The organism is Streptomyces sp. NPDC104106 (assembly GCF_055584345.1).
The window spans coordinates 1-56233 of sequence record NZ_JBVJMF010000001.1; the positions used below are offsets into that span (position 1 = coordinate 1).

The window sequence follows — 56233 nt, forward strand, 5'->3', positions numbered from 1 at the left end:
AAAGGAACCTCGACCATCGGAATGTTTCCGACGGACGGGGTATCAACATATCTGGCGTTGACTTTTGGCACGCTGTTGAGTTCTCAAGGAACGGTCGCTTCCTTTGTACTCACCCTCTCGGGCTTTCCTCCGGGCTTCCCTTCGGTGTTTCCGACTCTATCAGATCCTTTCGGCGTCTGATTCCCGGTCGGCGGGTTGTCTTCGGGCTTTTGGGCTTTCGCCTGTCGGCCTTTCGACATTCACTACGTTAGCTCATTTCCCCGGCGACTCATAATCGAGTCTCGCGAGTTCGAATTCGGGCGCGCGGGCGCGCCGAAAACGACCCCGAGGAAGGGGTTGTAGCTAGGTAGTGGAGTGGCCGCTCCGGCTGCTGGCGATCGCCGTACCCGGTTCAGCGGCTTGGGATACATTACGCACTCCCCCGGGGCACGTCAACTTCGGCGGCGCCTCGGGACATGGGCTCGATAGGGGCTCACCGTCGGATCGTCGGCGATCCAGTAACGCCAGGGATGGATCTCGCCGTTGCCGCCCTCGCCGGCCACTCCGGTGCGCGGGCCGCTCCGTACCTGGTGAGCGGGGATCTTCGTACCGGTCAGCATGCGCAGCGGTGTCTCACCCGGGGCGCACGCGTCCGTGCCGTTCAGGGCGCGGTCGACCTCCAGGGCGGTGGCCAGGCGGGCCGGGCCTTTGGCCAGTTCCCTGTCGTTGCGGGCCGAAAGTCGACGTTTGCGGGCCAGCTCGACGCCCTCGACGACCTCACCGGCGCGAAGCAGCACGGCGCTGGCCCGGCCCTCGGGACCGCAGACGAGGTTCATGCAGTGCCACATGCCATAGGTGAAGTAGACGTACACGTGCCCGGGCTCTTGGAACATCACCTCGTTGCGGGCGGTGCGGCCTCGGTAGGCGTGGGAGCCGGGGTCGTTGGGGCCGTCGTAGGCCTCGACCTCGGTCAGACGGACGGCGATCGGGCCGTCGGGGGTCGTGCGGACGAGAACGCGGCCGAGGAGGTCCGGTGCCACCTCCAGGACCGGGCGGTCGAAGAAGTCTCTGGGCAGGGGCGTGCGGTCCGGGGGCGCGATCATGCCGTCCGAGGGTAGTGCAGGCCGCGCACCGCGTCGGCGGAACCGGTGGCGGGCGGAGTGCGTTGGTAGGGGTCGAGGTTCCTTCGCAAAGGGAGAGTCAATGGCGTTCAAGAAGCTGCTCGCGAGCCTCGGGGCCGGCGGGGCCTCGGTCGAGACGGTGCTGACCGAGGTGAATGTCGTGCCGGGCGGCGTCGTCCAGGGGGAGGTGCGGATCCAGGGCGGCTCCGTGAACCAGGCCGTCTAGGGGCTGTCGGTCGGGCTCCAGGCCAAGGTCGAGGTGGAGAGCGGCGATCAGGAGTACAAGCAGGACATCGAGTTCACCAGGGTGCGGCTCGGCGGGGCCTTCGAGCTGCGGGCGGGCGCGGTGCACGCGGTGCCGTTCGGGCTGGAGATCCCGTGGGAGACGCCGGTCACGATGATCGACGGGCAGGCGCTGCGCGGAATGCACATCGGCGTGACCACCGAGCTGGCCATCGCGCGGGCCGTGGACTCGTCCGACCTGGACCCGATCAACGTCCACCCGCTGCCGGCGCAGAAGGCGGTCCTCGACGCGTTCAGCCAGCTGGGCTTCCGCTTCAAGGACGCGGACATGGAGCGCGGGCACATCAGGGGCACCCGGCAGACGCTGCCCTTCTATCAGGAGATCGAGTTCCACCCGCCCGCGCGGTACCGGGGGCTGCACCAGGCGGAGCTGAGCTTCGTGGCCGACGCGCACGCGATGGACGTCGTGCTGGAGATGGACAAGAAGCCGGGGCTCTTCAGCGAGGGCTCGGACACCTACCGGTGCTTCCAGGTGGGGCTGAACGACTGGATGGGGACCGACTGGGCGGCATATCTGAACCAGTGGCTGTCCGAGGTCGGCGGCAAGCGCAACTGGTTCTAGGCTCGGGGACTGCTGATTCCAGATCATCGATCAGGAGGTACCGAGGTGACCGAGGCCAAGCGGCGGCCGCTCCCCCACGATTTCCATCCGCCCGTTCCGTCGTTCACGGTGACGAGCGCGGACGTCGAGGAAGGCGCGACGCTCAGGGACGCTCAGGTCTACGCGGAGGGCAACACCTCGCCGCAGCTGCGCTGGGAAGGCTTCCCGCCGGAGACGAAGAGTTTCGCCGTGACCTGCTACGACCCCGACGCGCCGACGGGCAGCGGATTCTGGCACTGGGTCCTGTTCGACATCCCGGCCTCGGTGACCGAGTTGCCGGCGGGTGCGGGCGGTGGCACGTTCGAGGGCCTGCCCGAGGGCGCCGTACACGCGCGCAACGACTACGGTTCGAAGGACTTCGGCGGTGCCGCGCCGCCGCCCGGGGACGGGCCGCACCGGTACGTCTTCACGGTGTACGCGGTGGACCAGGAGAAGCTGGGGCCGGACGCGGACGCGTCTCCCGCCGTCGTCGGCTTCCATCTGCGGTTCCACGCGATCGCGCGGGCGCAGCTCATCGGTGAGTACGAGAACCCCGCGAAGGGCTGAGCCCAGCGCATCGATTCAGCCGAGCGTTCATTGAACGTTTGCCCGCCTCCGGTCTTGGAAGTGATCGGGGGCGGGCATTTTTTATTGCGTTGTCCATCTCGGCGTGCCCGTCCAGAGTTGATCCGAGCCCGCCGGGGGTGGGCAGGTGCACACGGGAGGTGGGCTGGATGCGTGACACGCTGGTGCTGAACGCGAGCTTCGAGCCGCTGTCGACGGTGACCTTGAACCGAGCCGTCGTTCTGGTGCTGCAGGACAAGGCCGTCGTCGAGCAGGCCCACCCCGAACTGCGTATGCGCGGTGCCGAGGTGGACATACCCGCGCCACGGGTGATCAGGCTGTGCAGGTACGTACGGGTGCCGTTCCGAAGACAAGCCCCGTGGTCGAGGCGGGGTGTGCTGGTCCGGGACCGGCACCGGTGCGCGTACTGCGGGCGCAGGGCCACGACCGTGGACCATGTGGTGCCGCGGGCGCAGGGTGGGCAGGACACGTGGCTGAACACGGTGGCCGCGTGTGCGGAGGACAATCACCGGAAGGCGAACCGGACTCCGGAGGAGGCCGGGATGGCCTTGCTGCGGCGGCCCTTCGAGCCGACTCCGGCCGATGCGATGCTGCTCGCGCTGGGGGCCGAGGAGTTCCAGGCGCTGCCCGGCTGGCCGGCTCGGGACGCTGCCTGAGGGGCGCCGTAGGACGCCCCGCCCCGCTCCCCTTTCAGGGGCGGGGCGGGGGAACGCGGCGCCAGGTGTCCGTCAGTCGATGCTCGGCTTCTCCCGGCGTTCCGTGCCCTGGTTCTGGGGTGGGATCGGGCTGTTGCCGCCGTTGCCCGAACCGCCGCCCAGGTGGCCGAAGTTGCCCATCGCGCCGGAGAGACCCTTGAGGGCGTCGCCGATCTCGCTCGGGACGATCCAGAGCTTGTTGGCGTCGCCCTCGGCGATCTTCGGCAGCATCTGGAGGTACTGGTAGGACAGGAGCTTCTGGTCCGGGTCGCCGGCGTGGATGGCCTCGAAGACCGTGCGGACGGCCTGGGCCTCGCCTTCCGCGCGGAGCGCCGCCGCCTTGGCCTCACCTTCGGCGCGCAGGATCTGGGACTGCTTCTCGCCCTCGGCGGTGAGGATGGCGGCCTGGCGCGTGCCTTCGGCGGTGAGGATCGCGGCGCGCTTGTCACGGTCGGCGCGCATCTGCTTCTCCATCGAGTCCTGGATGGAGGTGGGCGGCTCGATGGCCTTCAGTTCCACGCGGTTGACGCGGATGCCCCACTTGCCGGTCGCCTCGTCGAGGACGCCGCGCAGGGCCGCGTTGATCTCCTCGCGGGAGGTGAGGGTGCGTTCGAGGTCCATGCCGCCGATGATGTTGCGGAGCGTGGTGACGGTCAGCTGCTCGATCGCCTGGATGTAGCTGGCGACTTCGTAGGTGGCGGCGCGGGCGTCGGTCACCTGGTAATAGATGACCGTGTCGATGTTGACGACCAGGTTGTCCTGGGTGATCACCGGCTGGGGCGGGAACGGGACGACCTGTTCGCGCAGGTCGATGCGGTTGCGGATGGTGTCGATGAACGGGACCACGATGTTGAGGCCCGCGTTCAGGGTCCGCGTGTAGCGGCCGAAGCGCTCGACGATGGCGGCGCTGGCCTGTGGGATGACCTGGATGGTCTTGATCAGGGCGATGAAGACCAACACCACCAGAATGACCAGGACGATGATGACCGGTTCCATCGTGTTCCCCGTACCCCTCTCCGCCTCGCCTCTTCGGCAGATCTCATGACTGTGGAAGATCTTGCTGGTCGAGTCTGACAGACCGCGGCCCAACTCGCCGGTCGGATGGCTCAGATGACGATCGCGGTGGCCCCCTCGATCTCCACGACGTCCACCTCCTGGCCGACGTCGTAGGCGCGGCCGGTGTCCAGTGCGCGTGCGGACCAGACCTCGCCGGCGAGCTTGATGCGGCCGCCGGAGCCGTCGACCCGCTCCAGTACGACGGCCTGCTTGCCCTTCAACGCGTCGATGCCGGTGGCGAGTTGGGGGCGCTGTCTGGTGTGCCGGGCGGCGATGGGCCGGACCACGGCGATGAGGGCGACGGAGACGACGACGAACGCGAGGACCTGGATGACGCCGTTGAAGCCGAGTCCGGCGGCCGCCGCGGCCGCGCCGGCTCCCACCGCGAGCATGCCGAACTCCGGCATCGCGGTGACGACGAGCGGGATTCCGAGCGCCGCCGCGCCGACGAGCCACCACACCCATGCGTCGATGTCGTTCACATGGTCATGGTAGGGCGGCGGCCGGGCGGCGGACAGGGCGCACGGGGAAGCGCGGTGGGTCAGGACAGGGGCAGGCCCTGGGCGGTCCAGCGGTCGCCGACCTGCTCGACGACGAGCGGCAGGCCGAAGCAGAGGGAGAGGTTGCGGGAGGTCAGCTCCAGCTCGATCGGGCCGGCGGCGAGGACCTTGCCCTGGCGGATCATGAGGACGTGGGTGAAGCCCGGGGCGATCTCCTCGACGTGGTGCGTGACCATGATCATCGAGGGGGCGATGGGGTCGCGGGCGAGCCGGCCGAGGCGGCGGACCAGGTCCTCGCGGCCGCCGAGGTCGAGGCCGGCGGCGGGTTCGTCGAGGAGGAGCAGCTCGGGGTCGGTCATCAGGGCGCGGGCGATGAGGGTGCGCTTGCGCTCGCCCTCGGAGAGCGTGCCGAACTTCCGGTCGAGGTAGTCGCTCATGCCGAGGCGGTCGAGGAAGGCGCGGGCGCGCTGCTCGTCGACGTCCTCGTACTCCTCCTGCCAGCCGGCGGTCATGCCGTAGGCAGCGGTGAGGACGGTCTGCAGGACGGTCTGGCGCTTGGGGAGCTTCTCGGCGAGGGCGATACCGGCCATGCCGATGCGGGGGCGCAGCTCGAAGACGTCGGTGCCGGGCTTGCCGAGGGTCTCGCCGAGGATGCTCGCGGTGCCCTTGCTGGGGTAGAGGTAGCTGGAGGCGACGTTGAGGAGGGTGGTCTTGCCGGCGCCGTTGGGGCCGAGGATGACCCAGCGCTCGCCCTCCTTCACCGACCAGGAGACCTGGTCCACCAGAGCCCGGCCCTCACGGACCACGGATACGTCCTGAAGCTCCAGAACATCGCTCATGAGCGCGTTGTCTCCCCTTGCAGTGTGGCCGGTCTCGGCTGTCGCGTACGCCTGTGGCTCGGGCCGCCGCGCTTGTGGGCGAGGCCCTTATGAAATCTACGCCACGAGTGCCCCGCTCCATTCCATCGGTCTGGTCCTTAGGGTGGGGGCATGCTCTCGGAACCGCGTTCAGGACGCCTTGCCTCTTGGGGAAATGCCCTTTTGGCCGGACTTGTCTCTCCGGATGACGCCGCGCTCGCCATTGTGGGCGACGACACGGTGCACCGGGTGGAAGGGCTGCCCGGCGAGTCCGCGCCGGTCGGGCTCACACTCGCGCTGGGGCGGCTGCGCGCGCTGGGGGCGACGGGGCTGCGCGTGGCGCTGCCGACGCCCGGCCATCCGCTCGGGCTGAGCGGCCCGCCGGAGTTCAACGCGCGGGCGCTGGAGGCCGAGGAGGCGGTGGTCTGCTACGGCACCGCGTTCGGGCTGGTGCCGGAGGTGTACGAGGCCGGCCCCGAGGGCGATGTGCATGCCGAGGTGGTGTGGCATGTGCTGCCGGTGCGGGAGGCCCCGCCCGCTGATGTGCCGTCGCTGGGCGAGGCCGAGCGGGAGCTGGCGGAGGCGCTGCGCGAGGCGACCGAGGTGCTGTCGAAGCTGGACGTCGCCGGGTCGGGGCCGGTGGCGGAGGCGGCGATCGACGCGTACCGGGCGCGGGCGCAGCGGGGGCAGGAGGTGCTGGCGCCGGGGTATCCGCCGCGTGCGGTGCGGGTGTTGGAGCTGGCCCAGCGGGTCGCGCTGCTGGTGTCGCTGGCGTACGGCAACGGGCACGGGGGCGCGGTCAGCGCCGGAGAGATGGCCGCGCGGGCGGCGGCCCTGCGGCCCGTCGAGCGGACGGCGCGGCGGGCGCAGGTGGCCGCGTACAACTCCATCGTCGAGGAGCGGGAGCGGGGCGCGCGCTGAGCGAGGAGGGCTGCCGCGGTCCCGAGCGCTGCAGGAGCCCCGAGTCACCCGGCCGCTCGCGGCCTGGTCGCCGGCGCCGGGTCCGGCAGGCTGACGAGGTCGACACTCTCGCCGACGGCGTTCACCGGCGCGTGCGCCGGTAATGAGGGGAGGCGGAGGCTACGCCCGGGGGACCGGGCATACGTCCTGGGCGGTGAGGCTCGCGGGGACATCGGGGGATCTACGGCCACATCGCCTGGGCAGTGAGGCCAGGGACGGGACCGGGCGGTCCCCGGCCACGACGGCCCGGAGAGTGGGGCCCGACGCGACACCCGGCACTCCCCGACCACACGGCCCAGGCGATGAGCCCAGGGACGACACCGGGGGATCCGAGCCCACGTCCTGGGCGGTGAGGCCAGGGACGACACCGGCGAGTCCACAGCCACACGGCCGGGCAGCAAAGCCAGAGGCGACACCGAGGTCCAGCCCACGTCCCGGGCGGTGAGGCTCGCGGCGACGCCGACAGCTCCCGGCCACACCGCCTGAGCGGTGAGGCTCACTGCGACGCCGGGAAGTCCCCGCCCCGCGGCCCGGGCAGTGAGCCCAGAGGCGACACCCGGCGAGTCCACCATCACATCCCGGACAGCAAGGTCCGACGCGACACCCGGCATTGCGCAGCCACGCGGTCTGGGCGTCGGAGTCGGTCACGGCGACGGCGGACGCGCTCGGGGTGATTCGGGTGGCGGTCAGGGCGCGAACGGCCTTCGTGGCGCTGGTCAGGGGGCTTCTTGCAGCGTGGGTCGGGCGCCGCTCGGGGCGGTGGGAGGGCAAGAGGAAAGGCCCCCCGGTGCACTCGGGAGGCCTGCGGTCGCTGTCGGTGGATCCTCAGTGGTTGACGCCGAGGTTGCCGAAGGCCGGGTTCAGGACGCCGACGACGCTGACGCTGTTGCCGACCGCGTTGACCGGCACGTGCACCGGCACCTGAACGACATTGCCCGCGACGACACCCGGGGAGCCCTGGGCCTCGCCGGCGGCCTGGGAGCCACCGTGGGCGGAGGCCAGGCCCGCACCGGCGGCCACGAGACCGCCGGCCACCATCGTCACGGCCGCTGCCTTCTTCAGGTTCTTCACTTTCCAACCCCTCCTAGACGATCACCACGGCGCGTTCACCGTGGCACGCATGGGAGAACGGCTCGGCTCGCCGGAGGATGCGCCGTCCGGGTGACATTCCCACGACGGTATGAATCTCAGCCCGGAGTGTGACCCTCAGGGTTGCCATGCGTGACGGCCGTCCCGGCACGTGCGGGGCCGCGGGGAGGGGCGGTGGGCAGGGACGCCTCAGCCGGCCACGCCGTGGCGTACGGCCCACAGCGCGGCCTGGGTGCGGTCGGCGAGGTCGAGTTTCATCAGGATGTTGGAGACGTGCGTCTTGACGGTCTTCTCGGACAGGACGAGGGCGCGGGCTATCTCGCGGTTGGAGCGGCCGTCCGCGATCAGGCCGAGCACCTCGCTCTCCCGCTCGGTGAGCGAACCGCCTCTGCCCTGGCCGGAGTTGGACTCCTCCTGGGACAGCAGGGCGTCGGCGACCTCCGGTTGGAGCAGGACGTGCCCGGCGTGCACGGAGCGGATGGCGCCGGCGAGGGCGTCGGGGTCCACGTCCTTGTAGACGTACCCGGCAGCGCCCGCGCGCAGGGCCGGGACGACCGTGCGCTGTTCGGTGAAGCTGGTGACGATGAGCACGCGCGCGGGGTTGGCGAGTTCGCGGAGCCTGCGCAGCGCGTCGATGCCGTCCATGCCCGGCATCTTGACGTCCATCAGCACGACGTCCGGGCGCAGTTCCTCGGCGCGGGCGACTCCCTCGGTGCCGTCGGCGGCCTCGCCGACGACCTCGATGTCGTCCTGGACCTCCAGGAAGGTGCGCAGCCCCCGGCGGACGACCTGGTGGTCGTCGACGAGCAGCACCTTGATCGGGTCAGCCACCGGGGACCTCCATCTCGATCGTGGTGCCCTTGCCGGGCACCGATTCCACGGTCAGCATGCCGCCGACCCCGCTCGCCCGGTCCCGCATCGAGACCAGGCCCAGATGCCGTCCGGCACGGCGCACCGCCCGGGGGTCGAAGCCGCCGCCGTCGTCGCTGACGCGCAGTACGGCTCCGCCGCCGCGCCGGTCTACGCTCACCGCGACGTGCGCGGCGCCGGAGTGGCGCAGCGCGTTGTGCAGGGCCTCCTGGGCGACCCGGAGCAGCGCCTCCTCCTGGGCGGCGGGCAGCGCGCGGAAGCCGGTGCTGGTGAAGGTCACGCGCGCGCTGTGGGCGCGGTCGAGGACCTGGGTCTGGGTCCGCAGGGTGGCGACCAGGCCGTCCTCGTCCAGCGCGGCGGGGCGCAACTCCACGACGGCGGCGCGCAGTTCGTCGGTGGCCTCGGCGGCGAGCGCGGCGACCTGCTGCAGTTCTCCCTTGGCGCGGGCGGGGTCGCGGTCGACCAGCCGGGCGGCGGCCTGGGCGGTCAGGCGCAGCGAGAAGAGCTTCTGGCTGACCGCGTCGTGCAGCTCGTGCGCGAGGCGGGAGCGCTCCTCGGCGATGGTCAGTTCGCGGCTGCGCTCGTACAGGCGGGCGTTGGTGAGGGCGATGGCGGCGTGCTGGGCGAGGATGGAGAGCAGCTCCTGGTCCTCTTCGGTGAAGCCGCAACTCCCCTCGGGCTTGGGGCGCGGGGAGTGTCCCCCCGCAGAATGCAGCTTGTTGGCCAGGAAGAGGGCGCCGATGACCTCGTCGCCGTCACGGATGGGCAGGCCCAGGAAGTCGACCAGGTCGGGGTGGGCGGTCGGCCAGCCCTCGAAGCGGGGGTCCTTGCGCACGTCGGCGAGGCGCTCGGGGCGGGCCTCGTGCAGCATCGCGGCGAGGATGCCGTGCTGGCGGGGCAGCGGTCCGATGGCCTTCCACTGGGCGTCGCTGACGCCGTCGACGACGAACTGGGCGAAGCCGCCGTGGTCGTCGGGGACGCCGAGGGCGGCGTACTGCGCGTCGAGCAGCTCGCGGGCGGAGGCAACGATCGTCTTGAGGACGTCGCGCACCTCCAGATGCCTGCTCATGGCCAGCAGCGCGGCACTGACCGCGGCGAGGCCGGACCGGGGGCCTTGACTCATGTCCTCACGGTACCGGCGGGGTGTGACAGCGGGATCGGACCGGTGGCGGCCGGGGCCGGTCCGCTGGGCCTAGGGCCGGTGGTCTAGGTCGCCCGGCCGGGGCGCCGGGTGTACGCCGAAGGGCCCGTGCCGGTTGCGGCCCGCGTCCGAGGCGGCCCGGGCGGGGGCGTTCCTACGGTGTGCTCACCGCCCGACCGGCGGTCGGGACGAGGGGACGGTTGTCATGCCGGTTGCGATCATCACGGGGGCCTCGAAGGGGCTGGGGCGGGCGCTGGCCGGAGCGCTGGCCGCGCGGGGCTGGGATCTGGTGCTCGACGCGCGGGGCGCGACGGCGCTGAGGGAGGCCGCCGAGGAGGCCGCCGGGCACGGCACGCGCGTGCGTGCCGTGCCCGGTGATGTCACGGACGGGGACACCGGACCGCCCTGGTGGCCGCGGCGCGGGAGTTGGGCGGGCTGGCCCGGCTGCCGCTGGAGGGGCTGCGGCGGGCGCTGGAGGTGCACGTGGTGGCCGCGCTCGGCCTGGTGCACGCGGCGCTGCCGCTGCTGCGCGGGGCACCGGCCGGGGCGCTGATCGCGATCAGCTCGGACGCGGCGGTGGAGGCGTACCGGACGTGGGGCGGGTACGGCGCCTCGAAGGCGGCCCTGGACCGCCTGGCGGCGGTACTGGGGGTTGAGGAGCCGGCCGTGCGGGTGTGGGCGGTGGACCCCTAGGACATGGCGACCGAGCTGACGCGGCGGCCGTACCGGACGACCACGATCCGCGCCCGGCGCCGGAGGCGGTCGTACCGGCGTTCCTGCGGCTGCTGGACTCGCGGCCGGCCAGTGGGCGGTACGCGGCGCAGGCCCTCCTGGAGGAGCGATGAGGACCCGCAGGCAGGCCCCCGGGCCCGCGCGAAGCGGAGAGTGGGGGCCGGTGCCGGAGGCACTGGCCGCACGGGTGCCTGCCGAGCAGCGGGGGCCGGGCCTGGACCGGGACGCCGTACGGCTGCTGGTGTCGCGCGGTACGGCGGTGACGCATCACGCCTTCCGGGACCTGCCGGAGCTGCTGCGGTCCGGGGACCTGCTGGTGGTGAACACCTCTCCCACGTGGGCCGCCGCGGTGGACGGGCGCCTCGGGCACGCGCGCGTGGTGGTGCATGTCTCCACGCTGGGCGAGGACGGCCGGTGGGCGGTGGAGCTGCGGGAACCGGACGGGCGGGGCACCACGCGCGCGCGTGCGGGCGGGTATGCGGGGACAGAGGTGGTGCTGCCGGGCGGGGCGCGGCTGCTGCCGGAGGAGCCGGTGGGCGCGCGGGGACAGCGGTTGTGGTGGGCGCGGGCCACCGAGGCGGACGTGGCGGAGGTGCTGCGGGAGCACGGGCGGGCGATCCGCTACTCCTGTACGGAGCGGAACCAGCCGTTGGCGGCGTACCAGACGGTGTTCGCGCTGCCGTCGCCGGACGGTCAGGCCAGTGCGGAGATGCCAGTGCGGCACGGCCGTTCACCGCGTCGCTGGTGGCGGAGCTGGTGAGCCGGGGCGTGCGGTTCGCGCCCGTCACGCTGCACACCGGGGTGGCGTCGGCGGAGGCGCACGAGCCACCGTATCCGGAGCGGTTCGCGGTGCCGGAGGCCTCGGCGCGGCTGATCAACGGCGTGCGGGCCGGGGACGGCCGGGTGATCGCCGTCGGCACCACGGCGGTGCGGGCCGTGGAGTCGGCGGCCGGGCCTGACGGGGTGGTGCGGGCGGCCGGGGGGGTGGACGGACCTGGTCGTCACGCCGGAGCGCGGGGTGCGGGTGGTGGACGGGCTGCTGACCGGGCTGCACGAGCCGCAGGCCTCGCACCTGCTGATGCTGGAGGCGGTCGCGGGACGGGCCGCGGTGGACCGCGCCTACGGTGAGGCGCTGGGCGGGCTCTACCTGGTGGCACGAGTTCGGCGACGTCCCTCTCCTCCTGCCGGAGGAGACAGCTCACGCAGAGCATTGCGGCGGCAACTCATGGTGAAAACGTCGCGAGAGCGATGTGAGCCCGCGCATAGGGCCCACATCACGTACGACCGGACATAGGAGTCGAAGCTCCCCATCCGAACGGGACAGACGGTCTAGTCTGTCCCGTTTTGCCCTTCCCTGATCCACTACCCGGGATCGTACGTCACACCTTTGCCCGGGCATTTTGCGCCCGCTAAGAATTGCTCCGTCGCTCAGCGCCAGGGTCTTTCGGACCCCGGCGTTCGTGCGGGAGGAGCCGATTCCCCCGGCGGACGCAGGAGCGACCTCCGCGCTCACGAGAGGTCCATCAGCCATGCCCAAGAACGTTCTCAGCCGAGTCCATACCCGCGCCCTGACGCAGCAGGGCAAGATCGCCGTCGCCGGTGTCGCCGCTCTCGGCGCGGCCGCCCTGGCCTTCTCGGCCGCTCCCGGCGGCTCCGGCACCGTCACCACCGGTGCCCCGGCCACGACGGCCCAGGTCGCGAGCAGCGCGGCGCTGAAGAACGTCAAGGGCACGGTCACGGACCAGCTCGCCACCGACACGGTCAAGCTCGACGGCATCGCCGCGCAGAAGAAGGCCGCCGACGACGCCGCGGCCAAGAAGGCCGCCGCCGAGGCCGCCGCGAAGAAGGCGGCCCAGGACCGCGCCGCCCAGGCCGCGAACCGCTCGGCCGAGCGCCCGCAGATGGAGACGGTCGCCGCCACGAAGATCTACGCCCACAACCTCGACGGCTGGATCCGCGAGGCCCTGGACATCATGCGGGCCAAGGGCATCCCCGGCTCCTACAGCGGCCTGCACCGCAACATCATGCGGGAGTCCTCGGGCAACCCCATGGCCATCAACAACTGGGACGTCAACGCCCGCAACGGCATCCCCTCCAAGGGCCTGCTGCAGGTGATCCAGCCCACCTTCAACGCGTACCACGTGGCGGGCACGTCCGCGAACATCTACGACCCGGTCGCCAACATCACCGCCGCCGCCAACTACGCGGCCCACCGGTACGGCTCGATCGACAACGTCAACAGCGCGTACTGAGGGCTGGCGCGCGGACCTCAGCAGCGTGACGCCGAAGGGCGGCACCCCGGTTCCGGGGTGCCGCCCTTCGGCGTATCCGCACACACACACGCGCGCGTGCTTACTTGCGCATGACCTCCGGCTCGTGGCGGCGCAGGAAGCGGGCCACGAAGAAGCCGCAGATCGCGCCGAGCGCGATCAGCGCGACCATGTCCAGGGTCCAGGCACCGGCCGTGTGGTTCCACAGCGGGTCGGTGCTGCCGGGGTTGTCCGTGTTCGGCGCGATGTTGTTGAAGTCCAGGGTCGTGCCGGCCGCGGCCACCGCCCAGCGCGACGGCATCAGGTACGAGAACTCGTTGACGCCGAGCGTGCCGTGCAGGGTGAACAGGCAGCCGGTGAAGACGACCTGGATGATCGCGAACATCACCAGCAGCGGCATGGTCTTCTCCGCCGTCTTCACCAGCGAGGAGATCACGAGGCCGACCATCATCGAGGTGAAGCCGAGCGCCATGATCGGCAGGCACAGCTCGACGAGGGTGCTGCCGCCCAGGACGAGGCCCTGGTCCGGGATGTCGCGGGCCGAGAAGCCGATCACGCCGACCAGCAGGCCCTGGAGCACGGTGACGACGCCGAGCACGACCACCTTGGACATCAGGTACGCCGACCGGGACAGGCCGGTCGCGCGTTCGCGCTCGTAGATGACCCGTTCCTTGATCAGCTCACGGACCGAGTTCGCGGCGCCCGCGAAGCACGCGCCGACCGCGAGGATCAGCAGCACCGTGGTGGCCGTGCCGTTCGGGATGTGCGTGCCGGTGATCTTGTTGATCGCCGGGTTCACCAGCAGGCCCCGCTTGTGGTCGATCAGCAGGCTGACCGAGCCGAGCACCGCCGGCAGGATCACCGTCAGCGCCAGGAATCCCTTGTCGGAGACGATGACCGACACATAGCGCCGGATCAGCGTCATCAGCTGCGAGCCCCACGGCTGCGGCTTGGGCGGCCTGACGGCCTGCATCGGCGGCATGTGCGCGGGTACGGCCTGGGGGGCGGCCGCGTCGATGTCCGCCGCGTACATCTGGTAGTGCTGCGAGCCCTTCCAGCGGCCCGCCCAGTCGTAGTCGCGGTAGTTCTCGAAGGCGGAGAAGACGTCGGCCCAGCTGTCGTACCCGAAGAAGTTCAGCGCCTCCTCCGGCGGGCCGAAGTACGCCACCGCACCGCCCGGCGCCATCACCAGCAGCTTGTCGCACAGTGCCAGCTCGGCCACCGAGTGGGTGACCACCAGGACCGTACGGCCGTCGTCGGCGAGGCCGCGCAGCAGCTGCATGACGTCGCGGTCCATGCCCGGGTCGAGACCCGAGGTCGGCTCGTCCAGGAAGATCAGCGACGGCTTGGTGAGCAGTTCGAGAGCCACGGACACGCGCTTGCGCTGACCGCCGGACAGGGAGGTGACCTTCTTGTCCTTGTGGATGTCGAGCTTCAGCTCGCGCAGCACCTCGTCGATGCGGGAGTCGCGCTCGGCGGCGGTGGTGTCGGCCGGGAAGCGCAGCTTGGCCGCGTACTTCAGGGCCTTCTTGACGCTCAGCTCCTTGTGCAGGATGTCGTCCTGGGGCACCAGACCGATGCGCTGGCGCAGCTCGGCGAACTGCTTGTACAGGTTCCGGTTGTCGTAGAGCACCTCGCCCTGGTTGGCCGGCCGGTAGCCGGTGAGCGCCTTGAGCAGGGTCGACTTGCCGGAACCGGACGGGCCGATGACCGCGACCAGGGACTTCTCCGGGACGCCGAAGGAGACGTCCTTCAGGATCTGCTTGCCGCCGTCGACCGTGACGGTCAGGTGGCGCGCGGAGAAGGAGACCTCACCGGTGTCGACGAACTCCTCCAGCCGGTCGCCGACGATCCGGAAGGTGGAGTGGCCGACGCCGACGATGTCGGCCGGCCCGAGCAGCACCGAACCGCCCTTGGCGATCGGCTGGCCGTTGACGTACGTGCCGTTGTGCGAGCCCAGGTCGCGGATCTCGAAGCGGCCGTCGGGCGTCGAGTGGAACTCGGCGTGGTGCCGGGAGACCTGCAGGTCGGAGACGACCAGCTCGTTCTCCAGGGCACGGCCGATGCGCATCACGCGGCCGACGGCGAACTGGTGGAACGTGGTCGGGCTGCGGTCGCCGTAGACCGGCGGCGCCCCCGCGCCACCACCGGGTTCCGCTTGCGCGTACGGGTCGGCGGGCGCCGCCTGCTGCTGCGGGAACGCCGGTGTCTGCGGCCGCTGTTGCCAGTCGGCCGGCCCGGCCTGCTGCGGTACGGCCTGCTGCGGCGCCGCGGCCTGCGGTGCGACGGCGGCCTGCTGCGGCGCGGCGGCCTGGTGGGCCCACCCCGGAGCCCCGGCGCCCTGCGCGGCGTACGGCGCCGGCTGCTGCAGGCCGGCCGCGGCACCGGACAGATTCAGCCGCGGTCCGTCGGTGGCGTTGCCGAGGTGCAGCGCTGTGCCCGGGCCGATCTCCACCTGCTGGATCCGCCGGCCCTGCACGAACGTACCGTTGGTGCTGCCATGGTCCTCGATGACCCAACTGCGGCCGTTGAAGCTGACCGTGGCGTGTCGCCAGGACACCCTGGCGTCGTCGAAGACGATGTCACCCTGCGGATCGCGGCCGAGGGTGTACGGCCTGGACGGATCCAGCGTCCAGGTCCGTCCGTTTGATTCCAGAACGAGTTCAGGCACTCCATGCCCCACTGAGTTGTCCCCCGAATTACCCCCATCGCAGGGAGTCTAGGGATGTCGAACATCGGGGGGAACTATTTCAGGCTCCCGCCCCTGACTGAAACCCGGGCCTTGTCACGAATGCGTCCGTGCGCTGCAACATGCGCCGTTGACGGGGCGGAAATCCGCCCGGAGAGTGGTAATCCCGGCGAGGGGGACAAGCGTGGCCGTGCCACGGCACAGTGGTTCAGCGGGCGCTGCCAGGAGGGGATCGGGGGCCGCCCATGGGTTCTGCCACGCGTACCGGGACCGCGCGGCGCGCCAGGAAGGTGCCCTGGGCCGACGTCCTGCTGTCGGCGATCGCCGCGGTGAGCTGGGCGTTGGCCGGGATGGCGGCCGCCGCCGCGCTGGGGCTGCATCTGCTCCGGGCGGACGCGGCCGGCTCACTGGGCCCCATGACGGCGGCCGTTGTGGCGCTCGGGGCGGGCGGTTCGGTCGTGCCGTCGGGCAGTGTGTCCGCTTTCGGACTGAAAGGCGACGCGGCGCACACCGCCATCGAGATCACGCCACTCGGCGTGAGCCTTGCCGGTGCGCTGCTGTTGTCGTGGTTCTTCCTGCGCTCCTTGCGCACGGCGGGAGTTGTGATCGCGCCCGCCGAACTCCTCGCCCGTGCGGGCACGGTGGTCGCCCTCTTCGTCGCGGTGCTGGGCGGCCTCGCCTGGGCGGGCCACGACGTCGTCACCCTCGACGGCGGCTCGCTCGGCGCGGGGAGTGGGGGTGGGGCCGGCGGTGCCGGCGACAAGGGAGGCGGCGGACTCACGCTCCCCGGTGTCGGCGACGTGGGCGGACTGCTGCCGCACCGGATCGGCGGCCTGGTCCACGCCAAGGCGGGCGTCGGCTTCACCGTGGACACCCCGGCCACCCTGCTGGGCGGCCTCGGCTGGTGCGCGGGTGTCCTGCTGATCGCCCTGCTGGCCGCGCGCCGCGCCCCGCTGCCGCCGACCTGGTCCGCCGTGCACCGGGTGGTGCGGCCGGCGGTCTCGTCGCTCGTCGGCGTACTCCTGCTGACCGTCACGGCCGGGCTCGCGGCGGCGGCGTACGCGGCGGTAGGCGACGCCCATCCGCGACGGATCGCGGGCGCGGCCCTGCTCGGCGCCCCGAACGGCGTCTGGCTCGGACTGCCCCTCGGCCTGTTCGTCCCCTGGGACGGCCGGGCCACGGGACTGCTCCGCACCGTCCTCCCCCACCCGCTGGACCAACTCCTCGCCGCGCCCTCCGACCGGCCCGTGACCCTGCCCCGGCTGGCCGGCCTGGACGGCCGGGTGTGGCTGCTGGCGGTGGCGGCCGCACTGGCGATGCTGCTGGCGGGAGCGCTGACGGCGGTACGCACACCGGTGGCGCGGCGGCCCGGCGGCGCCACCGGTGGGCGGGGGCACGGGGCGGGGCCCGCTGACAGCGCCCTCGGCCTGGCCGTCCACTGCGCACTGCGCCTGGGGGTGGTGACGGCTCTTGCCCTCCCCCTGCTCGCCCGGCTGACGGACGTCTCCGTGACCGCGTCCCTGTCCGTCCTCGGCTTCGACGCCTTCGGCGCGGGCCTCACCCTGCACGGCCACCCGGGCGCCGCGCTCCTGCTCGGTGGGCTGTGGGGTGCGGCGGCCGGAGCGGCGGGCGCGCTGCTGGCGTGGGCCACGGGAGCGGCGGGGACCGGGGCGGTGTGGGCCGCCCGGGGCGTCGTGGGAGCCGAGCACGGCGTACACGGAAGCGAGGGAGCCGGGCACGGCGCGCACGAAAGCCAGGGAACCGGGCACGGCGCGCACGAAAGCCAGGGAACCGGGCACGGCGCGCCGCGGGACGCCCGGCCACCGGTGTGTGGCGAGGGCGCCGGGCCGTATGTGCCGAGCGTGCCGTACCGGCCGCCGAACCCGGACACCAATCCGTACCTCCGGGTGCCGGGACACCCCCGGCCAGCGGATGCCCCGGGGGCGGTGCCGGGCGTCGACGGGGCCGCGCGGCGAGGTGGGGGTGGTGGGGCGAGGGGCGGGGGCGACGTGGCACGGGGCGGGGAGGGTACGGCGCGGGCGCGGGACGACGTGCCGCGAGCCGAAGGGGATCTGGCAGGGAGCGGAGACGATGTGGAGCGGGCCGATGACGACGTGGCGCGAGCCGGGTACGACGCGGTGCGCCCCGAAGGCGACGCGGCACGGCGCGGCGGCCGTCTGCCGGGCGCCGGGGCCGACGTGTACGACGTGTACGACGTGTACGACGTGTACGACGCGCCGACCATCGACGGGCCGGTCGGGCCCGCCCCTGCGCGTCCTCGGCGTGGCCCCGGAGTTCGTCCGGACCATCCTCGGGCCCGGCCTGACGGCCAGGCACAAGGGACGGGCGGCCGCGCACCGGAGCCGCAGCGGCCGGAGTGGCCGCCACCGCCGCCGCCACCCCCGCCCCCGCCACCGCCGCCGCCACCGCCGCCGCCACCCCCGCCACCGCCACCGCCACCGCCACCGCCGCCGCCACCGGGGAAACCGAAGCGGCGGGGATGAGCAGCGGCTCCCCCACCTGGGTCCTCCACCGCCGTGCGGGTGAGGAGCCGTCCTCCTGACCTGCCTCCAGGAAGCCTTCACCCAGGCCTCCCCCAGGCCTACCCAGGGCTTCCTCCGGGCCTTCCCCCAGGCCTTCCTCCGGTGGCAAGATCCCTGATACCGGCTGGACATCCATTGTTCCGTGTCCGTCAGGCGGACCTCGGCGGCGCGAGGCACTGGGTGCCGGATACGGTGGTGACACCATGAGCGCTTCGCAGACCGCCGCTTCGCAGACCCCCGAGGCTCCCACCCTCCTCGTCAAGATCTTCGGCAAGGACAGGCCGGGCATCACGGCCGGGCTCTTCGACACCCTGGCCGCCTACCTCGTCGACGTCGTCGACATCGAGCAGGTCGTCACTCGGGGCCGCCTGGTTCTGTGCGCGCTGGTGACGCAGCCGCCGGCCGGTCTGGAGGGCGATCTGCGGGCCACCGTGCACAGCTGGGCCGAGTCGATGAAAATGCAGGCGGAGATCATCTCGGGGCACGGCGACAACCGGCCGCGTGGTCTCGGGCGCTCCCTGGTGACCGTGCTCGGCCACCCGCTCACCGCGGAGTCGACGGCTGCGGTGGCCTCGCGGATCGCGAAGGCCGGGGGCAACATCGACCGTATCTTCCGGCTCGCCAAGTACCCGGTCACGGCCGTGGAGTTCGCGATCTCCGGAGTGGAGACCGAGCCACTGCGCACGGCTCTGGCGTCGGACGCGGCGGCACTGGGTGTCGACATCGCGGTGGTCTCGGCCGGTCTGCACCGGCGCGCTCAGCGGCTCGTGGTCATGGACGTGGACTCCACGCTGATCCAGGACGAGGTCATCGAGCTGTTCGCCGCACACGCCGGCTGCGAGGACAAGGTCGCCGAGGTGACGGCGGCGGCGATGCGCGGTGAGCTGGACTTCGAGCAGTCGCTGCACGCGCGCGTGGCACTGCTGGAGGGGCTGGACGCCTCCGTGGTGGAGAAGGTGCGCACCGAGGTCCGGCTGACGCCGGGCGCGCGCACCCTGATCCGCACGCTGAAACGACTCGGCTACCAGGTCGGGGTCGTCTCCGGCGGCTTCACGCAGGTCACGGACGATCTGAAGGAGCGGTTGGGCCTGGACTTCGCGCAGGCCAACACGCTGGAGATCGTCGACGGCAAGCTCACCGGCCGGGTCACCGGCGAGATCGTGGACCGGGCCGGCAAGGCGCGGCTGCTGCGCCGGTTCGCCGCGGAGGCCGGGGTGCCGCTGGCGCAGACCGTGGCGATCGGCGACGGCGCCAACGATCTGGACATGCTCAACGCGGCCGGTCTGGGCGTGGCCTTCAACGCCAAGCCGGTGGTCCGCGAGGCGGCGCACACGGCGGTGAACTTCCCCTTCCTCGACACCGTGCTGTATCTGCTGGGCATCACCCGTGAAGAGGTCGAGGCGGCCGACACGCACGACGAGGGCTGAGCCGCCGCGCGGCCGCGGCGGACCGTGTACCGGAGAGGGCCCCGGTGCCGCCCCCGCGATGCCGGGCCCTTTCGCGTCTCCTCGTCAGCTGTGCGGGGTCCAGAAATCGACCAGCCTGGCCACGCCGTGCTCCAGGGACTTCCAGGGCCCCTCGAAGGTGAGCACCGCGAAGGCGGCGGTCGGGAAGCCGCTGCGGTTCATCTTCGCGAGCAGTTCGCCCTCGGCCTCTGCCGCGAGGGCGTCGGCGAGGGCGTGGACGCCGGGGTTGTGGCCGATCAGGATCACGTTGCGCAGGTCGTCCGGGGTCTCGTTGAGCAGGGCGATCAGCTCGCCCAGGGAAGCCTCGTAGACCCGCTCCTCGTAGACGGTCCTCGGTCGCTCCGCCAGCTCGTGGACGGCGAGCTTCCAGGTCTCACGGGTCCGGACCGCGGTGGAGCAGAGGGCCAGGTCGAGGGTGATGCCTGCGTCGGCCAGCTTGCGACCCGCGACGAGGGCTTCCTGACGGCCGCGCTCGGCGAGGGGGCGCTCGTGGTCGGCCTCCTGGCCCCAGTCGGCCTTCGCGTGCCGGAGAAGGACGATCTTGCGAGGTTCTTCAACGCTCATGAGGCCCAGCTTCGCATGAAACAGGCCATGTGGTGCAGGGAGTTGATGTGCGGGTTCACCGCGCACAGGGTCTCCCGATCAGCGCGCGAGCAGCTGCCGGGCGCGCTCGAGGAGCTGCGTGATCGCGGGGTCGCCGCCCGCCGCGTGCGCGTCCGACGGGTTCAGTATCAGCAGCAGGAGCGCGATGAACGCGAGCGCGGGCAGGGCGAGGGCCCACCACGGCAGCCGGATGTCGACACGGCCCGTGGTCGCCGGGTGGGGCCGGGAGTGGGGACGGGCCGGCATGATCGCCTCCGAGGGTCTTCGAGCGGGTCCGTGACCGCCCTGCGCGGTCACATCTCGAAGCTACGGAATCCGCGGGCACCGTCCCATCCGGAAACCCACCCACTCGACCCTGACCCTCACCCCCTAGGGGATGGTGGGGCCAGTCCCACCATCCGCCGCAACGTGGGGTCCCCGGGGCCCGCGCTCAGGAGGAGGCCGCCCCCACGGTGAGGGCCGCCCTCACGGAGAGGCGATGGTCGCGATGATGGCGATGACGGCGAAGATGGCGAAGAACGAGCCGAAGACGATCAGCATCTTCTTCTGACCGTGTTGCGGGTTCGGGTCGAGCACAGGCTGCATGCCGTCAGTCTCGCACCAGTCCCACGCGCGCGTGCCGCCGGGGTGGCTCGCTCGGCGTGCCGCCGGACCGGCCGCTCAGCGTGCCGCCGCCTCGTCCTCGACCGTGCGGTTCCGGCCCGCCAGGAAGCCGACCAGGATCTGCGGCACCATCAGGGCCGCCATCAGGGCGATCGGCACGCCCCAGCCGCCGCTCTGCTGGTAGAGCACACCGACCAGCAGCGGGCCGGGGATGGAGATCAGGTAGCCGGTGCTCTGCGCGAACGCGGACAGCTGGGCCACGCCCGCACCACTGCGGGCGCGCATACCGACCATCGTCAGGGCCAGCGGGAAGGCGCAGTTGGAGACGCCCAGCAGCACGGCCCAGGCCCAGGCGCCGTCGGCCGGGGCGAAGTACAGGCCGGCGTATCCGGCGAGCCCGCACACGCCGAGGACCAGCACGATCGGCCCCTGATGGGGCAGCCGCGTGGCGACGCGCGGGATGACGAAGGCCAGCGGCACGCCCATCACCATGGTGACGGCGAGCAGCACGCCCGCAGTGCCGGCCGCGACACCGGCGTCCCGGAAGATCTGCGCCATCCAGCCCATCGTGATGTAGGCCGCGGTGGCCTGCAGGCCGAAGAAGACGGCGAGCGCCCACGCCGTACGGCTGCGGGTGATGCGCAGGGGGGCGGGTCGCTCCTCGGCCGCCTCGGCGGTCTCAGCCGTCCCGGCCCCGGGCGCCGGTTGCGGCCGCCGCTGTCCGGGCGCGGTGCCGCGGTCCCTGACGAGCGGCAGCCACGGCAGCACGGCGGCGGCCGCGAGGGCGGCCCACACGGCGAGGCCGGGCCGCCAGCCGCCGCCCATGGCGTCGGTCAGCGGCACGGTGACGGCGGCGGCGAGGGAGGTCCCCATGGCGAGGGCCATCGAGTACAGGCCGGTCATGGAACCGACACGGTCGGGGAACCAGCGCTTGACGATGACCGGCATGAGCACGTTGCTGACCGCGATGCCCATCAGGGCGAGCGCGCTGGCGGCCAGGAAGCCGGCCGTGCCGCCGACGTACGGCCGTATCAGCAGGCCCGCGGTGATGGCCGCCATGCCCGCGCAGACGACGGCGGCCGGGCCGAAGCGGCGGGCCAGGCGGGGTGCGGCGACGCCGAAGACGGCGAAGCACAGCGGGGGCACGGAGGTGAGCAGGCCGGCCACGCCGCCGCTCATGCCGAGTCCGCCGCGGACCTCCTCCAGGAGGGCGCCGAGGCTCGTGATGGCCGGGCGGAGGTTGAGCGCGGACAGCACGATGCCGACGACGATCAGGCGGGTCGCCCACGCGCGCGTGCGGTCCGCGCCGGAGGTCGCCTCCGGAGTGCTCACTGGGCGGGCGTCGCGGCGTCCGGTGGGTGACATCGCCGTACGGGTATCCGCTGTCCGGGTTTCCTCACTAGCCATGAGGTCCATCATAGAATCATGGGATGATTGGTTGTCCATCCCCGGGACGTCCGGACCCGGGCCTGTCGTGCGAAGGTGGGCCATGCCCCTGAGCCACCCGCGCCGTTCGGCGCTGTCCGAGCAGGTCATCGCCGAACTGCGCAACCAGATCACCTCCGGCGAGTGGCCGGTCGGCTCGCGCATTCCGACGGAACCCGAACTGGTCGAGCAGCTCGGTGTCGCCCGCAACACGGTCCGCGAGGCCGTGCGCGCGCTCGCGCACAACGGTCTGCTGGACATCCGGCAGGGCTCCGGCACCTATGTGGTGGCGACGAGCGAGCTGGCCGGTGTGATGCACCGCCGGTTCGCCGACGCCGACCCGCGGCACATCGCCGAACTGCGCTCCACGCTGGAGTCCGCCGCGGCGAAGCTGGCCGCCGAGCGGCGCACCGAGAAGGACCTCAAGCAGCTGGACGCGCTCATGCAGCGGCGTGAGGAGGCCTGGGAGACAGGCGAGACGGAGGCGTTCGTGGCGGCCGACGCCACCTTCCACCTGGCCGTCGTGGCCGCCTCCCACAACGACGTCATGACCGCGATGTACGCCGACCTGGGCGAGGTGCTGCGGGACTGGCTGCGCGCGGACGTCGGGGCGGAGCTGACCCCTGAGACGCACATGGACCACACCCGGCTGGTGGACGCGATCCGGACCGGGGACACGGAGGCGGCCGCGGCCGAGGCGGCGAGCTATCCGTTCCTGTGCCGCCCGGGCCGGTTCAGCGCACCTTCTGGTGGCTGATCCAGGCCGCGCGGACGTCCTTCCAGCACCGTCCCGTGAGCCGTACGGTCAGGGCGGGCGGGGTGTCCACGGGTGCGCTGTCGGTGCCGATGTCCCACCACTGGGCGCACTTGATGTGCAGGCGCACGCGATCGGTGTCGGCATAGGGGTTGTGGCAGTAGACCACCACGTGGGAGCCGCGGACGGTCGTGCGGCAGGCGGCACCGAAGAGTTCCGGCGCGGGCGGCTTTCCGTGGTGCACGCGCGCGTAGGGCATCGCGTCGTACGGCAGGGAGAGGACGAGGGCCGCGGCCACGGTCACCGGGGCCAGGCTTCTGGACAGGCGCACAAGGGGGACCTCCTCTGCCGGACCGGGGGAGGACCGCCTGGGGTGAACGCGTAATCCAGCGTGCGCCGTGGGCTCGGCCATCCGCCCGGCGAGTGGGCCGAACGGGTGATCCGGCGCGCTGTACGAACGCGCGGGGACCGCTCGCGCCGTCACCGCGCGGACGCCCGTCGGCTCCGCACCCCCTGTCCGTCCCCGTCCGTCCCGGTCCGCCTTCGCCGCTTCGCGCGCCGCCGGGCGGGCTGTCGGCCGCTGCGCGCGGGACGTGCCGGACAGGCCCCGGACGGGCCGCGGCCCGCGCCGCGCGATCCACCTCGCCCCGAACCGGCCACAGGCGCGCGGCCCTCGGCATCCCGTTCACCTGCGGGCACCGCCACGCCCGCCCCTGGCACGCGCGAGGCCCGCACGCCCGTAAGGGGTGCGGGCCTCGGACGTCGGCCAGGGCTCAGCGGCGGTGTCACGCGCCGATGGCGTGCAGCCCGCCGTCGACGTGGATGATCTCGCCGGTGGTCTTCGGGAACCAGTCGCTCAGCAGGGCGACGATGCCGCGGCCGGCCGGCTCCGGGTCCTTCAGGTCCCACTCCAGCGGGGAGCGGGTGTCCCAGACGGCGGCCAGCTCGGTGAAGCCCGGGATGGACTTCGCGGCCATGGAGCCGATCGGGCCCGCCGAGACGAGGTTGCAGCGGATGTTCTGCTTGCCCAGGTCACGGGCCATGTAGCGGTTGGTCGCCTCCAGGGCGGCCTTGGCCGGGCCCATCCAGTCGTACTGCGGCCACGCGTACTGCGCGTCGAAGGTGAGGCCGACGACCGAGCCGCCGTTCTGCATCAGCGGCAGGCAGGCCATGGTCAGCGACTTCAGGGAGTACGCCGAGACGTGCATGGCGGTGGCGACGGACTCGAACGGGGTGTTGAGGAAGTTGCCGCCGAGCGCGTCCTGCGGCGCGAAGCCGATGGAGTGCACGACGCCGTCGAGGCCGCCGAGCTCCTCGCCGACGATGTCGGCCAGCCGGCCGAGGTGCTCGTCGTTGGTGACGTCCAGCTCGATGACCTTGGTGGGCTTCGGCAGCTTCTTGGCGATGCGCTCGGTCAGCGTGGGCCGCGGGAAGGCGGTCAGGATGATCTCCGCGCCCTGCTCCTGCGCCAGCTTGGCGGCGTGGAAGGCGATGGAGGACTCCATCAGCACACCGGTGATCAGGATGCGCTTGCCCTCAAGGATTCCGCTCATGGTGATCAGTGACCCATTCCCAGTCCGCCGTCAACGGGGATGACGGCTCCAGTGATGTACGAGGCGTCGTCCGAGGCGAGGAACCGCACCGTCGCGGCGATCTCCTCGGGCTGCGCGTAACGGCCGAGCGGCACCTGAGACACGATGTTCTCGCGCTGCTCGTCGGTGAGCGCCTTGGTCATGTCGGTGTCGACGAAGCCGGGCGCGACGACGTTGAAGGTGATGTTGCGCGAGCCCAGCTCACGGGCGAGGGAGCGCGCGAATCCGACCAGGGCGGCCTTGGAGGCGGAGTAGTTCGCCTGCCCCGCCGAGCCCAGCAGGCCGACCACGGACGAGATCAGGACGACGCGGCCCTTCTTGGCGCGCAGCATGCCGCGGTTGGCGCGCTTGACGACGCGGAAGGTGCCGGTGAGGTTGGTGTCGATGACCGAGGTGAAGTCCTCCTCGGACATCCGCATCAGCAGCTGGTCCTTGGTGACGCCGGCGTTGGCGATGAGCACCTCGACCGGACCGTGCTGGTCCTCGATCTCCTTGTAGGCCTGCTCCACCTGCTCGGCGTCGGTGATGTCGCACTTGACGGCGAGGCAGCCCAGTTCCGTCAGGGCGGCCGGCGGCTCGCCCGAGCGGTACGTGATCGCGACCTTGTCGCCGGCGTCGGCGAATGCGCGGGCGATGGCGAGGCCGATGCCCCGGTTTCCTCCGGTGACGAGAACCGAGCGGCTCAACGGATCACCCTTTCGATAGCGGTGTGAAGCGGCGGACCCACCCGCCTGAACACGTCGATGACAGGCGGCTTCATCGAAAACCTATCGGTACCGCCGCGCGCTCGGGCAAGCGGGCACCGACAGTGGCTCGGGTGAGTCCCTGTCGGATCCCTACAGAAAGGAGCGGGACGGGGCCGAAACCGTGTAGTCCGCCAGGGCGCCCGCGCGACATGATCGGACCCGACAGCCGCCGGATCGACCACGACAGCAGGGAGAGCTCCGTGCCCCATTCCATCGACGAAGCCTTCACAGCGCTTCCCCTACGGCCCCTCGCCGACGCCGCGCTGGCACGCGCGCGTGCGCTCGGGGCCGAGCACGCGGACTTCCGGTTCGAGCGGGTGCGCAGCGCCTCCTGGCGGCTGCGGGACGCCAAGCCCGCCGGGTCGTCGGACACCACCGATCTCGGGTACGCGGTCCGGGTCGTGCACGGCGGCACGTGGGGCTTCGCCTCCGGGGTCGATCTGACCCTGGACGCGGCGGCCAGGGTCGCCTCGCAGGCGGTGGCGATGGCCAAGCTGTCCGCCCAGGTGATCAGGGCCGCCGGGTCGGACGAGCGGGTGGAGCTGGCCGGCGAGCCCGTGCACGCCGACCGGACGTGGATCTCGTCGTACGAGATCGATCCGTTCTCGGTACCCGACGAGGAGAAGTCGGCGCTGCTCGCGGACTGGAGCGCGCGGCTGCTGGCCGCGCCGGGTGTGAGCCACGTGGACGCCTCGCTGCTCACCGTGCACGAGAACAAGTTCTACGCCGATACGGCGGGTACGGTGACCACCCAGCAGCGGGTGCGGCTGCATCCGGAGCTGACGGCCGTCTCGGTCGACGAGTCCAGCGGTGAGTTCGACTCCATGCGGACCATCGCCCCGCCGGCCGGGCGCGGCTGGGAGTATCTGACGGGCACCGGCTGGGACTGGGACGGCGAGCTGGAGCGGATCCCGGAGCTGCTCGCGGAGAAGATGCGGGCGCCGAGCGTGGAGCCGGGCCTGTACGACCTGGTGGTCGACCCGTCCAACCTGTGGCTGACGATCCACGAGTCCATCGGGCACGCCACGGAACTGGACCGGGCCCTCGGCTACGAGGCCGCCTACGCCGGTACCTCCTTCGCCACCTTCGACCAACTGGGCAAGCTCAGGTACGGCTCCGAGCTGATGAACGTCACCGGCGACCGCACCGCCGAGCACGGCCTCGCGACCATCGGGTACGACGACGAGGGCGTCGAGGCGCAGTCCTGGGACCTGGTGAAGGACGGCACGCTGGTCGGCTACCAGCTGGACCGCAGGATCGCCAGGCTGACCGGGTTCGAGCGGTCCAACGGGTGCGCGTACGCCGACTCGCCGGCGCATGTGCCGGTGCAGCGCATGGCCAACGTCTCGCTGCGGCCGGATCCGGCGGGGCTGTCGACCGAGGACCTGATCGGAGGCGTCGACCGGGGCATCTACGTCGTCGGCGACCGGTCCTGGTCGATCGACATGCAGCGCTACAACTTCCAGTTCACCGGGCAGCGCTTCTTCAGGATCGAGAACGGGCGGATCACCGGGCAGCTGAAGGACGTGGCGTACCAGGCGACGACCACCGAGTTCTGGGGGTCGATGGCCGCCGTGGGCGGTCCGCAGACGTACGTCCTCGGCGGCGCCTTCAACTGCGGCAAGGCCCAGCCCGGACAGGTGGCGGCCGTGTCGCACGGGTGCCCGTCCGCCCTCTTCAAGAGCGTCAACATTCTGAACACCACGCAGGAGGCCGGCCGATGAGCGCCCGCAGCAACAAGCCGCACGAGATCGTCGAGCAGGCGCTCGCGCTGTCCCGGGCCGACGGCTGTGTCGTCATCGCCGACGAGCACTCGACCGCCAACCTGCGCTGGGCGGGCAACGCGCTCACCACGAACGGGGTGACGCGCGGTCGTACCCTCACCGTGATCGCGACGGTGGACGGCGCGCAGGGCACGGCCTCCGGTGTCGTGTCCCGGTCGGCCGTCACCGCCGACGAACTGGAGCCCCTCGTCCGCGCCGCCGAGGCCGCCGCGCGCGGCGCCGGACCCGCCGAGGACGCGCAGCCTCTGGTCAGCGGGGTGCCGCAGGCCCCCGACTTCACCGACGCGCCCGCCGAGACCTCCTCCGCGGTGTTCGCCGACTTCGCCCCGGCGCTCGGCGAGGCGTTCGCACGCGCGCGTGCGGGCGGCCGCGAATTGTATGGCTTCGCCAACCATGAGCTGGTGTCGACGTATGTGGGCACATCCACGGGACTGCGGCTGCGGCACGACCAGCCCACGGGCACGCTGGAGCTGAACGCCAAGTCGCCGGACCGGCTGCGCTCGGCATGGGCCGGCCGTTCCACGCGGGACTTCAAGGACGTCGACCCCGGCGCCCTGGACGCCGAGCTGGCCGTACGGCTGGGCTGGGCGCAGCGGCGCGTGGAACTGCCCGCCGGCCGCTACGAGACACTGCTGCCGCCCACGGCCGTGGCGGACCTGCTGATCTACCAGCTGTGGTCGGCGTCGGGCCGGGACGCGGCGGAGGGCCGCACGGTGTTCTCCAGGCCGGGCGGCGGCACGCGCGTGGGCGACAGGCTGTCCGAGCTGCCGCTGACGCTGCGCAGCGATCCGAACGAGCCGGGCCTGGAGTGCCCGCCGTTCGTGGTCGCCCACTCGTCCGGCGGCGATCAGTCGGTGTTCGACAACGGACTGCCCACGCACGCCACCGAATGGATCGGCGAGGGCGTGCTGAAGCACCTGACGACCACCCGGCACAGCGCGGCGCTGACCGGTCTGCCGGTCGCCCCGGCGCTCGGGAACCTGATCATGGACGGCGGAAGCGACCGGTCGCTGGACGAGATGGTCGCGAGCACCGAGCGCGGACTGCTGCTGACCTGCCTGTGGTACATCCGCGAGGTCGACCCGGCGACGCTGCTGCTGACCGGCCTGACCCGGGACGGTGTCTACCTCGTGGAGAACGGCGAGGTGACCGGGCAGGTGAACAACTTCCGGTTCAACGAGTCGCCGGTGGGCCTGCTGGGGCGGGCGAGCGAGGCCGGGCGCACCGAGAAGACGCTCCCCCGCGAATGGAGCGACTGGTTCACGCGGGCCGCGATGCCGGCGCTGCGCGTCCCGGATTTCAACATGAGCTCTGTCAGTCAGGGCGTATAACCTCGTAGGCGTTCGTGGTCGGGTGTCACCCGGCCGCCCGAAGACCATCGAGGAGACACGAGAACCGTGACGGACATCGTCGACGAGTTGAAGTGGCGTGGGCTGTTCGCCCTGTCCACCGACGAGGACGCATTGCGCAAGGCGCTCGCGGACGGTCCCGTCACGTTCTATTGCGGTTTCGACCCGACCGCGCCGTCCCTGCACGTCGGGCACCTGGTCCAGGTGCTCACCGTGCGCCGGCTCCAGCAGGCCGGGCACCGGCCGCTGGCGCTGGTCGGCGGCGCCACGGGTCTGATCGGCGACCCCCGCCCGACGGCGGAGCGCACGCTGAACGACCCGGAGACGGTGGCCGGCTGGGTCGGCAGGCTGCGCGCGCAGATCGAGCCGTTTTTGTCCTTCGAGGGCGAGAACGCCGCGATCATGGTCAACAACCTCGACTGGACCGCGGGCCTCACCGCGATCGAGTTCCTGCGGGACATCGGCAAGCACTTCCGCGTCAACAAGATGCTGACCAAGGACTCGGTGGCCCGCCGCCTGGAGTCCGACCAGGGCATCAGCTACACGGAGTTCAGCTACCAGATCCTGCAGGGCATGGACTTCCTGCAGCTCTACCGACGCTACGGCTGCACGCTCCAGCAGGGCGGCAGCGACCAGTGGGGCAACCTCACGGCGGGCCTGGACCTGATCCACAAGCTGGAGCCCGGCGCCGAGGTGCACGCGCTGGCCACCCCGCTGATGACGAAGGCGGACGGCACCAAGTTCGGCAAGACCGAGGGCGGCGCCGTCTGGCTCGACCCGGAGATGACGACGCCGTACGCGTTCTACCAGTTCTGGCTGAACGTGGACGACCGGGACATCTCGACGTACATGCGGATCCTGTCCTTCAAGTCCCGTGAGGAGCTGGAGGAGCTGGAGCGGCAGACCGAGGAGCGTCCGCAGGCCCGGGCGGCGCAGCGGGCGCTGGCCGAGGAACTGACGACGCTGGTGCACGGCGCCGAGCAGACGGCCGCGGTGATCGCCGCGAGCCGCGCCCTGTTCGGGCAGGGCGAGCTGGCGGAGCTGGACGGTCCGACGCTGGCCGCCGCGCTGTCCGAGGTGCCGCACATCCGGGTCACCGAGCTGGGTCCGGTGGTCGACCTGTTCGCCGAGGTCGGTCTCGTCGCCAGCAAGTCCGCCGCGCGGCGGACGGTGAAGGAGGGCGGGGCCTACGTGAACAACGTGAAGGTCGCGTCCGAGGACGCCGTCCCGGCGAAGGAGGATCTGCTGGACGGGCGGTGGCTGGTGCTGCGGCGGGGGAAGCGGAACCTGGCCGCGGTCGAGGTTGTCGCCGGCTAGGCACGTCGCGGGCGCGAGGAGCGTCGCCGGGCACGACCGCGTGTCGGTACGGCCCGGCGCCGCTTCGGAGCGCTCCTGACCGGGGCGCCCTCAGACTCTCTGCGTCTTCCTCCTGCCCAGCGTCGCCATGTAGAGGGCGTCCACGGCGGCCACGATGATGATCGCGGCCACGAGCTGGAAGATGTGGCGGGTCCAGTCGATGCCCCGGGTCGAGGCGACGCCCACGGCACGGGCGACGGCGTTGCCGACGATGGCGCCGAGCATGCCGCAGATGGTGGTGAGCCACAGGGGGCTGTGCTGCTTGCCCGGGATGACGGCCTTCGCGATGACGCCGAGCACGAATCCCACGATGATCGCCCACAACCAGCCCATGGCTGCCTCCTCGTACGGGTCGACGTGAGCACTACGGTCAGTGTCGGCGGCCGGACCGTGCGGCGCATGTCGGGCTCGCCCGTGCGGGGGCGGGGCCGCGGGCGTTGTCGCAGGCCGTGGGTGCCCCGGTCTCGTCGGTGGACCGGGTGCGGCGTAACGTGGGACGTGTTCCCGCCCGGGTTCCCGGCCGGGTTCGGTCGACGGTGCGGGCCAGAGAGTCCGATGCGGGCGGATGGTGGACTGTGATGCGGAAACAGCACGGCGGCGTCCAGGTGTTCCGGATCACCGGAGCCCGGACCGGCCTCGCCGAGGACGTGCGGGGCCGGCAGCGGCGGTACGTCATCTCGATGACGATCCGTACGGTGTCGGTGATCCTCGCGGTCTCCCTGTGGAACGTCGAGCGGTACGTCGCGATCGTGGCGCTGGTGCTCGGTGCGCTGCTCCCCTACGTCGCCGTGGTGATCGCCAACGCCGGTCGTGAACGGCCGCCCTCCCTGCCGTCGACGTTCGTCACCATGCCGACGCCGCCGATGATCGCACCGCCGCGCACGGAGGAGAGCGGGGCGCGGCGCTGCGCCCCGGAGGACCCCGCGGCGCAGCCGACGGCGGCAGGCGGGGACCGGTCCGACCCGGCGTGATCCCGGTGCGGTCGCGGCGGGGTCCCGGCGGCGCGGTGGCAGCCGGGGAAGCGGAATGCGGCCCACCCCTGAAGCTCAAGAAAAGCTCAGATCAATCGTGCAGTTCCAGTGCCGGGCGGCGGGGTAGCCGTGACATACTGCGTACGCGCTCCGCATCCCCCGTCGGAGCGACGAACCGACGCCGGGCAGCTCCCCCCGTGGCTGCTCGGCGTCGTCTTGTTCCGGCCCCTGTGTGTGAGACGAACCCGTGACTGACGAGAACCCCATCTGCTCCGCCAAGGGCTGCCACGCCGCCGCCGTGTGGGTGCTGGCGTGGAACAACCCCAAGATCCACACGCCGGAGCGGCGCAAGACATGGCTCGCGTGCGAGGAGCACCGCGAGCATCTCTCGCAGTTCCTCGGGGTGCGGGGCTTCCTGAAGGACGTGGTGCGGTTCGAGGAGTGGCAGGAGCCCGAAGGAGCCTAGCCGCCGATCGCCGACATCGGCCGGTCCGGCTGCACGAACGACGGGTCGTCCAGGCCCGCTCCCGCCTTCTTCCCCCACATCGCCAGCTTCCAGATCCGGGCGATCTCCTCGTCGGGAGCGTCCGAACGCAGGGCCGCGCGCAGGTCGGTCTCCTCGGTGGCGAACAGGCACGTGCGTATCTGGCCGTCGGCCGTGAGGCGGGTGCGGTCGCAGGCCGCGCAGAACGGGCGGGTGACGGAGGCGATCACCCCGACGCGGTGCGGGCCGCCGTCGACCAGCCAGCGCTCCGCCGGGGCCGAGCCGCGCTCGTTTGCGCCCTCGGGGGTGAGGTCGAAGCGGGTGCGCAGGGAGGCGAGGATGTCCCCGGCGGTGACCATGCCCTCGCGCTTCCAGCCGTGCTGGGCGTCGAGGGGCATCTGCTCGATGAAGCGCTGTTCGTAGCCGTGCTCGATCGCCCAGGCGAGCAGGTCGGGGGCCTCGTCGTCGTTCAGGCCGGGCATCAGGACCGAGTTGATCTTCACTGGGGTGAGGCCGGCGGCGTGGGCGGCTTCCAGCCCCTCGATGACGTCCTTGTGCCGGTCGCGGCGGGTCAGGGTCTTGAAGACGTCCGGGCGCAGGGTGTCCAGCGAGACGTTGACCCGGTCCAGGCCGGCCGCCTTCAGGGCCGCCGCGGTGCGCCTGAGGCCGATGCCGTTGGTCGTCAGCGACATCTGGGGGCGGGGGGCGAGGGCCGCGACCCGCTCCACGATGCCGACCAGGCCCGGGCGCAGCAGGGGTTCGCCGCCGGTGAAGCGGACCTCCTCGATGCCGAGCAGCCGGACCGCGATGTCGATGAGGCGGACGATCTCGTCGTCCGTCAGCAGGTCGGGCTTGGCCAGCCACTGCAGGCCTTCCTCGGGCATGCAGTAGGTGCAGCGCAGATTGCACCGGTCGGTCAGCGAGACCCTCAGGTCGGTGGCCACTCGGCCGTAGGTGTCGATGAGCACGTGGGCCCCCTCCCTCTCGGTCACCCAATTGTCCGCCGCGGACGAGTCGTCCGTCACTGGCGAGCCTACGTGACACCGCTGACAACGACAGCGGCCCGATCCCACGAGCTGCGACGGGGCCGCGTCGTAGGACCGTACAGTCCCGGGCGACGCGGCCGTCGTACGAAGGTGTCAGTGCTCGTGTCAGTGCGCTCCGGTGCCCGTCAGGGACCGCACCTCCAGTTCGGCGTACTTGCCGGCGTCCGGGGTCTCCTTCGACAGAAGGGTTCCCACGGCGCCGAGGAGGAAGCCGGCGGGGATGGAGATGATGCCGGGGTTCTCCAGCGGGAACCAGTGGAAGTCGGCCTCGGGGAACATCGAGGCCGGGCTGCCGGAGACCACCGGTGAGAACAGCACCAGGCCGACCGCGGTGACCAGTCCGCCGTAGATCGACCACAGGGCGCCCGAGGTGGTGAACCGCTTCCAGAAGAGGCTGTAGAGGATGGTCGGAAGGTTTGCGGAGGCGGCGACCGCGAAGGCCAGGGCCACGAGGCCGGCCACGTTGAGGTCACGGGCGAGGGCGCCGAGGACGATCGACACCGCGCCGATGCCGACGGTCGCCCAGCGGGCCGCGCCGAGTTCCTGTTTCTCGGTGGCCTGCCCCTTCTTGATGACGTTGGCATAGATGTCGTGCGCGAACGAGGAGGACGAGGCGAGGGTCAGGCCCGCGACGACGGCGAGGATCGTGGCGAAGGCGACCGCGCAGATGGTGGCGAGCAGGACGGCGCCCCCGCCCGAGTCCACGCCGCCGAGGTGGAGCGCGAGGAGCGGGGCCGCCGTGTTGCCCGCCTTGTTCGAGGCGATGATCTCGCCCGGCTTGATGAGCGCGGCCGCGCCGAAGCCGAGGGCGAGGGTCATCAGGTAGAAGGCGCCGATCAGGCCGATGGCCCAGATGACCGACTTCCGGGCCGCCTTGGCGGTGGGGACGGTGTAGAGGCGGATCAGGATGTGCGGCAGGCCTGCGGTGCCGAGGACCAGGGCGAGGCCGAGGGAGAGGAAGTCCAGTTTGGTGGTGCCGGTCGCGCCGTACTTCAGGCCGGGCTCCAGGAAGGCGGCGCCCTTGCCGCTGTTGTCGGCGGCCCTGCCGAGCAGTTCGGAGATGTCGAAGTGGAACTTCAGCAGGACCAGGAAGGTCAGCAGCAGGGCGCCGAGGATCAGCAGGACGGCCTTGACCATCTGGACCCAGGTGGTGCCCTTCATGCCGCCGATGGTGACGTAGACGATCATGAGGACGCCGACCAGGGCGACGATGCCGATCTTGCCGCCGTCGCTGGTGATGCCCAGGAGGAGGGAGACCAGGACGCCCGCGCCGGCCATCTGGGCGAGCAGGTAGAAGATCGACACGACGATGGTGGAGACGCCCGCCGCCGTGCGGACGGGGCGCTGGCGCATGCGGTACGCGAGGACGTCGCCCATGGTGTAGCGGCCGGAGTTGCGCAGCGGCTCGGCGACCAGGAGCAGGGCGACCAGCCAGGCGACGAGGAAGCCGATGGAGTACAGGAAGCCGTCGTAGCCGAAGAGGGCGATGGCGCCGGCGATGCCGAGGAAGGACGCGGCGGACATGTAGTCGCCGGAGACGGCGAGGCCGTTCTGGAAGCCGGTGAACTGCCGTCCGCCGGCGTAGAAGTCGGCGGCGTCCCTGGTCTGGCGGCCGGCCCAGACGGTGATGACGAGGGTCGCGGCGACGAACACCGCGAACAGGGTGACGATCAGCGTCCGGTGCTCGCTCGCCGCGCCGGCGGCGAGCAGGGTGTGCCGCGCGGGGCTCATGCGCCGCCCTCCATCCGGGACTTGATGGCCTCCGCCTTGGGGTCGAGCTTCGCGGCGGCGTGCCGCGCGTACCACCAGGCGATGAGGAACGTGGTGAGGAACTGGGCGAGGCCGAGGACGAGGGCGACGTTGACGTTGCCGGCCACCTTGGTGCCCATGAAGCCGCCCGCGTAGTTGGAGAGCAGCACGTACAGCAGGTACCAGGCGGTGAAGGCGATGGTCAGCGGGAAGGCGAACGAGCGGTGGGCGCGGCGCAGTTCGCCGAACTCCGCGCTCTGCTGCACCTCTGCGAACTCCTCGGTGGAGGGAAGGGGGGTCCCCGACGGTGCGGGGGGCGGTGTCTCGGTGGCCACGGAGGTCTCCTCGCGTTCGCGGTTGCCATGACGACGGGGGGCTCGATGGTGCTCGTGCTCCCTGCCCCAGGTCCACGGCGCCACGCGAGGACCGGTTCAAGTCTTCTGAGTTGATCCGCAAGTGGTCTTGTCGAGTCATTGCCAAGTCATTGATGATCAGAGACTGTCGGGATAGCTTCACCATGCACAACCGTCATGTACCTGCCCGAGCACCACACCCGTGTCTCGGGCGGTTCCGTATCGGGATGATGTGGAGACCCCATGGCTCATCTGCGCTCCAGACGCGGGCTCGCGCTCGCCGTGCCCGTCGCGCTGTCCTTGACCGCCTCACTCGGCCTCCTGCCGGCGGCGGCCTCGGCGGCGCCCGCCACGGCCACGGCGGTGCGGGCTGCCGAGGGCGGCCCGAACCTCGCCTACGTGGTCAACACCCGTACCGATCGCCGCACGATCGAGTCGGTACGGCGGGAGATCGCACGGGGCGGCGGTTCCCTCGTTGCCGGTTACGACAGGATCGGCGTGTTCGTCGTCCGTTCCGCGGACCCCGGCTTCGGCGCGCGGATGCGTGCGGTGCGCGGAGTGGACTCGGCGGGCGCCACGCGGACCGCGCCGGTGAGCGCCGCGGGGACGACCGACGAGGGCGCGGTGCAGGTCCTCACGAAGGCGCAGGCCGCGCGGCTCGCGAAGAGCGCCGCGCCGGGCGAGGAGCCGCTGGAGGCGGACCAGTGGGACCTCCGGGCGATCGGCGCCGACAAGGCCGCGCGGATCAACCCGGGCAGCCGCGGTGTGACCGTCGGCGTGATCGACACGGGCGTGGACGACACCCACCCGGACATCGCGCCGAACTTCTCGGCCTCCCAGTCGGCGAACTGCGTGAGCGGCAGGGCGGACACGACGTACGGAGCGTGGCGGCCGGTGGACGCCGACCACTACCACGGCACCCATGTGGCCGGCGAGATAGCCGCGGCCCGCAACGGCATCGGTGTCGCCGGTGTGGCACCCGGGGTGAGGGTCGCGAGCATCACGGTGGCGCAGCCGGACGAGAAGTCGCTGTTCTACCCGGAGAGCGTGGTCTGCGCCTTCGTGTTCGCCGCCGATCACGGCATACAGATCACGAACAACAGCTACTACGTTGATCCATGGATGTACAACTGCGTGGACGATCCTGATCAACGCGCCATCGTTGACGCGGTCAACAGGGCCCAGCTGTACGCACAGCGCAAGGGCACGCTCAATGTGGCCTCGGCGGGCAACTCCAACCACGATCTCGACGCGGCCGCGATCACGGACACCTCCAGCCCCGACGACTCCACCGCCCGGACCCGCACGGTCGACCCGCACCGGTGCTTCGACGTGCCGACCCAGCTGCCCGGGGTGGTCACCGTGAGCGCGGTGGGCGTGACGGGCGCCAAGGCGTACTACTCCAGCTACGGCCGGGGCGTGGTCGATGTCGCCGGGCCGGGCGGCGACAAGTACCAGATCCCGGACACCCCGTCGAAGAACGGCCGCATCCTGTCCACCCTGCCGAACGGCCAGTACGGCTTCCTCCAGGGCACCTCGATGGCGGCGCCGCACGTGTCGGCCGTGGCCGCGCTGCTGAAGTCGGTCCACCCGCACGCCACGCCCGCGCGGCTGACGGCCCTGCTCGAGGCCCAGGCGAAGAATCCGGGCTGCCCGAGCGGCCCCTACGACGGCGACGGGGACGGGGTCGTGGACGCCACCTGCGTCGGCGGCGAGCGCGTCAACGGCTTCTACGGGTACGGGATCGTCGACGCGCTGCGCGCAGTCAAGTAGACGGCCTTCCCCGGGACTTCGTGCCCTTCCATGGGCCCCCGGATCCCCGCACGGCACGCTGGCACCACGGATGAACTGGAGAGAACCGACAGATGACAGTCCCGAAGCCGCGTCTGCGCCGCGCCCTTGCGGTCCCCGCCGGGACGGCCCTCGCCACGGCCCTCGCGTTCCTGCCGAACGTCACCGCGTCCGCGGCGGAGCGGATCCCGGCGGAACACACCCCGGCGGCCGCCTCCGGCGGGACCGCGCTCAGTTACGTCGTCAACACCCGCCCCGGGCACGGCGTCTCGACGTACGTGCAGAAGGCGATCGCCGAGGCCGACGGCTCGGTGGTGATCGCCTACGACCAGATCGGCGTGATCGTCGCCCGTTCGGCCGACCCGGACTTCGCCCGCGAGATCCGCGCGGTGCGCGGGGTGGACTCGGCCGGTGCCACGCGCACCGCGCCGCTGCCCGCCCAGTCCACCACGGATCTGGGCACGCCGAAGGCGTTGAGCGCGCAGGAGGTCGCCGCGGCCGGCGCGGAGGCGACGGCGGGTCAGGACCCGCTGGAGCCGTTGCAGTGGGACCTGCCGGCCATCAAGGCGGACAAGGCGCACGAGAAGACCCTGGGCAGCCCCGACGTCACGGTGGCGGTCATCGACACCGGCGTGGACGACACCCACCCGGACATCGCGCCCAACTTCGACCGCGCGGACTCGGTCAGCTGTGTGTCCGGCAAGCCCGACACCACGGACGGCGCCTGGCGGCCGAGCGCGTCGGAGAGCCCGCACGGCACACACGTGGCCGGCGAGATCGCGGCCGCGAAGAACGGCGTCGGGGTCACAGGGGTCGCGCCGGGCGTGAAGGTGGCCGGCATCAAGGTCGCCAACCCGAAGGGCTCCTTCTACACCGAGGCCGTGGTCTGCGGCTTCATGTGGGCCGCCGAGCACCGCGTCGACGTGACCAACAACAGCTACTACACGGACCCGTGGTACTTCAACTGCACCACCGACCCGGATCAGAAGGCGCTGGTGGACGCCATCACCCGGGCTTCGCGGTACGCGGAGAAGGAGGGCACGGTCAACATCGCGGCGGCGGGCAACGAGAGGTACGACCTCGCGGCCGACTCGATCACCGACCCGGTCTCCCCGAACGACGGCACGCCGTCGGACCGCGTGATCGACCCGCACACGTGCTACGACATACCGACCCAGCTGCCGGGCGTCGTGACGGTCGCGGCGACCGGCGCGAAGGGCCTGAAGTCGTCGTTCTCCAACTACGGCCTCGGCGTCATCGACATCGCCGCGCCGGGCGGTGACTCGACGGCCTACCAGAAGCCGCAGCCCCCGGCCACGAGCGGCCTCGTCCTGGGCCCGCTGCCGGGCGGCAAGTGGGGCTACATGGCCGGAACCTCGATGGCGACCCCGCACGTCGCGGGCGTTGCCGCATTGATCAAGTCAACCCATCCGCACGCTCCGGCGAGCCTAGTGAAGGCACTGCTGTACGCGGAGGCCGACGCCGTGCCGTGCACGGACCCCTACGACATCAACGGCGACGGCAAGGTCGACGCGGTGTGCGAGGGCCCGGAGAACCACAACGGCTTCTACGGCCACGGCACGGCGGACGCGCTGGCCGCGGTGACCAGGTAGGGCACCGCAGGGACCGGCACGGGTGGGCCGGCGGGGGCACGTCCCGGCCGCCCACCCGTACGGCATGATCCGGTCATGCATTCCTATCGAGGCCCGGCCGTCTGGGAGCCCGCGCCGCCGCGGCCCCGCAGTTGCTGGTACGGCGCTTCGCGGTGAGCCTCGCCTACCGACCGGTGCACTGGCTGCTGGCCGTGTTCATCTGGGGCTTCGCGCTGGACTTCGCCTCGCTGGCCGAGATCGTGACGTCGTTCAGCACGCGGGCCGAGGACGGCGCGGGGAGGTTCCTCGACCGCGTGACGGCGCGGGCGGCCCTGCCCCGCTGGTGCGTCGGCTGGCATGAGGTACGGCACGAGGGCGACGCCGCGTACTACCGGGCCCTGGTCGACGAGGCCGTCGCCCGCAGGACCGAGCAGGTCGCGAAGCCGAAGCCGCGGGCCCCGCGCACGTGGCTGATACCGGTGCGCGACTACCGGGGTGCGGGGGCCCGGTACGTCGCGGAGCGGGCCCAGGCGCTGGGCTGGCAGCTCCGGCCGTCGGATGTCCGCAAGGAGGTGAGCCTGGACTGGCCGCACTCCTCATCCCTCCAAGATTGATTGAATCAATGTTGATTCATCAATAATGCATAGTACAGCCATGACAGACATCGCGTCAGGCATTCGGTCAGCAATTCCGTCAGACGTCCCGTCAGACATTCCATCCGGGACCATGTCCGACATCGCGTCCGCGTGGAGCGCACTGGGCGGCGATCCCGCCCTGCTCTCCCGGGTGACGGTGGCCGGGCGCCCGGACGCCCTCCCGGCGCGCCTTCCCGTGGGGCAGCTGGCACGCGCGTGCGTCGGCGCCTGCGCGCTGGCCGCCGCGGAGCTGGCGGCCCACCGGGCCGGGCTCGCCGAGGTGCCCGCCGTCCGGGTCGACGACGGCGCCGTCGCGACCGCCTTCCGCAGCGAGCGGCTCGTGCTGGTCGACGGTCGGGCCCCGGTCGCCTTCGCGCCGCTGTCGCGGTTCTGGCGGACGGCCGACGGCTGGGTGCGCACCCACGCCAACTACCCCCATCACCGGACGCGGTTGCTCGGCGTGCTGGGCCTGCCGCAGGACGCCTCGGCGCAGCAGGCGGCCGCGCGGTTCGCCGAACGGCCCGCGCTGGAGGTGGAGGAGGCGGTCTACGGCGCCGGCGGCCTCGCCGTGGCCCTGCGTTCGCCGCAGGAGTGGGCCGCCACCGGGCAGGCCGCCGAGGTGGTCGCACGCCCGCTGGTCGAGCGCGAGCGCCTGGACTGCGCACGCGCGCGTGCGCTCACGCCGATCGGCCCGGCCGCCGCTCCCCTGCTCCCCGCCGCCGGGCTGCGCGTCCTGGACCTGACGCGGGTCCTCGCCGGTCCCGTCGCCACCCGCACGCTCGCCCTGCTCGGCGCGGACGTGCTGCGGGTGGACACCCCCCGGCTGCCCGAACTGTCCGACCAGCACGCCGACACGGGCTTCGGCAAGCGCTCCGCCGCGCTCGACCTGACCGCGGACCGGGGCACCTTCGAGGAACTGCTGGCGTCGGCGGACGTGGTCGTCACCGGCTACCGGCCGGGCGCCCTCGACCGGTTCGGGCTCTCCCCGCACGCGCTGGCCGAGCGCCGGCCGGGGCTCGTCGTGGCGCAGGTCTCGGCGTGGGGCGCGTACGGGCCGTGGGGCGGCCGGCGCGGCTTCGACAGCCTGGTGCAGGTGGCCACCGGCATCGCGGCGACCGAAGGCCCGGAGGGGGAGCCGGGCGCGCTGCCCGCCCAGGCCCTGGACCACGGCACCGGCTACCTGCTGGCGGCGGCCGTGCTGCGGGCCCTGACCGAGCAGTCGTACGACGGCGGCGGCCGGTCGGTGCGGCTGGCGCTCGCCCGCACCGCCCACTGGCTGACGGACGGGATCCGCCCGGCTCCGGCCACGGGCACGCCGTACGAGGGCCCGGACGCCTGGCTGGCCGAGACGGACGGCCCGCTCGGCCGGCTGCGCCACGCCCTGCCCTCGGTGGCCTTCGCGGGCGGCCCGCGGGACTGGGCGGCGCCCCCGGTGCCCTGGGGGTCGTCCCCGGCTCGGTGGCGGTGAGCGCACGGGCGGCCGGAAACCTACGTTTGCGTGGAATGCCGAACCCCTCGTTGTTTTCCGGGACTTGCCCGGTTCCGTGACGGCTGGCGACGATCGCGGGGTGAGCGCGATGCGACCGGCCGCCGAGGCCACCGACGAAGACGTGTCCGCCCGGCGGACCGGCACCGGTCGGGCCGCCGCCCTCCTCGCCCTGACCGCGCTGGGAGCCCGGGTCCCGCTGCTGGGACCGCCGGCGGCACTGAGCGGCACCGGGGAGGCCGCGGCGCCCGGGGTGGGCGGCATCGGCCTGCGGCGGGCCGTACTGTTCGCCGCGCTGAGCGTGCCGCTGGGCGAGCTGTTCGTGCGCTCGCTCGCCCGGCGCCTGCCGGGGGCACCGGTCCAGCGGCCGTGCAACTGGGCGCCGTTGGCGGCCGCGACCGGCTTCCTCGCCGCCCTGGCCCTGGCCGCGGTGGTGTCCGCCGGCGATCTGATCCCGCACAGCCCGGGCCAGATCGACGTCGGCGGGCTGTACGGCTCCCGCGACGGCTCCCCGCGCGCGGCGACGACGTCGGTGGCGCCGAAGCGGCGCGTACGGGACGGACGGTGGTGGCGCGCATGGCGAGGGTCCTGCTCGTGGGGGTCGTGCGATGCGCTCAGAGGGTGCGAGCGCACGTCACCGTACCCCGGCCTGCCGGCCTCCCGTCACACGCCCGCGGCGCCCAGCAGTCTGCCCGCCGCGTAGGTGACCGCCATCGCCAGGGCCCCGCCCGCCACGTTGCGCAGCACGGCCCGCCCGGGATCCGCCGAGCCGAGGCGGGCACTGGCCCAGCCGGTGAGGACGAGGGCGGCCAGGACGGAGAGGACGGTGACGGGGAGCCGCCAACCGGCCGGGGGCAGCACGATGGCCAGCAGCGGCAGCAGCGCGCCCACGGTGAAGGCGAGGAAGCTGGCCCAGGCCGCGTGCCAGGGGTTGGTCAGCTCTTCGGGGTCGATACCGAGTTCCACACGCGCGTGCGCCTGGAGCGGATCCCGCGCGGTGAGCTGTTCGGCCGCCTCCCGGGCCACCTCCCGGGTCAGGCCGCGGTCCTCCAGCAGCCGGGTCAGCTCTTCCAGTTCGGCCTCGGGCTGCTCGCGCAGCTCCCGATTCTCCATGGCCAGCGCGGCCATTTCGGAGTCGCGCTGGGTGGACACGGAGACGTACTCGCCGACCGCCATGGACATCGACCCGGCGAGCAGGCCGGCGAGTCCGGCGGTGAGCAGGGCGGACCGGCTCGGGGTCGCGCCGGCCACGCCGACGACGATTCCCGCGGTGGAGACGATGCCGTCGTTCGCGCCGAGCACGGCGGCCCGCAGCCAGTTCAGCCTCGACCCGAGCGCGCCCCCGTGTGCCTCGTCGTGCGTTGGTTCCGTCACAGCAGCGAGGATCGCACTCCCCAGGTCGCTCGCGCCGCACCGACGCTCCCCGCGGCCCGCATCGGACCGGGTCCGCAACGGGGTGGGGGCGGCAAGACGTTCACGGCCCGGCCGCCGCCGGCACCGGGCTCGTCGCGGGTGCCGGCGGCGGCGGCGCCGGAACCCGCCGTCGGCGGAGGGAACTTGGGCCCGGCCGGCCGGCCCGGCCGGCCGGCCCGGCCGGGCGTGCGAGGCCGAGCGGGCGGATGGACGAAGCGCGCACACGCGTGCGGTGCCCGGCCGCCCGGAGCGGTACCTGTGGGACCGCGGTGTCAGTCCCGGCCCGTATCCTCAGTGACCATGCTCGAAGACCGTGCGACCGCAGTGTCCTCCCCCACCCAGTGGCCGGCCGCGTATCCGAAGGGATACGCGGTCGTTGACGTGGAGACCACCGGCCTGGCCCGGGACGACCGGATCATCTCGGCGGCCGTGTACCGGCTGGACGAGCGCGGCGAGGTCGAGGACCACTGGTACACGCTGGTCAACCCGGAGCGCGATCCGGGGCCGGTGTGGATACACGGTCTGACGAGCGAGGTGCTCGACGGGGCACCGCTCTTCGCGGACATCGCCGAGGAGTTCGCCGCCCGGCTGGACGGCCGGGTGCTCGTCGCGCACAACGCCGTCTTCGACTGGCAGATGATCGCGCGGGAGTACGCGCGCGCACGGCGCGAGGCACCGGTGCGCCAGCGGCTGTGCACCATCGCGCTGTCGAAGGAGCTGGGGCTGCCGCTGCCCAACTTCAAGCTGGAGTCGCTGGCGGCGCACTACGGCGTCGTGCAGCAGCGGGCGCACCACGCGCTGGACGACGCGCGCGTGCTCGCGGAGGCGTTCCGGCCGAGTCTGCGGGCCGCGGCGGCGGGCGGCGTACGGCTGCCGCTGCTGGAGTGCCGGCCGCTGACGGAGTGGTCGGACCGCCCGGTGCCCCGGCAGCCGTCCGGCGGTTACGACGGTTACCGGCCGGGCAGTTGGCGCCCCTCCCGCAAAAAGCCCGCATGCCCCTATCCCAACCCCGGACGGTACGAAGACGGCAAACGCCTCAAACAGGGCATGCGGGTGGCGTTCTCCGGGGACACCTCGATCGACCGCGAACTGCTGGAGGACCGGGCGACCGAGGCCGGGCTGCATGTGGCGTCCAGCATCTCCCGGCTGACCAGCCTGCTGGTGACCAACGACCCCGACTCGGGTACGTCCAAGGTGGTCAAGGCCCGGCAGTTCGGCACCCCGGTGGTCGACGAGGCCGCCTTCGGGCAGCTGCTGCGCGATGTCGAGCCCGCGGACGGGTGATCGCCGCACAGCCGCGCGTACGTGACGCACGCGCGTGTCCCCCGTACCTGACGCGCGCGTGACGCATACGCCTGACGCGCGCGTGACGCACACACGGACGAGCGACCGTACGAACGGGTGATTGACGTACGACTCACCCGGCGGCCGCTCGCCCGGGCCCCGGCGACGGCCCACCCTGTGGCGCATGGCGAAATGTGAAGTTTGCGGCAATGACTACGGAATGACCTTCGAGGTCCACGCCCAGGGCGCGGTACACGTCTTCGACTGCTTCTCCTGCGCGATCAAGGGCATGGCCCCCGTCTGCGAGAAGTGCAAGGTCTCGATCATCGGCCAGGGCGTGGAGGCCGACGGCACCTTCTACTGCGGCGCGCACTGCGCCCGCGAGGCGGGCAAGACGGGGATCGTCGACCGCGTCTGACCGGGCCTCGTGACCGGCACCCGCGTGCGGGCGCCCCATGGCGCGGAGGTACCGTCGTGGGGTGCACCGCTACCGCTTCCTGTTGTCCGTCCAGTGGGTCGTCCTCACGGTCGTCGCGATCGCGCTGATCCCGACGATGATCCGGCTCGGCTTCTGGCAGCAGCACCGGTACGACGAGCGCACGGCGCGCAACAACCTGGTCTCCTCCGCGCTGCACGCCAACCCGGTCCCGGTCGAGCGGCTCTCCTCCCCCGGGCACGCCGTGACCCGCACCGAGAAGTACCGCACGGTCACCGCGACCGGCACCTTCGACACCGCCCGGGAGGAAGTGGTCCGGCGCCGGACCAACGCCGACGGCGAGGTCGGCTTCCACGTCCTCACCCCGTTCGTCCTCGCGGACGGCAAGGTGCTGCTCGTCAACCGCGGCTGGGTCCCCGCGGACGGCGCCCAGACCGCCTTCCCGAAGATCCCCGCCCCGCCCTCCGGCAGGACGACCATCACCGGGCGGCTGATGGCCGACGAGACGACCGCGGCCAGCGGCATCAAGAACGTCAACGGCCTGCCCGACCGGCAGATCATGCTGATCAACAGCACCGAGGAGGCGCACCGGCTCGGCGCGCAGGTGCTCGGCGGCTACGTCGAACAGACGGGACCGCAGACCGGCTCGCCGGAGCAGATCTCCGATCCGGGCAGCGAGGACGCCCCGCTGAACTACGCGTACATGATCCAGTGGTGGCTCTTCGCCGCCGCCGTGCCGGTCGGCTGGTGGTTCCTGGTCCGGCGCGAGATCCGCGACCGGGAGGAGGCCGCGGCGGCCGAGGCCTCGCCGGGAACGCCCGAGGAGAGCGAACCGGCCACCGTGTGATCACCGGTGTCCGAGGGCCGCTCACGCCCCCGTCACTCCCCCGGCGCACCACCTGATCGGCCCTCAGAGCCGCCGGGAACCCGCATCCCGTGAACGCGCGCATCGAGGACTACGCCCTCATCGGCGACGAGCAGACCGCCGCCCTGGTGGGCAGGGACGGCTCGATCGACTGGCTGTGCCTGCCCCGCTTCGACGCCGGCGCCTGCTTCGCCCGGCTGCTGGGCGACGAGCGGCACGGGCACTGGCGGATCGCCCCCGAGGGCGCGGACACCTGCACGCGCCGCGGCTACCTGCCCGACACCCTCGTCCTGGACACCGAGTGGGAGACGGCCGACGGCACGGTCCGCGTCACCGACCTGATGCCGCAGCGCGAGCACGCCCCCGACGTCGTGCGCGTCATCGAGGGGGTCAGCGGCCGGGTCACCGTCCACAGCACGCTGCGCCTGCGCTTCGACTACGGCTCGATCATGCCGTGGATGCGCCGCGCGGACGGGCACCGGGTGGCCGTAGCGGGACCGGACTCGGTCTGGCTGCGCTCCGAGCCGCCGGTGCGCACCTGGGGCGAGGACTACTGCACCCGCTCGAAGTTCACCGTCGGCGAGGGCGAACGGGTCGCGTTCGTGCTCAACTGGCACCCCTCGCACGAGCCGCGCCCCCCGCTCATCGACCCCCAGGAGGCGCTGAGCGGCAGTGTCCGGGACTGGCGGCGCTGGGCGTCCCGCTGGCCGCTACGCCGGACCGTACCGGGACGCCGTCGTCCGGTCCCTGATCACGCTCAAGGCCCTCACCTACGCCCCGACGGGCGGGGTCGTCGCCGCGCCCACCACCTCGCTGCCCGAGGAACCCGGCGGCGTGCGCAACTGGGACTACCGCTACTGCTGGCTTCGCGACTCCACCCTCACGCTGGAGGCCATGCTGTCGGCGGGGTACCACAAGGAGGCGGAGGCATGGCGCGACTGGCTGCTGCGCGCGGTCGCCGGCGCCCCGGCCGACCTGCAGATCATGTACGGCGTGGCGGGCGAGCGGCGGCTGCCGGAGTGGGAGCTGGACTGGCTGCCCGGCCAGCGCGATGTGGCTGAAGGCCTGCGGGAAGTTGCCCACCTGGCAGCCGAGGTCCGGTTCGTACTCCTCCGCGAGCAGACCCCCGTCGTTGGCGAGAGCCACTAGCCGTTCGAACAGCTCCCGGGCCTCGTCCTCGCGGCCGGTCGCGTGCAGCGCCGGTGAACACCGCGCTCACCCTGTTCGGGAGCGACCAGGCAGGATAGGGGCCATGGATCTTGGACTGAAGGACCGGGTGTACGTCGTCACCGGGGCGACGCGCGGGCTGGGCAACGCCGCCGCGCGGGAACTCGTCGCCGACGGGGCGAAGGTGGTGATCAGCGGCCGGGACGACCGGCGGGTCGCCGACGCCGCCGCCGAACTGGGCCCGAACGCGCTGGGCGTGGCCGTGGACAACGCCGACGAGCAGGCTCCGCGGCGGCTGATCGCGGCCGCCCGTGAGCACTTCGGCGGCTTCGACGGGGTGCTGGTGAGCGTGGGCGGCCCGCCGCCGGGGTTCGTCGCGGACAACACCGACGAGCAGTGGCGCGGGGCGTTCGAGTCGGTGTTCCTCGGCGCGGTGCGGCTCGCGCGCGCGGCGGCGGCCGAGCTGGAGCCGGGCGGGGTCATCGGGTTCGTGCTGTCCGGGTCGGTGCACGAGCCGATTCCGGGGCTGACCGTCTCCAACGGGCTGCGCCCCGGTCTGGCCGGGTTCGCCAAGTCCCTCGCGGACGAGCTGGGCCCGCGGGGGATCCGGGTGCTCGGGCTGCTGCCGGCGCGCATCGACACGGACCGCGTGCGCGAGCTGGACGGGCTGTCCGCCGATCCCGAGGCCACGCGGGCCGCGAACGAGTCCAGGATTCCGCTGCGGAGGTACGGGACACCGGAGGAGTTCGGGAAGACCGCGGCGTTCCTGCTGTCGCCGGCGGCCTCCTATCTGACGGGCATCATGGTGCCGGTGGACGGCGGCATGCGGCACGGGTTCTGAGGCGGGCCATTCCGGGAGGCGTCAGGTCACCCCTTTCTCGGGGTGCTGGACCGCCCTCGGCCACACCTCCGCCGTAAACGAGGCCGGCCGGGCCGAGTCGCGGGCGTGGGCCAGGTGCCCGGGCCGTGACGTCGGACAGGGCCGCCGAGGGGGCGACGTGCGGCTCCAGTTGGGGCCGGATCCGCGCCGCGGGTGCCGGACGGCCTCCCCGGCGAGCGCCTCCTCCAGCGCCTGTTCGCGCAGGAGCGCGTACGCGCCGACGCCGGTGTCGACGACGATCCCGGCCGGGCGGCGGGCGGGCAGGGCCCGGGGCAGCCACCACAGGGCGAGCAGGACCAGGACGGCCAGGGCGCCGAGGACGGCCGGCCACCACCAGGCGGTGTGCTGCCGGCGGGTGCGCTCGCCCTGGGTCAGCAGGACGGCGTGCGGATCGGTGCGGGGCCACCAGGAGGGCACCGGCGCGCCCAGTCCGCCGGCCGGTACCGCGCCGCCGAGGACGAGCAGGATCAGCCCGACGAGGGCCGGCACGAACCGGTCGAGGCGCCCCGCGCGCACCGTCGTCACCCCTTCCGTCCGGGCCGCGCCCCCGGAGCGACAGCGTGGGCGGCCGGTCCAGGCCGAGGCCCCGGATCGCCTCGTCGAGGGTGAGGGTTCCCCCCGGCCCGGCCCCGCCCGCGACGGAGGTTCACCACGCGGACCACGCATCCAGCCCCGGCCCGTACGAACGAAGCCCCGTCTGCGAAGCCTGCGCCGCCGGTATCGGCCCGCGCCCCCTGGTCCGGCCCCGCCCGGTGCTCGACCGCGACGGGGTTCACGACGCGGACCAGGCATCCAGCCCCGGCCCGTACCACCGAAGCCCCGCCTCAGGAGCCGGCGCGGCCCGGTATCGACCCGCCTCCCTGGTCCGGCCTCGGCCGGGGCTCACTCGCCGATACCCGCCAGGTCCCGGAGCCGACGGGCCTGGGCGGCGCGTTCGGCGGCGCGCTGCTCGTCGTACGTGCGGTCCGCCGCACCGCGCAGCAGCGCCTTGGTCTCCACGACCGCGTCCCGCGGCGCGGCCAGCAGCGCGGCCGCCAAGTCACGTGCGGCCTCGTCCAGTTGCTCGCCGGGCACGGCGAGGTTGGCCAGCCCGGACGCCACGGACTCCTGCGCGCCGACGAACCGCCCGGTGGCGCAGATCTCCAGCGCGCGGGCATAGCCGACCAGCCCGACCAGCGGGTGCGTGCCGGTCAGGTCGGGGACGAGACCGAGGCTGGTCTCGCGCATGGCGAACTGCACGTCGTCGGCGACGACCCGCAGGTCGCACGCGAGCGCCAGCTGGAAGCCGGCCCCGATGGCGTGTCCCTGTACGGCGGCGATGGACACGATGTCGTTGCGCCGCCACCAGGTGAACGCCTCCTGGAACTCGGCGATGCTCGCGTCGAGCCCGGCGTCGTCACGGCGCGCGAGGTCGATGAAGGTCGGCTCGCCCGGGATCCCCTCCGGGGTGAACATCTGCCGGTCCAGCCCGGCGGAGAAGGACTTGCCCTCACCGCGCAGCACGACGACACGGACGGAGCCCGGCAGCAGCCGGCCGGCCTCGGCGAGCGCCCGCCACAGGGCGGGGCTCTGCGCGTTGCGCTTGGCCGCGTTCGTCAGCGTCACCGTGGCGAGCGCGTCGTCGGCGGTGAGCCGTACGCCGTCCTTGTCGAGTACAGGAGCGAGGTCCTGGTCGGGCGAAGCCATGGGGCGCCTCCGATGGGTGCGGTCGGTCAGGCGTGCCAGGCATGCCCGGCACGCTTAAGTGACTGCACAGTAACCACCCGGTCGATCACACTGCCGACCGGGTGGCCACCATCGGAGCCGATGGACCGCCCGGAATCAGACCGATGTGGCCTTCTTGCCCCGGGTCGCTCCACCACGCCCACGAAGGACGACGCCCGACTCGGTCAGCATCCGGTGGACGAAGCCATACGAGCGGCCGGTCTCCTCGGCCAGCGCCCGGATGCTCGCACCGGAGTCGTACTTCTTCTTCAGGTCTGCCGCGAGCTTGTCGCGCGCGGCGCCGGTCACCCGGCTGCCCTTCTTCAGAGTCTCGGCCACCCGTGCCTCCTCATGGGAAGTGCGCTCTGGTCTCCTCATGATCACCCCTCCTGGGCGCGATGGCCACCCATTCGGCAAGGTCGGTGGGACATCGTTGTGACGACAGGAGTGGATCGCCACAAGCGGAACGAGAGATTCCATGCGGGCGCGTCCAGGGGGCTGAACGGGTGGATTCGCGAAGCGCCAGGTCAGAGACGCGAGACGGCCGACCCCTTGGGGATGAAGGGATCGGCCGCGAAATCCGTGTACGACACACGCCGATACGAGGAGATCTCACACAGATGATGGATCACGGATGAGCCGAATGATCCATACGGAGTGGATCACGCGAGGGTGACGAGATCCGCGTAGTCGGAGCCCCACAGGTCCTCGACGCCGTCCGGGAGCAGGATGATCCGCTCCGGCTGGAGCGCCTCGACGGCGCCCTCGTCGTGGGTGACGAGGACGACCGCGCCCTTGTAGGTGCGCAGCGCGCCGAGGATCTCCTCGCGGCTCGCGGGGTCGAGGTTGTTGGTCGGCTCGTCGAGCAGGAGGACGTTCGCCGAGGAGACCACCAGGGTCGCGAGGGCGAGGCGGGTCTTCTCGCCGCCGGAGAGGACGCCGGCGGGCTTGTCGACGTCGTCGCCGGAGAACAGGAACGAGCCCAGCACCTTGCGGACCTCGACCAGGTCCATGTCGGGCGCGGCCGAGCGCATGTTCTCGAGGACGGTGCGGTCGGCGTCCAGGGTCTCGTGCTCCTGGGCGTAGTAGCCGAGCTTGAGGCCGTGACCGGGCACGACGGCGCCGGTGTCCGGCTGCTCGACGCCCGCGAGCAGCCGCAGGAGCGTGGTCTTTCCGGCGCCGTTGAGGCCGAGGATGACGACCCGGGAGCCCTTGTCGATCGCGAGGTCGAGGTCGGTGAAGATCTCCAGCGAGCCGTAGGACTTCGACAGCCCCTCGGCCATCAGCGGGGTCTTGCCGCAGGGCGCGGGCTCGGGGAAGCGGAGCTTGGCGACCTTGTCGGACTGTCGGACGTCTTCGAGGCCGGAGAGCAGCTTCTCGGCACGGCGGGCCATGTTCTGCGCGGCGACCGTCTTCGTCGCCTTCGCCCGCATCTTGTCGGCCTGCGCGTTCAGCGCGGCGGCCTTCTTCTCGGCGTTGGCGCGCTCGCGCCTGCGGCGCTTCTCGTCGGCCTCGCGCTGCTGCTGGTAGAGCTTCCAGCCCATGTTGTAGACGTCGATCACGGAGCGGTTCGCGTCCAGGTAGAACACCTTGTTGACGACCGTCTCGACCAGGTCGGCGTCGTGGGAGATCACGATGAAGCCGCCGCGGTAGGTCTTCAGGTAGTCCCGCAGCCAGATGATCGAGTCGGCGTCGAGGTGGTTGGTCGGCTCGTCGAGCAGCAGGGTGTCGGCGTCCGAGAAGAGGATGCGGGCCAGCTCGATACGGCGGCGCTGGCCGCCGGAGAGCGTGTGCAGCGGCTGGCCGAGCACGCGGTCGGGCAGGTTCAGCGCGGCGGCGATGGTGGCGGCCTCGGCCTCGGCGGCGTACCCGCCCTTGGTGAGGAACTCGGTCTCCTGGCGCTCGTACTGCTTGAGCGCCTTCTCACGGGTGGAGCCCTTGCCGTTCGCGATGCGCTCCTCGTTCTCGCGCATCTTGCGGAGGAGCACGTCGAGGCCGCGCGCGGAGAGGATCCGGTCGCGGGCCAGGACGTCCAGGTCGCCGGTGCGGGGGTCCTGCGGGAGGTAGCCGACCTCGCCGGAGCGGGTGATGGTGCCCGCGGCGGGGATGCCCTCGCCCGCGAGGCACTTGGTGAGGGTCGTCTTTCCGGCGCCGTTGCGGCCGACGAGGCCGATGCGGTCACCCCTGGTGACATGGAAGGTGGCGTTCTCGATGAGGACGCGCGCGCCGGCGCGCAGCTCGATACCGGAGGCGGAGATCACGGACAGACTCCAGGGCGTACAGGAAGGGGCGGGTGGACGGCTGAGGGCGTTCCCGCCGTCTAATGCGCGAGGAGAATGGCCATGGGGGAAGTCTAACGGGACCGTGCAAGCGGTTTTTCTGCGTCCGTACGACACCTGTCCCTCATCCTCGTGTTCGAACGCGTTCCGGTCCGTGTGCCGGCGCGACGGCGCTGCGGACGGGGCGTTGTCAGTGGTGGCTGCGAGACTGGGCGGGACGCTGCCGGACCGGCGCACGAAGCGCACGGACGTGCACGGAGCGCACGAAGGAGTGATCGGCGATGGCGGGCATGGGCGGTGGACGGCCGAGCATCTATCCCTCACTGCTGTACGCGGACGCGAAGGCGGCGATCAGACAGCTGACGGAGGCCCTCGGCTTCACCGAGCTGTCGGTGTACGAGACGGAGGACGGCACGGTGATGCACGCCGAGCTGGTCCAGGGCCACGGCGCGGTGATGATCGGCTCCAAGGGCCGCGGGGGCCGCTTCGACGCCGCGATGAAGGGCGCGGGGCCCGCCGGGGTGTACGTCGTCGTCGACGACGTGGACGCCCACCACCAGCGGGCTCTGGAGCACGGCGTGGAGATCCTCGTGCCCCCGACGGACCAGGACTACGGCGCGCGGGACTACATGGCCCGGGACGCCGAGGGCAACATCTGGAGCTTCGGGACGTACGCCCCCGAGATCGGCGACACCGGCATCTGAGCCGCCCCCGCGCCGCTCACCCGCCGGTGTGCACCTGGAACGCGGCGCGGCGCACGGCCTTGGCCAGGGCCGGGTCGGGGTGGGCGGCGGCGAGCGCGACCAGGACCTGCACGGTGCGCGGGTGGCCGACGGCGCGGACCTCGTCGAGCAGCTGGGGCACGGTGGGCTGCAGGGCGGACTCCAGATGCCGGACCAGCATCGGCGCCTCCCCGTGGTCGGCCACGGCGGCGGCGGTGTCCACCCACAGCCAGGTCGCCTCCTCGCGGGTGAGGACCTCGTGGGCGTCCTCCGGGTCGACCCCGTCGTGCTCGGCCAGCCACAGCAGGGCGTACGGCCGCAGCGCCGACTCGTCCACCACGGCCCGTACGTCGGGCTCGGCGGGCCCGCCGACGACGCGCAGCGCCTCGAAGGCCAGGCCGCGCAGCAGGGCGTCCTCGCCGCGCGCGGCGTCGATCAGCTCGGTGACGGCGCTGCCGACGGGCCGGGCGGCGAGCCAGGCGCGGTACTCGGCGCGGGCCGCGTTGGGACGGAGCTGGGCGCAGCCGCGCAGCATGTCCTCGGCGGACTGCTCGATGTTGCCGGCGGGGCTCTGCGCGGCGACGCAGATCTGCTCCAGCTTCACCCACACCGCCCAGCTGCCCAGCGGGGTGAGGGTCGCCTGGCCGTCGCCGTAGGTCAGGGCACCGACGGCGGCGAGGGCCCGCAGCGCCCAGTCGAGGAGCGGCGCGAGCGGGGTGTCGGCACCGGGCGAGGAATCGATCGCAGCGGCGGGCGCGGCGGCACCTGCGACGGTGGGCGCGGATTCCCCGAGGGCAGCCGGTACGAGGTTCGCCGGGCGCCGGCTCCCGGTCGGCTGCACGGCTCCGGCTCCGGCTCCGGCGGGCTGCCGGTCGTCCGGCACGGTCTGCCGATCGGGATCGGCCGCAGGCGCGGCCGGCCAGGCGGCGTCGGGCACGCCCGGTCGCCCCGCGTCGGCGCCGGCTGCCGCCGGCACGGGCCGCTCGGTGACGGGGTCGTACGGGACCTCGCAGCGCTCGGTGCGCAGTTCGGTGACGCGCTGCTGGAGCAGGTCGAGCAGCTGCACGACCGGGACGGGTCCGGCGGACAGCTGGAGGAAGGAGAGCACCTGGGGCATGGCCGAGACGACTTCGGCGACGGCGGCCGGCTCGTGCTCCTCGGGTTCCGGAGAGGCGAGCGACCAGGCGTCGAAGAGGGCGACCCAGCCGCGCAGTACGGCGCTGTCGTCGCGGTCCCAGGCGCGCAGCCGCCAGCCGGGACGCGCGCTGTCGCCGTGCACCTCGACGAGTCCGGCGAGGCGGGCGGTGTCCCAGTCGGCGCGGACCTGAGCGGCGCTCAGGCCGAGATCGGCGGCGGCGCGTTCGGCGGTCGGGTCGGAGAGGGTGGCCTTGCCGTCGGCGGTGGCGCCGGCGCCGAGGGCGGCGTCGGCCCAGCGGGCGACGCGGACCGCGCCGGCGAGACCGGTGCGCGCCATTCTGGCCAGTTCGGCCGGGGCGGGGGTGCCCTCCGGCGGCCGGGGCGAGGGGCGCCGCGGGCGCCGCTGGTTCACAGCTCTGGGGGCGGCGGCCAGGGGTCGCGGTCGGACGAGTCGAAGCCTGGAGTCGCGCGGGATACGGGACGTCACGGGTGCAGTCTTCCGGTTGACGGTCCGAAAACCCAAACGGAATGTCACGGCGGGCGACGGGGCTGGCCAACGCACGGGGTCCGGTGCGGGGCGAGGCCGGGGGATCAGGCCAGTCGTACGGCGTTAAACGGAATGCGCGGCACCGGGCGCCCGGCCCCTTCGCGACGACGTCCGGCGTCTCGGCGCCGGCCTCACACCAGCGGCGTCATGAAGCGGCGCAGCCGCTCCTGGTATTCCTGCGGGCCCGCGTTCCACATCGCCGCGTGCGGGGCCCGGGCCACCGTGTGCAGGGCCACCAGATCCGGGCGGCGGGCGGCCAGCCGGCGCGAGTGCTCCCACGGGGCCACCTCGTCGTCGGGGCCGTGGAAGATCAGGGTCGGCACGGTGAGCAGGTCGGGGTCGGTGGTCTCGGCGGCCCGGTCGCCGTACAGCCCGGTGCGGCCCTGGGCGGCGCGGACGGCGAGCGGCAGCAGCGGTGGCGGGGTGTGCCGGGCCCGGGCGAGGGCGCGCAGGGTGGCCTCCCAGCTGAGCACCGGGGAGTCGAGGACCAGCCCGGCGATGCGCTCGCGCACCGGGGAGTGCTCGGCGGCGCGCAGGGCCATGGTGGCGCCGGTGGACCAGCCGAGCAGCACGACGCGGCGGGCGCCGCAGCGGACGGCGTAGCGGATCGCGGCGTCCACGTCCCGCCACTCGGTCTCGCCGAGGTGGTTCAGGCCGTCCGGCGGGCGCGGGGCCCCGGGGTCGCCGCGGTAGGCGAGGGCGAGGACCGGTACCCGGCGGGAGTGCAGGGGGCCCATGAGGTTCATGGCCTGTTCCCGGGTGGTGCCGAGGCCGTGCACCGCGATCACCCAGGTGCCCCGGTCCGCGGGCACGAACCAGGCGGGCAGGTAGCCGAGTTCGCCGGGCACGTCGACGTCCGCGTGCTCCAGGCCGAGGGCGGTGGCCGGGTTGCCGACGTACAGGTTCGGGGTGAGCCAGACGGCGTCGCCGGGGGCGAGGGTGCCGTGCGTGACGCGGTCCAGGCGCCGTACGACGGTGTCGGCGCTGTGCGGGGCCGTCTCCAGGACCGGGCCGACGACCGCGTGGGAGCCGTCGCCCGCGAGCCCGTAGGTGCCCGGGCGCAGGGAGGCGAGGTCGCGGGTCAGCGTGATCCGGCCGGCGGCCGTGGCGTGCACGGTCAGCCGGGGTTCGGTGGGCAGCGGGCGGCCGGCGGGCGCCTTCAGCGCGGCGTCGCTGGCGAGCCGGCCGGCGGCGACGGATGCCGCGCCGGCGGCGAGGACCGCGGTGACCGCCGTGGCGGTCGCTTTGACGGGGCGCACCCGTCCAGTGTCCTCGGGGTCGCGCCCACCGGCCAGCCGAACGTGGGTGGCCGGGAAGAAGAGGTGATGGTAGGGGCCGCCCCGGCACCTCCGCCGCCCCGGCACGTCCGCCGCCCCGGCACGTCCGCCGCCCCGGCACGTCCGCCGCCTCGCCGCGTCCGCCCCGGCACCCGCCGTGGCGAGGGCTCACCCCCGCTGCCCGTACCCCCGCAGCCGCTCCCCCGCCTCGGCCAGTTGCTCCTCGGTCAGCAGGGAGGGACTGAGGCCGGGCACGCTGGACGCCGTGAGCCACAGGCGGCACATCCACTCCAGCTGGGCGGTGCGGTCGTAGGCCTGGTCGAGGGTGGCGCCGTAGGTGATCGTGCCGTGGTTGCGCAGCAGGCAGCCGGAGCGGCCGGCGAGGGCGCGGAGCATGTGCTCGGCCAGTTCGTCGGTGCCGTAGGTGGCGTAGGGGGCGACCCGTACGGGGCCGCCCAGGGCGCCGGTCATGTAGTGGACCGGCGGGAGTTCGGGGACGAGCGTGGAGACCGCGGTGGCGTGCACGGCGTGGGTGTGGACGACGGCCCGCGCGTCGGTGGTGCGGTAGACGGCGAGGTGCATGGGCAGTTCGCTGGTCGGTACCAGGGTGCCCAGCACCTGCCGGCCGCCGAGGTCGACGCCGGTGATGTCGTCCGGGGTGAGCCGGTCGTAGGGCACGCCCGAGGGGGTCACCAGCACGAGGTCCCCGACGCGCGCCGAGACGTTGCCGGAGGTGCCGACCACCAGCCCGTCGGCGACCGTCCGCCGCGCCGTGGCGACCAGTTCCCCCCACGTCCGTGCCGGCTCCGCACCCGGCGGTCGTTCGCCGGCCCCGCCCGGCGTCGGTCCCTGCTCCGCGTTCCGCCACTGTGCAGCCATGCCGTGATCCTGCCAGCCGAGGGGTCTTTGGGTGCTCGGGGTTGCCCGGGGCCGGAGCGGCTTGCCACCGAACGGGCGTAAGTGGGGCGAATCACCGGAAAAAGGGACCGATTCAGTGATCAACGGGCCTTGAATGGTCCCCCTTGCCCGCCGGACGCGCGCGTCCGCCGACCAAGGGGAGACACATGGCCCGTGAACGCACTCTTCTCCGCCGCAGCGCCGGTGTTCTGGCGGCGGCCGCGGCGGCGCTCGCCCTCGCCATGCCCGGGGCAGCGGCGGCGGGACCGCCGCTGCCCCGGGGGCACGACGTCTCCTCGCACCAGAAGCACGTCGACTGGGAGGCGGCCCGGAGAAAGGGAGCGCGGTTCGTGTACGTCAAGGCGACCGAGGGCACGGGTTACCGCAATCCCTACTTCGACGAGCAGTACGGCGGCGCGCACGGCGCGGGCCTGATCCGGGGCGCGTACCACTTCGCACTGCCGGACGAGTCCTCCGGCGCCGCCCAGGCCGAGTTCTTCGTGCGCAACGGCGGCGGCTGGCTGGCCGACGGCTGGACGCTGCCGCCCGCGCTCGACATGGAATACGACCCGTACACCAGGAAGCGGAAGTGCTACGGACTGGACAAGGCGCGCATGGTCCGCTGGATCCGGTCCTTCAGCGACGAGGTGGAGGCGGAGACGGGGCGCCGGCCGGTGATCTACACGACCAGCCCGTGGTGGAAGCTCTGCACCGGCGACAGCCGAGCGTTCTCGTCCGGCAACCCGCTGTGGATCGCCCGGCCCGGCGACTCGGACCCGGGGGCGCTGCCGGGCGGCTGGCGGCACTGGACGTTCTGGCAGCACGGCACCGGGGGCGCCCTGCCGGGTGACCAGAATCTCTTCAACGGCTCCGTCGACCGGCTGCGCGCCTTCGCGCGCGGCTGACAGCCAAGGGGCGCCTGGGGCACGGGCGACGCACGGCGGCAGGCGCAGCCCGGTCCCCCCGGTCCGGACACCACCGCGCCGGTCCCAGTTCACCTTCCGTTCACCCAGGTTGCCTACGTTCATCCAGCCAACGACCTCGAACGATTGCCTGGGTAAATGGAAAGCTTCTCGCTGATCCTCGCGATTGTGGTGGTAACCGCGCTCGCGTTCGATTTCACGAACGGTTTCCACGACACCGCCAACGCGATGGCCACCACCATCTCGACAGGCGCCATGAAGCCCAAGATCGCAGTTGCCATGTCCGCCGTCCTCAACCTGGTCGGCGCCTTCCTCTCCGTGGAGGTCGCGAACACGATCTCCAAGGGTCTCGTCGACGAAAAGGGCATCCGTCCCGAGGTCATCTTCGCCGCCCTGGTCGGCGCGATCCTCTGGAACCTGCTCACCTGGCTGGTGGGTCTGCCGTCCAGTTCCTCGCACGCCCTGATGGGCGGTCTGATCGGCGCCACGGTCGCCTCCGCCGGCTTCGGCGCCGTGCACGGTGACGTGCTGGTGACCAAGGTGCTGCTCCCGGCGGTCGCCGCGCCGGTCGTCGCGGGCGTCGCGGCCATGCTGGCCACCCGGCTGTCGTACGGCGCCGGCGGCGCGGCCGAGGGCGAGGCCTCCCGCAAGGGCTACCGCGTCGGTCAGATCGCCTCCGCCGGCCTGGTCTCCCTCGCGCACGGCACCAACGACGCCCAGAAGACGATGGGCATCATCACCCTCGCGCTGGTCGCGGGCGGCGCCCTCGCCCCCGGCTCGAACCCTCCCACCTGGGTGATCCTCTCCGCGGGCCTGGCCATCGCGCTCGGCACCTACATCGGCGGCTGGCGCATCATCCGCACCATGGGCACGGGCCTGACCGACCTGGAGCCGCGCCAGGGCTTCGCCGCCCAGACCAGCGCGGCGACCGCCATCCTGGCCTCCTC

At 72.4% G+C, this 56233-nt stretch carries 51 protein-coding genes and 5 pseudogenes (1 of these 56 cut by a window edge); 29 read left to right on the forward strand and 27 right to left on the reverse strand.

Annotation, left to right across the window (positions count from 1 at the left end; all coding sequences use genetic code 11):
* A partial coding sequence (locus ACZ60X_RS00005) for a hypothetical protein (RefSeq protein ID WP_469591614.1) occupies positions 1-180 on the forward strand: 180 nt, incomplete at its 5' end.
* Positions 181-431: 251 nt separating this feature from the next.
* Here ACZ60X_RS00005 and ACZ60X_RS00010 read toward each other — a convergent pair.
* On the reverse strand, positions 432-1082 hold the full coding sequence (locus ACZ60X_RS00010; RefSeq protein WP_469591616.1) for a DNA-3-methyladenine glycosylase: 651 nt from the start codon (positions 1080-1082) through the stop codon (positions 432-434).
* A 100-nt stretch (positions 1083-1182) separates the two neighbouring features.
* Here ACZ60X_RS00010 and ACZ60X_RS00015 point away from each other — a divergent pair.
* From ACZ60X_RS00015 to ACZ60X_RS00025, 3 genes and pseudogenes are all read left to right on the forward strand, one after another.
* Positions 1183-1965, forward strand: a pseudogene (locus ACZ60X_RS00015) (sporulation protein).
* 45 nt (positions 1966-2010) lie between these two features.
* Positions 2011-2550: a YbhB/YbcL family Raf kinase inhibitor-like protein gene (locus ACZ60X_RS00020; RefSeq protein WP_469591619.1), complete on the forward strand. Its 540-nt coding sequence runs from the start codon at positions 2011-2013 to the stop codon at positions 2548-2550.
* 167 nt (positions 2551-2717) lie between these two features.
* Positions 2718-3224, forward strand: a complete 507-nt coding sequence (locus ACZ60X_RS00025; protein ID WP_469591621.1) for an HNH endonuclease — start codon at positions 2718-2720, stop codon at positions 3222-3224.
* A 72-nt stretch (positions 3225-3296) separates the two neighbouring features.
* Here the strand turns inward: ACZ60X_RS00025 and ACZ60X_RS00030 are convergent, their stop codons facing one another.
* From ACZ60X_RS00030 to ACZ60X_RS00040, 3 genes are all read right to left on the reverse strand, one after another.
* Positions 3297-4259: an SPFH domain-containing protein gene (locus ACZ60X_RS00030; protein WP_469591623.1), complete on the reverse strand. Its 963-nt coding sequence runs from the start codon at positions 4257-4259 to the stop codon at positions 3297-3299.
* Between the two features lie 110 nt (positions 4260-4369).
* On the reverse strand, positions 4370-4801 hold the full coding sequence (locus tag ACZ60X_RS00035) for an NfeD family protein (RefSeq protein WP_469591624.1): 432 nt from the start codon (positions 4799-4801) through the stop codon (positions 4370-4372).
* A gap of 59 nt (positions 4802-4860) precedes the next feature.
* On the reverse strand, positions 4861-5658 hold the full coding sequence (locus ACZ60X_RS00040) for an ABC transporter ATP-binding protein (protein ID WP_469591626.1): 798 nt from the start codon (positions 5656-5658) through the stop codon (positions 4861-4863).
* 150 nt (positions 5659-5808) lie between these two features.
* On the opposite strand from ACZ60X_RS00040, the gene ACZ60X_RS00045 reads away from it, so the two are divergent.
* Positions 5809-6597 (forward strand): hypothetical protein, encoded by a 789-nt coding sequence (locus ACZ60X_RS00045; RefSeq protein ID WP_469591628.1) that lies wholly within the window; start codon positions 5809-5811, stop codon positions 6595-6597.
* Positions 6598-7461: 864 nt separating this feature from the next.
* On the opposite strand, the gene ACZ60X_RS00050 is transcribed toward ACZ60X_RS00045, so the two are convergent.
* The 3 genes from ACZ60X_RS00050 to ACZ60X_RS00060 all read right to left on the reverse strand — a co-directional run bounded on the left by ACZ60X_RS00050 (position 7462) and on the right by ACZ60X_RS00060 (position 9718).
* Complete coding sequence (locus tag ACZ60X_RS00050) at positions 7462-7707, reverse strand: chaplin family protein (protein WP_469591630.1); 246 nt, start codon at positions 7705-7707, stop codon at positions 7462-7464.
* Positions 7708-7914: 207 nt separating this feature from the next.
* Positions 7915-8556: a response regulator gene (locus ACZ60X_RS00055; protein WP_469591632.1), complete on the reverse strand. Its 642-nt coding sequence runs from the start codon at positions 8554-8556 to the stop codon at positions 7915-7917.
* Entirely contained in the window at positions 8549-9718 is a 1170-nt protein-coding gene (locus tag ACZ60X_RS00060; RefSeq protein ID WP_469591634.1) for a GAF domain-containing sensor histidine kinase, read from the reverse strand. The genes ACZ60X_RS00055 and ACZ60X_RS00060 overlap by 8 nt, the downstream gene beginning before the upstream one ends.
* Before the next feature lie 223 nt (positions 9719-9941).
* Here ACZ60X_RS00060 and ACZ60X_RS00065 point away from each other — a divergent pair.
* From ACZ60X_RS00065 to ACZ60X_RS00075, 3 genes and pseudogenes are all read left to right on the forward strand, one after another.
* Positions 9942-10581, forward strand: a pseudogene (locus ACZ60X_RS00065) (SDR family NAD(P)-dependent oxidoreductase).
* A pseudogene (locus ACZ60X_RS00070) lies at positions 10578-11700 on the forward strand (S-adenosylmethionine:tRNA ribosyltransferase-isomerase). Before ACZ60X_RS00065 ends, ACZ60X_RS00070 begins: the two co-directional pseudogenes overlap by 4 nt.
* A gap of 297 nt (positions 11701-11997) precedes the next feature.
* A complete protein-coding gene (locus tag ACZ60X_RS00075) occupies positions 11998-12720 on the forward strand; it encodes a transglycosylase SLT domain-containing protein (RefSeq protein WP_469591636.1) in 723 nt (240 codons plus the stop codon).
* A 100-nt stretch (positions 12721-12820) separates the two neighbouring features.
* On the opposite strand, the gene ACZ60X_RS00080 is transcribed toward ACZ60X_RS00075, so the two are convergent.
* Positions 12821-15409 (reverse strand): FHA domain-containing protein, encoded by a 2589-nt coding sequence (locus tag ACZ60X_RS00080; RefSeq protein ID WP_469591638.1) that lies wholly within the window; start codon positions 15407-15409, stop codon positions 12821-12823.
* A 263-nt stretch (positions 15410-15672) separates the two neighbouring features.
* Between ACZ60X_RS00080 and ACZ60X_RS00085 the strand changes: the two genes are divergently transcribed.
* A complete protein-coding gene (locus tag ACZ60X_RS00085) occupies positions 15673-17931 on the forward strand; it encodes a streptophobe family protein (RefSeq protein WP_469591640.1) in 2259 nt (752 codons plus the stop codon).
* 242 nt (positions 17932-18173) lie between these two features.
* Positions 18174-19397, forward strand: coding sequence for a phosphoserine phosphatase SerB (gene serB / locus ACZ60X_RS00090; protein WP_469591642.1), 1224 nt, complete (start codon positions 18174-18176; stop codon positions 19395-19397).
* An 84-nt stretch (positions 19398-19481) separates the two neighbouring features.
* On the opposite strand, the gene ACZ60X_RS00095 is transcribed toward serB, so the two are convergent.
* From ACZ60X_RS00095 to ACZ60X_RS00110, 4 genes are all read right to left on the reverse strand, one after another.
* On the reverse strand, positions 19482-20000 hold the full coding sequence (locus ACZ60X_RS00095) for a SixA phosphatase family protein (protein ID WP_469591644.1): 519 nt from the start codon (positions 19998-20000) through the stop codon (positions 19482-19484).
* A 78-nt stretch (positions 20001-20078) separates the two neighbouring features.
* On the reverse strand, positions 20079-20285 hold the full coding sequence (locus ACZ60X_RS00100) for a hypothetical protein (protein WP_469591647.1): 207 nt from the start codon (positions 20283-20285) through the stop codon (positions 20079-20081).
* Positions 20286-20504: 219 nt separating this feature from the next.
* Positions 20505-20624 (reverse strand): SGM_5486 family transporter-associated protein, encoded by a 120-nt coding sequence (locus ACZ60X_RS00105; protein WP_469591649.1) that lies wholly within the window; start codon positions 20622-20624, stop codon positions 20505-20507.
* Between the two features lie 75 nt (positions 20625-20699).
* Positions 20700-22049, reverse strand: coding sequence for a CynX/NimT family MFS transporter (locus ACZ60X_RS00110; RefSeq protein WP_469591651.1), 1350 nt, complete (start codon positions 22047-22049; stop codon positions 20700-20702).
* 82 nt (positions 22050-22131) lie between these two features.
* Between ACZ60X_RS00110 and ACZ60X_RS00115 the strand changes: the two genes are divergently transcribed.
* Positions 22132-22824, forward strand: a complete 693-nt coding sequence (locus tag ACZ60X_RS00115; RefSeq protein WP_469591653.1) for a FadR/GntR family transcriptional regulator — start codon at positions 22132-22134, stop codon at positions 22822-22824.
* Here ACZ60X_RS00115 and ACZ60X_RS00120 read toward each other — a convergent pair.
* The 3 genes from ACZ60X_RS00120 to fabG form a co-directional block, all read right to left on the reverse strand.
* Positions 22802-23152, reverse strand: a complete 351-nt coding sequence (locus ACZ60X_RS00120; RefSeq protein ID WP_469591654.1) for a hypothetical protein — start codon at positions 23150-23152, stop codon at positions 22802-22804. The two genes, ACZ60X_RS00115 and ACZ60X_RS00120, sit on opposite strands and share 23 nt — an antisense overlap.
* Positions 23153-23606: 454 nt before the next feature.
* Entirely contained in the window at positions 23607-24374 is a 768-nt protein-coding gene (gene fabI / locus ACZ60X_RS00125) for an enoyl-ACP reductase FabI (RefSeq protein ID WP_469591656.1), read from the reverse strand.
* Between the two features lie 5 nt (positions 24375-24379).
* A complete protein-coding gene (gene fabG, locus ACZ60X_RS00130) occupies positions 24380-25099 on the reverse strand; it encodes a 3-oxoacyl-[acyl-carrier-protein] reductase (protein WP_469591658.1) in 720 nt (239 codons plus the stop codon).
* A gap of 260 nt (positions 25100-25359) precedes the next feature.
* Here fabG and ACZ60X_RS00135 point away from each other — a divergent pair, with 260 nt between their 5' ends.
* From ACZ60X_RS00135 to tyrS, 3 genes are all read left to right on the forward strand, one after another.
* Entirely contained in the window at positions 25360-26883 is a 1524-nt protein-coding gene (locus tag ACZ60X_RS00135; RefSeq protein ID WP_469591660.1) for a TldD/PmbA family protein, read from the forward strand.
* On the forward strand, positions 26880-28274 hold the full coding sequence (locus ACZ60X_RS00140; protein WP_469591662.1) for a metallopeptidase TldD-related protein: 1395 nt from the start codon (positions 26880-26882) through the stop codon (positions 28272-28274). Before ACZ60X_RS00135 ends, ACZ60X_RS00140 begins: the two co-directional genes overlap by 4 nt.
* Positions 28275-28340: 66 nt before the next feature.
* Entirely contained in the window at positions 28341-29609 is a 1269-nt protein-coding gene (gene tyrS / locus ACZ60X_RS00145; protein ID WP_469591663.1) for a tyrosine--tRNA ligase, read from the forward strand.
* A 90-nt stretch (positions 29610-29699) separates the two neighbouring features.
* Here the strand turns inward: tyrS and ACZ60X_RS00150 are convergent, their stop codons facing one another.
* A complete protein-coding gene (locus tag ACZ60X_RS00150) occupies positions 29700-29981 on the reverse strand; it encodes a GlsB/YeaQ/YmgE family stress response membrane protein (protein ID WP_469591665.1) in 282 nt (93 codons plus the stop codon).
* A 245-nt stretch (positions 29982-30226) separates the two neighbouring features.
* On the opposite strand from ACZ60X_RS00150, the gene ACZ60X_RS00155 reads away from it, so the two are divergent.
* The gene (locus ACZ60X_RS00155) at positions 30227-30619 is read left to right on the forward strand and encodes a DUF3099 domain-containing protein (protein ID WP_469591667.1); all 393 of its coding nucleotides are present in this window, start codon (positions 30227-30229) and stop codon (positions 30617-30619) included.
* Positions 30620-30866: 247 nt separating this feature from the next.
* Positions 30867-31085: a hypothetical protein gene (locus ACZ60X_RS00160; protein WP_469591669.1), complete on the forward strand. Its 219-nt coding sequence runs from the start codon at positions 30867-30869 to the stop codon at positions 31083-31085.
* Here the strand turns inward: ACZ60X_RS00160 and moaA are convergent.
* From moaA to ACZ60X_RS00175, 3 genes are all read right to left on the reverse strand, one after another.
* On the reverse strand, positions 31082-32071 hold the full coding sequence (gene moaA, locus ACZ60X_RS00165) for a GTP 3',8-cyclase MoaA (RefSeq protein ID WP_469592949.1): 990 nt from the start codon (positions 32069-32071) through the stop codon (positions 31082-31084). The genes ACZ60X_RS00160 and moaA overlap by 4 nt on opposite strands.
* A 183-nt stretch (positions 32072-32254) precedes the next feature.
* Positions 32255-33880 (reverse strand): solute symporter family protein, encoded by a 1626-nt coding sequence (locus ACZ60X_RS00170; RefSeq protein ID WP_469591672.1) that lies wholly within the window; start codon positions 33878-33880, stop codon positions 32255-32257.
* Positions 33877-34233: a DUF485 domain-containing protein gene (locus ACZ60X_RS00175; RefSeq protein ID WP_469591673.1), complete on the reverse strand. Its 357-nt coding sequence runs from the start codon at positions 34231-34233 to the stop codon at positions 33877-33879. Before ACZ60X_RS00175 ends, ACZ60X_RS00170 begins: the two co-directional genes overlap by 4 nt.
* A 261-nt stretch (positions 34234-34494) precedes the next feature.
* On the opposite strand from ACZ60X_RS00175, the gene ACZ60X_RS00180 reads away from it, so the two are divergent.
* From ACZ60X_RS00180 to ACZ60X_RS00200, 5 genes and pseudogenes are all read left to right on the forward strand, one after another.
* Positions 34495-36024, forward strand: coding sequence for a S8 family peptidase (locus ACZ60X_RS00180; RefSeq protein ID WP_469591675.1), 1530 nt, complete (start codon positions 34495-34497; stop codon positions 36022-36024).
* Between the two features lie 92 nt (positions 36025-36116).
* Complete coding sequence (locus tag ACZ60X_RS00185; RefSeq protein WP_469591677.1) at positions 36117-37655, forward strand: S8 family serine peptidase; 1539 nt, start codon at positions 36117-36119, stop codon at positions 37653-37655.
* Between the two features lie 152 nt (positions 37656-37807).
* On the forward strand, positions 37808-38248 hold the full coding sequence (locus ACZ60X_RS00190; protein ID WP_469591679.1) for a hypothetical protein: 441 nt from the start codon (positions 37808-37810) through the stop codon (positions 38246-38248).
* Positions 38249-38360: 112 nt separating this feature from the next.
* On the forward strand, positions 38361-39737 hold the full coding sequence (locus tag ACZ60X_RS00195) for a CoA transferase (RefSeq protein WP_469591681.1): 1377 nt from the start codon (positions 38361-38363) through the stop codon (positions 39735-39737).
* Between the two features lie 109 nt (positions 39738-39846).
* Positions 39847-40263 (forward strand): annotated as a pseudogene (locus ACZ60X_RS00200) (hypothetical protein); the annotation flags it as partial.
* A gap of 155 nt (positions 40264-40418) precedes the next feature.
* Here the strand turns inward: ACZ60X_RS00200 and ACZ60X_RS00205 are convergent.
* Positions 40419-41129 (reverse strand): VIT1/CCC1 transporter family protein, encoded by a 711-nt coding sequence (locus ACZ60X_RS00205; RefSeq protein ID WP_469591683.1) that lies wholly within the window; start codon positions 41127-41129, stop codon positions 40419-40421.
* 339 nt (positions 41130-41468) lie between these two features.
* Here ACZ60X_RS00205 and ACZ60X_RS00210 point away from each other — a divergent pair, with 339 nt between their 5' ends.
* From ACZ60X_RS00210 to ACZ60X_RS00230, 5 genes and pseudogenes are all read left to right on the forward strand, one after another.
* The gene (locus tag ACZ60X_RS00210) at positions 41469-42452 is read left to right on the forward strand and encodes a DEDDh family exonuclease (RefSeq protein ID WP_469591685.1); all 984 of its coding nucleotides are present in this window, start codon (positions 41469-41471) and stop codon (positions 42450-42452) included.
* Positions 42453-42636: 184 nt separating this feature from the next.
* A complete protein-coding gene (locus ACZ60X_RS00215; RefSeq protein WP_469591687.1) occupies positions 42637-42870 on the forward strand; it encodes a hypothetical protein in 234 nt (77 codons plus the stop codon).
* Positions 42871-42907: 37 nt separating this feature from the next.
* Positions 42908-43735 (forward strand): SURF1 family cytochrome oxidase biogenesis protein, encoded by an 828-nt coding sequence (locus ACZ60X_RS00220; RefSeq protein WP_469591689.1) that lies wholly within the window; start codon positions 42908-42910, stop codon positions 43733-43735.
* An 89-nt stretch (positions 43736-43824) separates the two neighbouring features.
* Positions 43825-44797 (forward strand): annotated as a pseudogene (locus ACZ60X_RS00225) (glycoside hydrolase family 15 protein); the annotation flags it as partial.
* A 208-nt stretch (positions 44798-45005) separates the two neighbouring features.
* Positions 45006-45761 (forward strand): SDR family oxidoreductase, encoded by a 756-nt coding sequence (locus tag ACZ60X_RS00230; RefSeq protein ID WP_469591691.1) that lies wholly within the window; start codon positions 45006-45008, stop codon positions 45759-45761.
* A 21-nt stretch (positions 45762-45782) separates the two neighbouring features.
* On the opposite strand, the gene ACZ60X_RS00235 is transcribed toward ACZ60X_RS00230, so the two are convergent.
* The 4 genes from ACZ60X_RS00235 to ACZ60X_RS00250 form a co-directional block, all read right to left on the reverse strand.
* Complete coding sequence (locus tag ACZ60X_RS00235; RefSeq protein WP_469591693.1) at positions 45783-46316, reverse strand: alkaline shock response membrane anchor protein AmaP; 534 nt, start codon at positions 46314-46316, stop codon at positions 45783-45785.
* Positions 46317-46682: 366 nt separating this feature from the next.
* The gene (locus tag ACZ60X_RS00240) at positions 46683-47486 is read right to left on the reverse strand and encodes an enoyl-CoA hydratase/isomerase family protein (protein ID WP_469591695.1); all 804 of its coding nucleotides are present in this window, start codon (positions 47484-47486) and stop codon (positions 46683-46685) included.
* Positions 47487-47621: 135 nt separating this feature from the next.
* A complete protein-coding gene (locus tag ACZ60X_RS00245) occupies positions 47622-47843 on the reverse strand; it encodes a helix-turn-helix domain-containing protein (RefSeq protein WP_469591697.1) in 222 nt (73 codons plus the stop codon).
* A gap of 323 nt (positions 47844-48166) precedes the next feature.
* Positions 48167-49765 carry an ABC-F family ATP-binding cassette domain-containing protein gene (locus tag ACZ60X_RS00250; RefSeq protein WP_469591700.1) on the reverse strand — a complete coding sequence of 533 codons (1599 nt, stop codon included), beginning with the start codon at positions 49763-49765 and terminating at the stop codon, positions 48167-48169.
* A gap of 299 nt (positions 49766-50064) precedes the next feature.
* Between ACZ60X_RS00250 and ACZ60X_RS00255 the strand changes: the two genes are divergently transcribed.
* Entirely contained in the window at positions 50065-50487 is a 423-nt protein-coding gene (locus ACZ60X_RS00255) for a VOC family protein (RefSeq protein WP_469591701.1), read from the forward strand.
* A gap of 16 nt (positions 50488-50503) precedes the next feature.
* Here ACZ60X_RS00255 and ACZ60X_RS00260 read toward each other — a convergent pair whose 3' ends face one another.
* The 3 genes from ACZ60X_RS00260 to ACZ60X_RS00270 form a co-directional block, all read right to left on the reverse strand.
* Entirely contained in the window at positions 50504-51979 is a 1476-nt protein-coding gene (locus ACZ60X_RS00260) for a hypothetical protein (protein WP_469591703.1), read from the reverse strand.
* A gap of 341 nt (positions 51980-52320) precedes the next feature.
* Positions 52321-53448, reverse strand: a complete 1128-nt coding sequence (locus tag ACZ60X_RS00265) for an alpha/beta hydrolase (protein ID WP_469591706.1) — start codon at positions 53446-53448, stop codon at positions 52321-52323.
* A gap of 186 nt (positions 53449-53634) precedes the next feature.
* Complete coding sequence (locus ACZ60X_RS00270; protein WP_469591707.1) at positions 53635-54345, reverse strand: class II aldolase/adducin family protein; 711 nt, start codon at positions 54343-54345, stop codon at positions 53635-53637.
* Between the two features lie 185 nt (positions 54346-54530).
* Here ACZ60X_RS00270 and ACZ60X_RS00275 point away from each other — a divergent pair, with 185 nt between their 5' ends.
* Both ACZ60X_RS00275 and ACZ60X_RS00280 read left to right on the forward strand, forming a co-directional pair.
* On the forward strand, positions 54531-55268 hold the full coding sequence (locus ACZ60X_RS00275) for a lysozyme (protein ID WP_469591709.1): 738 nt from the start codon (positions 54531-54533) through the stop codon (positions 55266-55268).
* A 156-nt stretch (positions 55269-55424) separates the two neighbouring features.
* Positions 55425-56233: the 5' portion of an inorganic phosphate transporter gene (locus tag ACZ60X_RS00280; protein ID WP_469591711.1), read on the forward strand. It continues 484 nt past the right edge of the window; only the first 809 of its 1293 coding nucleotides appear in the window; it begins with the start codon at positions 55425-55427; the stop codon falls past the right edge of the window.

Coding starts and splice junctions, on each gene's coding strand:
- ACZ60X_RS00220 (WP_469591689.1), top strand. CDS start 42,908: ATGGCGCGGAGGTACCGTCGTGGGGTGCACCGCTACCGCTTCCTGTTG.
- ACZ60X_RS00170 (WP_469591672.1), bottom strand. CDS start 33,880: ATGAGCCCCGCGCGGCACACCCTGCTCGCCGCCGGCGCGGCGAGCGAG.
- fabI (WP_469591656.1), bottom strand. CDS start 24,374: ATGAGCGGAATCCTTGAGGGCAAGCGCATCCTGATCACCGGTGTGCTG.
- ACZ60X_RS00110 (WP_469591651.1), bottom strand. CDS start 22,049: ATGGCTAGTGAGGAAACCCGGACAGCGGATACCCGTACGGCGATGTCA.
- ACZ60X_RS00115 (WP_469591653.1), top strand. CDS start 22,132: ATGCCCCTGAGCCACCCGCGCCGTTCGGCGCTGTCCGAGCAGGTCATC.
- ACZ60X_RS00010 (WP_469591616.1), bottom strand. CDS start 1,082: ATGATCGCGCCCCCGGACCGCACGCCCCTGCCCAGAGACTTCTTCGAC.
- ACZ60X_RS00085 (WP_469591640.1), top strand. CDS start 15,673: ATGGGTTCTGCCACGCGTACCGGGACCGCGCGGCGCGCCAGGAAGGTG.
- ACZ60X_RS00185 (WP_469591677.1), top strand. CDS start 36,117: ATGACAGTCCCGAAGCCGCGTCTGCGCCGCGCCCTTGCGGTCCCCGCC.
- ACZ60X_RS00100 (WP_469591647.1), bottom strand. CDS start 20,285: ATGCCGGCCCGTCCCCACTCCCGGCCCCACCCGGCGACCACGGGCCGT.
- ACZ60X_RS00195 (WP_469591681.1), top strand. CDS start 38,361: ATGTCCGACATCGCGTCCGCGTGGAGCGCACTGGGCGGCGATCCCGCC.
- ACZ60X_RS00075 (WP_469591636.1), top strand. CDS start 11,998: ATGCCCAAGAACGTTCTCAGCCGAGTCCATACCCGCGCCCTGACGCAG.
- ACZ60X_RS00140 (WP_469591662.1), top strand. CDS start 26,880: ATGAGCGCCCGCAGCAACAAGCCGCACGAGATCGTCGAGCAGGCGCTC.
- ACZ60X_RS00045 (WP_469591628.1), top strand. CDS start 5,809: ATGCTCTCGGAACCGCGTTCAGGACGCCTTGCCTCTTGGGGAAATGCC.
- ACZ60X_RS00030 (WP_469591623.1), bottom strand. CDS start 4,259: ATGGAACCGGTCATCATCGTCCTGGTCATTCTGGTGGTGTTGGTCTTC.
- ACZ60X_RS00095 (WP_469591644.1), bottom strand. CDS start 20,000: ATGAGCGTTGAAGAACCTCGCAAGATCGTCCTTCTCCGGCACGCGAAG.
- ACZ60X_RS00105 (WP_469591649.1), bottom strand. CDS start 20,624: ATGCAGCCTGTGCTCGACCCGAACCCGCAACACGGTCAGAAGAAGATG.
- ACZ60X_RS00060 (WP_469591634.1), bottom strand. CDS start 9,718: ATGAGTCAAGGCCCCCGGTCCGGCCTCGCCGCGGTCAGTGCCGCGCTG.
- ACZ60X_RS00230 (WP_469591691.1), top strand. CDS start 45,006: ATGGATCTTGGACTGAAGGACCGGGTGTACGTCGTCACCGGGGCGACG.
- ACZ60X_RS00260 (WP_469591703.1), bottom strand. CDS start 51,979: ATGGCGCGCACCGGTCTCGCCGGCGCGGTCCGCGTCGCCCGCTGGGCC.
- ACZ60X_RS00025 (WP_469591621.1), top strand. CDS start 2,718: ATGCGTGACACGCTGGTGCTGAACGCGAGCTTCGAGCCGCTGTCGACG.
- ACZ60X_RS00240 (WP_469591695.1), bottom strand. CDS start 47,486: ATGGCTTCGCCCGACCAGGACCTCGCTCCTGTACTCGACAAGGACGGC.
- ACZ60X_RS00180 (WP_469591675.1), top strand. CDS start 34,495: ATGGCTCATCTGCGCTCCAGACGCGGGCTCGCGCTCGCCGTGCCCGTC.
- ACZ60X_RS00150 (WP_469591665.1), bottom strand. CDS start 29,981: ATGGGCTGGTTGTGGGCGATCATCGTGGGATTCGTGCTCGGCGTCATC.
- ACZ60X_RS00215 (WP_469591687.1), top strand. CDS start 42,637: ATGGCGAAATGTGAAGTTTGCGGCAATGACTACGGAATGACCTTCGAG.
- ACZ60X_RS00275 (WP_469591709.1), top strand. CDS start 54,531: ATGGCCCGTGAACGCACTCTTCTCCGCCGCAGCGCCGGTGTTCTGGCG.
- ACZ60X_RS00270 (WP_469591707.1), bottom strand. CDS start 54,345: ATGGCTGCACAGTGGCGGAACGCGGAGCAGGGACCGACGCCGGGCGGG.
- ACZ60X_RS00210 (WP_469591685.1), top strand. CDS start 41,469: ATGCTCGAAGACCGTGCGACCGCAGTGTCCTCCCCCACCCAGTGGCCG.
- ACZ60X_RS00255 (WP_469591701.1), top strand. CDS start 50,065: ATGGCGGGCATGGGCGGTGGACGGCCGAGCATCTATCCCTCACTGCTG.
- serB (WP_469591642.1), top strand. CDS start 18,174: ATGAGCGCTTCGCAGACCGCCGCTTCGCAGACCCCCGAGGCTCCCACC.
- ACZ60X_RS00040 (WP_469591626.1), bottom strand. CDS start 5,658: ATGAGCGATGTTCTGGAGCTTCAGGACGTATCCGTGGTCCGTGAGGGC.
- ACZ60X_RS00155 (WP_469591667.1), top strand. CDS start 30,227: ATGCGGAAACAGCACGGCGGCGTCCAGGTGTTCCGGATCACCGGAGCC.